Genomic DNA, 57538 nt, shown 5'->3' on the forward strand with positions numbered 1-57538 from the left:
CCCCGGCGCGAAATGCAGCGCGTAGTACAGCACCGCCGGGATGATCCCCGCCGCACCGTTCGTCGGCGCCGTGACCACCCGGCCGCCCGAGGCATTCTCCTCATTCACCGCCAGGGCAATCAAATTAACCCACTCCTGCCAATACTTCGGGTCATGGAACTCCCCCGAGCCGGCGCCGGCGTCCTGGCCGTCCACGCCGGGGCGGGCGCTTTCCTTCCGCAACCGGTCGTACCAGTCAGGGGCACGGCGCCGGACCTTCAACCCGCCCGGCAGCACCCCCTCACGCTTCAGGGACGTGGCCACGCAGCCCTCCATCACGGAGTAAATATGCAGCAGGCCTTCCCGGATCTCCTCCGGGGTCCGGCTGTCCTCCTCGTTGACCCGCATCACCTCACTGATGCCCAAGCCGGTGTCCCGGCAGTGCCCCAGCAGTTCCGCGGCGGTCCGGAACGGCAACGGCAGCTCCTTCTTGGACTCCTCCAGCTCCTGCAGCGCCGCGTCCTCCTCACCCTCACGGACAATGAACCCGCCACCCACCGAAAAGAACGTGGCGGCGTGCAGGACGTTGCCGCCGGCGTCGGACACCGTAAACGTCATCCCGTTCGTATGCCGCGGCAGGACCGTCAACGGCCGCAGCACCATATCCTTCACCCCATACGGCAACGCCACCGCACCGGCCAACTGCAACATCCCGGTCTCCGCGATCGAGGCCAGCCGCTCCTCCACCTCATCCGGCAGGATCAGCTCCGGATGGAACCCCTCCAACCCCAACAGGATCGCGGTCATCGTCCCGTGTCCGTGACCGGTCGCCGCCAGCGACCCATAAAGATCCACCCGCAACGACGCCACCCCCGCCAGCACACCGGAGGCCTTGAGCTCCTCCGCAAAAACAGCAGCAGCCCGCATCGGCCCCACAGTATGCGAACTCGAGGGCCCAATCCCGATCGAAAACAGATCAAAGACTCCAACAGCCATGACGGGTATTCCTAACTAAACGGTGGTTGGGGTGGAGCGGGCAGGACATCCTCTGCATGCTCGGTCGCGAAGACGCCCGCTGAGCGGACGTGACGCTCCCTTAGACGCATGCTGCCGGATGCCCCGCCCACTCCGAGGGCACCTCACCAGGCGAGGGACCCGCCAGGGGCCGGCGGAGCCGGACTTTTCGAAAGCGTGCGTCAAAGCGACGAAGGAGCAGCACGCGTGAAAATGTCCGGTCCGCCGGTCCCGAAGCCAGCCAGCTCTAGGACAGGGGTGCGACGCCCGGGTAGAGCGGGTGGGCCTTTGCCAGGGACTCGACGCGGTGACGCAGGCCGGAAAGGTCCGTATCGGCGTCGGCCGTTAGTGCCTCGGCGATGATGTCAGCAACCTCACGGAAGGCAGCCTCACCAAACCCGCGCGTCGCCAGCGCAGGCGTGCCGATCCGCAGGCCGGAGGTGACCATCGGCGGGCGCGGGTCGAACGGCACGGCGTTGCGGTTGACCGTGATGTCGATGGCCGCGAGCCGGTCCTCGGCCTGCTGCCCGTCGAGCTCGCAGTTGCGCAGGTCAACGAGGACCAGGTGCACATCGGTGCCGCCGGACACCACGCTGATGCCCTTGGCCGTGACGTCCGGCTGGACCAGGCGTTCGGCCAGGATCCGGGCGCCGGCCAGCACGCGCTCCTGCCGCTCGCGGAACTCCTCGGACGCGGCGATCTTGAACGCCACGGCCTTGCCCGCGATCACGTGTTCCAGCGGGCCGCCCTGCTGGCCGGGGAACACAGCCGAGTTGATCTTCTTGGCGATGTCGGCGTCGTTGGTCAGGATGATGCCGCCGCGGGGACCGGCGAGGGTCTTGTGCGTGGTGGACGTGGTGACGTGCGCGTGCGGGACCGGCGAGGGGTGCAGCCCCGCGGCCACCAGGCCGGCGAAGTGCGCCATGTCCACCATCAGGTACGCACCGACGGAGTCGGCGATGCGGCGGAACTCGGCGAAGTCCAGCTGCCGGGCGTAGGCGGACCAGCCGGCCACGATCAGCGCGGGCTTGGTCTCCTGCGCCAGTCGCTCCACCTCTGCCATGTCCACCGTGTGGGTGTCCTCGCGGACGCCGTAGGGGACCACGTTGTAGAGCTTGCCGGAGAAGTTGATCTTCATGCCGTGGGTGAGGTGGCCGCCGTGGGCCAGGTTCAGGCCCATGATGGTGTCGCCCGGCTTGATCAGCGCGTGCATGACCGAGGCGTTGGCCTGCGCGCCGGAGTGCGGCTGGACGTTGGCGAACCCGGCGCCGAAGAGCGCCTTGATCCTGTCGATGGCGAGCTGCTCGATGACGTCCACGTGTTCGCAGCCACCGTAGTAGCGCTTGCCCGGGTAGCCTTCGGCGTACTTGTTGGTCAGCACCGATCCCTGCGCCTGCATCACGGCGACGGCGGTGTGGTTCTCGGAGGCGATCATCTCCAGGCCGTCACGCTGGCGGGTGAGTTCGTCGTCGATCTTCGCGGCGATTTCCGGGTCCAGCGCGGCGAGGTTGGCGTCCAGCGACGGCGACACCACCTGTTCAAAGGCGGTCACGTCTGCCGGGGCGGTCACAGCTCGCCGCCGTTGGCTGAGGCGTACTCTTCAGCGGACATCAGCGGGCCTTCTTCAGTGACGGAGACCTTGAAGAGCCAGCCGGCGGCGTAGGGATCGTTGTTGATCAGGGCGGGATCGGAGACCACTTCGTCGTTGATTTCCACTACTTCGCCGGTGACGGGAGCGTAGAGGTCGGAGACGGATTTGGTGGATTCCACCTCGCCGCAGGTCTCCCCTGCGGTCACCGTGGAGCCGACCTCGGGCAGGTCCACGTAGACGATGTCGCCCAGGGCTTCGGCGGCGACGGCAGAGATGCCGATGTTGGCGGGGCCGGATCCGTCAGCAGCAACCCATTCGTGCTCGGCGGAGTACTTGAGTTCAGCAACAACTTTTGCCATGTGTAATTCCTTAGGTTCGTGTGTGAAAAGTGAGAGAGCGTCAGCCCAAAAGGCGCATCAAGTGAGAGAGCGTCTGGAGAAAACGCACATCAAGTGAGAGAGCGTTACTTCTGGCGCTTGTAGAACGGGAGGGCCACTACTTCGAAGGGTTCCGCCTTGCCGCGGAGGTCGATGTCCAGGGCGGTGCCGGGTTCGGAGTGTTCGACGTCGACGTAGGCCAGGGCGATCGGGTAACCGAGGGTGGGTGAAGGCTGGCCGGAGGTCACCTCGCCCACGACGTTGCCGTCCTTGAGGACGGGGTAGTGGCTGCGGCCGGCGCGGCGGCCCAGTCCCTTGAGGCCCACGAGCTTGCGGCCGGAGGTTGAGCCTGCACCGAGTGCTTTGAGCTCGGCGAGGACTGCCTTGCCCACGAAGTCCGATTCCTTGGCCAGCGAAACCACCGGGCCCAGGCCAGCGGCGTACGGGTTGCCTTCACGGGAGAGCTCATTGCCGTACAGGGGCATTCCGGCTTCGAGGCGCAGCGAGTCGCGGCAGGCCAGGCCGGCGGGGATGAGGCCGTGGCCGGCGCCAACTTCCAGGAGGGCCTCCCAGAGGCCGGCGGCGTCCTCGTTGGGGATGTAGATTTCGAAGCCGTCCTCGCCGGTGTAGCCGGTGCGGGCCAGCAGCAGGTCCTGGATAGCTCCGTTGACGGCGATGCCTACCTCAACGGCCGCGTAATACTTCAGCTCGGTCACCAGCGGGTGCTGTTCGGCGGGAACCAGCGTCAGCAGGATGGCCTCGGCGTTCGGGCCCTGCACGGCGATCAGGGAGGTCTCGGCGGACACGTCGTCAACAACAACGTCGAAGCCGGCAGCCCGCTCGGCAAGCGCTGCTGCTACCACGGCGGCATTGCCGGCGTTGGGGACCACCAGGTACTTGTCTTCACTACGGCGGTAGGAGATGAGGTCGTCGATGATCCCGCCGTCTTCCTGGCAGATCAGCGAGTACTTGGCCTTGCCCACGGCCACGGCGGACAGCTTGCCCGCCAGTGCGTAGTCCAGGAAGGCGCCGGCGTCAGGGCCGGTGACCCAGACCTCGCCCATGTGGGAGAGGTCGAACAGGCCGGCGGCGTTGCGGACGGCGTGGTGCTCGGCCAGCTCGGAGCTGTACTTCAGGGGCATCTGCCAGCCGCCGAAGTCGGTGAAGGAGGCGCCGGCAATCTTGTGCTGCTCGTAGAGCGCGGTGTAGTTCTCGGTCATCGGGAAATCCTTAGTTCTCAAATTCGGAAAGCGGAGGGCAGGAGCACACCAGGTTGCGGTCTCCCGCAGCGCCGTCAATGCGGCCTACCGGCGGGAAGTACTTGTCCTGGCGGAGCGAGGCCACGGGGAAGGCGGCCTGCTCGCGCGGGTACGTCCGCTCCCAATCAGAAGAGACAACGGCGGCAGCTGTGTGGGGTGCGTTGCGCAGCGGGGACTTCTCCACAGTGAAATCACCGGCGGCCACCTGGTCGATTTCCTTGCGGATGGTGATCATCGCTTCGATGAAGCGGTCGATCTCCGCAAGGTCCTCGGACTCCGTGGGCTCCACCATCAGGGTGCCCGCCACCGGGAAGGACAGCGTGGGGGCGTGGAAGCCGAAGTCGATGAGGCGCTTGGCCACGTCCTCGGCGGTAACACCGGTGCGGGCGGTGAGCTCGCGCAGGTCCAGGATGCACTCGTGTGCCACCAGGCCGGTCTCGCCGGTGTACAGCACGGGGAAGTGCTCGTCCAGGCGGGCAGCAACGTAGTTGGCCGCCAGCAGCGCGGACTTGGTGGCCTCGGTGAGCCCCTGCCCGCCCATCAGCTTCACGTAGGCCCAGGAAATCGGCAGCACACCGGCTGAGCCGAAGCGCGAAGCGGAAATGGCGACCCCGTGGCCGTCTTCATGGGCAGCCTTGTTCGCGTCGCCCGGCATGAACGGTGCGAGGTGTGCCTTGGCTGCAACCGGTCCGACGCCGGGTCCACCGCCGCCGTGCGGGATGCAGAAGGTCTTGTGCAGGTTCAGGTGCGAGACGTCGCCGCCGAACTTGCCCGGCTGTGCCAGCCCGACCAACGCGTTGAGGTTCGCGCCGTCAACGTAGACCTGGCCGCCTGCGGCGTGGATGGCGTCGCAGACCTCGCGGACGTCGGCGTCGTAGACGCCGTGGGTGGACGGGTAGGTGATCATGATGGCCGAGAGGACGTCCTTGTGGGCCTCGATCTTGGCCTCCAGGTCCGCGTGGTCGATCGTGCCGTCGGCAGCCGTGGCCACCACCACAACCTTCATGCCGGCCAGGACGGCGGAGGCGGCGTTGGTGCCGTGGGCCGAGGCCGGGATCAGGCAGACGTTGCGCTGTGCCTCACCGCGGGAGTGGTGGTAGCCGCGGATGGCCAGCAGGCCTGCGAGTTCGCCCTGTGAGCCGGCGTTGGGCTGGATGGACACCTGGTCGTACCCGGTGATCTCGGCGAGGTCGGCTTCCAAGCCGCTGATCAGTTCGCGCCAGCCTTCGGTCTGGGAGTCCGGCGCGAACGGGTGGATGGAGGCGAACTCGGGCCAGGAGATGGCTTCCATCTCTGCCGTGGCGTTCAGCTTCATGGTGCAGGAGCCCAGCGGGATCATGGTCCGGTCAAGCGCCAGGTCCCGGTCGGAGAGGCGGCGGATGTAGCGAAGCAACTGGGTTTCGGAGCGGTGGGTGTTGAACACCGGGTGCTGCAGGTAGGAGGAGGTGCGCAGCACCGATTCCGGCAGCTCAAAGCCCTCGCCGGACACAACCGGACCGGCGCCGAAGGCGACCGCCACCGCGGAGAGGACCTCCGGCGTCGTGGTTTCATCGACGGACACGCCAACCGTGTCCGCGTCGATGAGGCGCAGGTTGATGCCGCGGGCTTCGGCGGCGGTGATCACCTTGGCGGCCTTTCCGGGCACGCGGACGGTGAGGGTGTCGAAGAAGGTGTCGGACACCAGTTCGCGTCCGGCGGCCGTCAACGTGCTGGCCAGGGCGCGGGCGTTGTTGTGGACGGTTTCGGCGATCGCCTTCAGGCCGTCGGGGCCGTGGTAGACGGCGTAGAAGGAGGAGACGATGGCCAGCAGCGCCTGCGCGGTGCAGATGTTGGAGGTGGCCTTTTCGCGGCGGATGTGCTGCTCGCGGGTCTGCAGGGCCAGGCGGTAGGCGGGGACGCCGGCGTTGTCCTTGGAGACGCCGACGATGCGGCCGGGGAGGGTGCGCTCCATGCCGTCGCGGACGGCCATGTAGGCGGCGTGCGGTCCCCCAAAGAACAACGGCACGCCGAAGCGCTGGGTGGAGCCGACGGCGATGTCCGCGCCCTGCTCCCCCGGCGGGGTGATGAGGGTGAGGGCCAGGAGGTCCGCGGCGACGGTGACCAGGGCACCGCGGTCCTTGGCCTCGGCGATGACGGCGGACTGGTCCCAGACGCGGCCGGAGACGCCGGGCTGCTGGAGGACCACGCCGTTGATGTCGCCGTCGGGCAGGCCGGACGTGAGGTCAGCGACTTCAACCTCGAAGCCGAGGGCCTCGGCGCGGCCCAGCACGATGGCGATGGTCTGCGGGAGGAGGTCGGCGTCCAGGACGGTCTTGCCGTCCTTCGCGGTCTTGGACTTGTTGGCCCGGCGCATCAGCAGCACGGCTTCGGCCACGGCGGTGGCTTCGTCGAGCAGCGACGCGTTGGCAACGGGCAGGGCGGTGAGGTCCTGGACCATGGTCTGGAAGTTCAGCAGCGCCTCAAGCCGGCCCTGGGAAATCTCGGGCTGGTACGGGGTGTAGGCGGTGTACCAGGCAGGGGCTTCGAGGATGTTGCGGCGGATCACCGGCGGGGTCACGGTGTCGTAGTAGCCCTGGCCAATCATCTGCACGGCCATCTTGTTCTTGCCGGCGAGCTTGCGGAGCTCGGCGAGGACCTGGACTTCGCTCAGTGCGCCCTCAAGGGTGAGGGGCTTGTCCTGGCGGATGGAATCCGGGACCGCGCTGTCCACCAGGCCATCAAGGGTGTCGTAGCCGACTGCCTTGAGCATGGTGTCGATGTCGGACTGGCGGCGCGCGCCGATATGGCGGTCAGCGAAGGTGGTTGGGGACGATTGAACCGTCATGAGAGGAACTCCATAATTCAGGTGGCGAAGGGTGCCACTTTGATTCGGGTTCCTCCCCGCTCTGTATTGGACCTGAGAGTTTTGCATTGCCCTGCTGTTCAGCGGGACGCCACTTGCACCGTCGGTGAGCCCGGTTGCCCGGACTGCTTTCCAGAGTTGCCTTGCCGCGGCGGTACGTGGGCCTGAGAGATTCCTGGGGAGGATTTGCTCCTACGGCGCCTGCAGAACGTACCGGCAGGACTCTCCCGCCGCAGATCATAAGCACGTGCCACTGGTGGGTGACACGGCTCACACCATACAGGGTCACGGGGCGGGATGCAAAATCCGCGTCCCTCCAAGGCGGACGCACGACGGCGGGACACGCCCGCCGTCGTGCGCTTGCCAAAGCGTCACGAGACGCCGGCGAGGACCCCCGTCGATCCGCGCCAGCAGTCCGGGCCACCCGCTGCCCATGCCTTCAATGGCCTGCTTGCCCATGGGGGTGTCGAGGCGGAATCCGGTGTTCGTGGTGGAGCACCGTGCCGCCGTCCACCGGCTCGAGCGGCCAGGTGATGGTGGTGTCACGCACGCCCTCCGAGAAGAGGAAGCTAATGGATTTGCCGGGGTCGGCGGCGAGGACCTCGCACTGCTGCTGGCCCCAGGAGCCCATGTGCCTATTTAGGGGGCGGCCCTTTTGCCGATCCGATATCCAGCCCAGAACGCCAGCACCAGCAGCCCGAGTCCGGCGACGGCCAGCCCGATTTGTGTTCCTTGGGTCACGAAGGCGATGCCGTTTCCGCTGAAAAGTTGATTGCTCAGGGGCGCGTAGGCGAACCAGCCGAAGCTTGCGTTCGCGTTGCTCCATGCGACGAGGCAGCCCACTACTACCGCTGCCAGCCCTGCAATGGGCACGATGGCGGCAAGCAGGCTGGCAGAGTGCGGTGATTTGCGGCCTTCAGATGTGTTGTTGTCCCCCATGCAGGCGAGTCTAGCCGGGCTGCCCGCGGCATCCTTCCCGGGGCAAGACAGGCTCAGCCCGCCGGGTTTAGGCTGGGCGGATGTTGACCATCGGCAGCACAGTCCTCGGCGTCAACGACGTCGCCCGCTCAACCGCCTTTTGGCACGCCGCCCTCGGCTACGTCCCGCAGGAGCCCGGCGACGAAACCTGGGTGATCCTGGTGCCGGCATCCGGCCATGGAGCGCAGCTTGCCCTCATGCTGAGCGAGACGCCGGTCCAGGAGCACCCCCGCATCCACCTGGATTTGTATGCCGACGACCAGGACGCCGAGGTGGAACGGCTGGTTTCACTCGGCGCCCGGCGCGTCGACTGGGACCTCTACCCGGAGGACCCCGACTTCGTGGTCCTCGCCGACCCGGACGGTAACCGGTTCTGCGTCGTCGACAAGAGTCCGCGGTAGCACCGGAGCCTCTACCAACACCGGATCGGCGCAGTTGCCGGGACGCTTACAATTCAAGTATGTGAACTGTGGGCATTGGCTTTTATGCCCCTCGAGCCCTCACTGGGGAGTAGAAGATGGCCGAAGACCGCGGGAATCCGACAGTCAAGTCGGCGGACCGGGCCCTGACCGTGGTCGAATTCGTCGCCGGTAAGGGCTCCGCCAGCTTCACGGAAATTCTAGAAGGGCTGAGCCTGCCGCGTTCGAGCGCACACGGGCTGCTCAATACCCTCTGCGCCGCGGGCTGGCTCGACCACAACAGCGCTAACAAGCAATACTCACTGGGGTTGCGCGCCTGGCAGGTAGGCCAGCTCTACACCGGCCACCAGACCTTGGCCAACGTGGCCAAGCCGGTCATGGACCGGCTCTCGGCGTCACTGGGCGAAACCGTGCAGCTTGCGCTCCTTGATGGAGTGGAAAACGTCTATATCGCGATCAGCCAGGCCCCAGGCGGCATGCGCCTCGGCTCATCCGTAGGCATGCGTCTGCTAGCTCATGCAACCGGGATTGGCAAGGCCCTCCTGAGCATGCTTGAACCCGAGGAAGCCGAACGGCGCCTTGAGTCCGTTGCGCTGCCCAGGCTCACCGAAAAGACGGTAACGGACATTGGAGCCCTCAAGTCGCTGGTGACCCAAGCCAAAGGTGCCGGGTTTGCCCTTGACGACGAGGAGTACCTGGAGGGCTGCCGCTGCGTGGCCGTTCCCCTGACCAGCAAGGCGGGGGGAGGAATGTACGCTGCGCTCTCCGTGACCATGCCGACGGCAAGGACAGACGCGGGGTGGCCCGGAAACATACTCAGCCCGCTGGTCGCCGCGGCTCAGGAGATCCGCGCCCTCCTTGGTGTACGGGAACCAGATCTAACCGTTCCCGCTGAACGCAACTCGGACAACCCGCGCAACATTTCCGCCCGTTCCGCGTAGCACCGCGTAGCACCGCGCCATGCTTGCACCCCTCTGTGAGCTGTGCCATACTCAGGCTTGTTCACATTCGTGAACACTATTTCATATTCATGAACTCAACGAGGAGTTAGTGTGTCACTTCCAATGACAGCTCCCACCGGCCAAGCGCTGGCACCGATCGTCAGCCGCGTCACCCGCCGTCTCATCCCGGTCCTTCTGCTCATGTACATCCTGGCGTTCCTGGACCGCGCCAACCTCGGCTTTGCCAAGGCATCCTTCCAGGCGGACACCGGGCTGTCCGACGCGGCGTACGCCTTGGGCGCGGGCATCTTCTTCCTCGGTTACGCAGCACTGGAAGTTCCCAGCAACATCCTCATGCGCAAGCTCGGCGCCAAGATCTGGCTGGCCCGGATCATGATCAGCTGGGGCATCGTCTCCGCACTCATGATGTTCGCCCAGACTGAGTGGGCCTTCTACATCCTCCGTGTACTCCTCGGCATCACCGAGGCAGGGTTCTTTCCCGGCGTAATCCTCTACCTGACGTACTGGATTCCCACCCAGTTCAGGGGGCAGGTCAACGGACTGTTCTACTTCGGCGCACCGCTCGCCTTCATCTTCGGTGGACCGCTCTCGGGGATGCTTCTTGACCTCGACGGCCTGGGCGGGCTGCAGGGGTGGCAGCTCATGTTCCTCGTCACCGGCGCACTCACGGTGGCCGTGGGCATCTGGGCATTCTCCTACCTGGACAACGGACCGGCGGATGCGAAGTGGTTGAACGGCAGCGAGCGCGCCACCCTGATCGCAGCACTCAATGTCGAGGACCGGGTCAAAGCGGACCACTCCCCCAAGGGCGCCCTCCGCGCCCTGACGAACCCCAAGGTGCTGTACTTCTGCCTCATCTACTTCACCATCCAGATGAGCGTCTACGGCGTCACGTTCTACCTGCCCACCCAGATCGCCAAGCTCGTGGGCGCGAAGGTGGGGCTCGGCGTCGGGCTCATGACCGCTGTGCCGTGGGGATTCGCCATTCTCGCCACCTTCCTGCTCAGCCGGCTGGCAGATAGGACCGGAAAGCGCCGTCTCGTGGCCTCTGCGTCCCTGACCGCGGCAGCAGTAGGCATCCTGGCTTCCGCACTGACGGACAACCCGCTGATGGGACTCGCGGCACTCTCCCTTGGCGCTGCAGGCTTCATCTCCGTGCAGCCCGTTTTCTGGACGCTTCCCACCGGGATGCTCGTTGGCGCCGCCGCAGCCGGCGGGATTGCGCTGATCAACTCGATCGGCAGCCTCGGAGGGTTCGTCGCCCCCATCGCCAAGACCTGGGCGGAAGCCGCATTCGGCCCCAGCGCAGGGCTCTTCCTCCTGGCCGGTACGGCCATGGCCGGGGCCGTCCTGCTCTTCAACAGCCACCGGATCAGCAAGATCGTTGACACCAATCCGCTGGCCCAGCCCATCCCCGAGAAGGTGCACTGATGCGGGTACTCGAACTCAAGGACTTCCGGCAGCTTGTTGTGGCGGAACGGGCCGAACCCGGCGCCGGTCCCGGGGAGGTGCTCATCGACGTCGTTGCAACGGGCATCTGCGGATCGGACATCCATGGATACACCGGCGAAAACGGCCGCCGCGTTCCGGGCCAGGTCATGGGCCACGAGACAGTGGGCCGCATTGCCGCACTGGGAGCCGGGACGGAAGGCTCCGGCCTGGCTGTAGGCCAGCCGGTGACGTTCAACCCGCTTATCAGCTGCAACCGCTGTGAAGCCTGCGACGCCGGCCAGCAGCAGCACTGCCCGGACCGGACAGTCATTGGGGTCAACCCCGCGATCGTGTCCGCTTTCGCGGAACAGGTGGCGGTTCCGGTTGCCAACGTTGTGGCACTGTCCTCCGGGACGCCGATCGTTTACGGAGCGCTGATCGAGCCCTTGGCGGTCGCCTTCCACGCGGTGCGCCGCGCCCGGATCCGGCCGGGCCAGAGAGTCCTGGTCATCGGCGGCGGCCCGATCGGCCAGTCCGTCATCCTCGCTGCGCTGCAGGAAGGTGCGGAGCAGGTCCTGGTCTCCGAGATGGATCCGGCCCGGCGGGATCTCTGCGAACGCCTCGGGGCGACCGCGCTCGACCCTGCAGAGGGTCCGCTGGACCAGCAGGTCAGGACGCACTTTGGACGCCTCGCAGACACCACCGTGGACGCTGTCGGCATCAGACCCACGATTGCCGGTGCCCTGGATGCGACAAAGTTCGGCGGCGTCGTCTCGCTGGTTGGCATGGGTTCCCCGGAACTTGCCTTCAATGCTTACCGTGTTTCCACGGAAGAACGGGAGATCGTGGGCAGCTTCTGCTACAACAACCAGGACTTCCGCGATGCGGCCGCTTGGGTGGACCAGGGTTCCCCCGTATTGGCGGAGCTCATTAGCCGTGAAGTTCCCATGGAAGACGCCGACGCCGCGTTTGCCGGGCTGGCCGCGGCGGACGGCACCGCCGGCAAAGTATTGATCCGCCTCGATTCAGCAAGGAACAGCCAATGAGTATTGAAAACCGCATCCGCCACGTCCGCGCCTATACGCTGCGCGGCGGCGGAGCCGACTACCACGACCAGGACGCCGGGCACTGGATCGATGACCACATCGCCACGCCCATGTCCGTCTACCCGGAATACCGGCAGTCCCGCCAGAGCTTCGGACTGAACGTCCTGGGCACCCTGGTGGTCGAGATCGAGGCGGACGACGGCACCGTAGGTTTCGCCGTCACCACCGCGGGCGAACTCGGCGCCTTCATCGTGGAGAAGCACCTCGCCAGGTTCGTCGAGGGTGCACGCGTTACGGACATCGAAAAAATCTGGGACCAGATGTACAAGTCCACTCTGTTCTACGGCCGCAAGGGCGTGGTGCTGAATGCGATCAGCGCTGTGGACCTGGCGCTGTACGACCTCCTGGGCAAGATCCGGCAGGAGCCGGTGTACGCCCTGCTGGGCGGCCCGGTCAGGGACGAACTGACCATGTACGCCACCGGCGCCAGGCCCGACGTCGCCAAGAAACTCGGGTTCATTGGCGGCAAAATGCCGCTGCACCACGGGCCTGCCGAGGGTGAGGAGGGCCTGCGCAAGAACCTGGAAATGATCCGGGACATGCGGGAGAAGGTGGGCGACGATTTCTGGCTGATGTTGGACTGCTGGATGTCGCTGGACCTCGAATACGCCACGCGCCTGGCGCACGGCGCTGCCGAGTACAACCTGAAATGGATCGAAGAAGCACTCCCGCCGGACGACTACTGGGGCTACGCCAAGCTCAAGAAGCAGGTTCCGCCCAAGATGCTGGTGACCACCGGCGAGCATGAGGCCACCCGTTGGGGCTTCAAACTGCTGCTGGACATGGAGTGCGCGGACATCCTCCAGCCCGACGTCGGATGGTGCGGGGGTATCACTGAGCTCACCAAGATCTCAGCCATGGCAGACGCTGCCGGCGCGCTCGTCGTCCCACACGGTTCGTCCGTGTACTCGTACCACTTCGTCGTGACCCGGACCAACAGCCCGTTCGCCGAGTTCCTCATGATGCATCCAACCGCGGAGGAAGTGGTGCCCATGTTCTCGCCGATGCTGCTGGGTGAGCCGGTGCCCGTTAACGGCAAGATCAAGGTCCCCGAAACGCCGGGCTTCGGCGTCGAGTTGAACCCGGCGCTGGAGAAGCTGCGGCCCTACACGCACTGAACCACGAGTACCGACCGTTACAACAGACAAATTTTGCGAACAGGAACACATTCAATGGAACTCATGCGCCTCGGCGAACCCGGCCAGGAAATCCCGGTAGCCGTCCAGGACGGGAAGTACTTCGACCTGCGCTCTATCACCGTGGACATCGACGGTGAATTCCTGGGCGGCGGCGGCATCGCCAAAGCCCGGGCCGCCGTCGAATCCGGCCTCCCCGAACTTGAGGACGCCGCATCACTGCGCATCGGAGCGCCGGTTGCCAAGCCCGGTGCTGTGCTGTGCATCGGGCAGAACTACGCGGCCCACGCAGCGGAATCGGGGGATGCGCCGCCGTCGGTACCCATCTTGTTCTTCAAGCACCCCAACACGGTGGTTGGCCCGTTTGACCATGTGGTCATCCCTCCGGGTGCGGAGAAGGTGGACTGGGAGGTTGAACTTGCTGTCGTTATCGGCAAGCGCGCCTCGTACCTCGCCTCGCCGGAGGAAGCGCTGGGCTATATAGCCGGCTACACCGTCAGCAACGACGTCTCCGAACGCGCCTACCAGGTGGAGCACTCCGGAGGCCAGTGGTCCAAGGGCAAATGTTGCGCCACCTTCAACCCCCTGGGCCCGGCGCTGGTTCCGGCCGAGGAAGTGGGCGATCCGCAAAAGCTGCGCCTGCGGTCATCCGTGAACGGTGAGCCCAGGCAGGACTCCACCACGGCAGACATGATCTTCTCCGTGGCGCACATCGTCTGGCACCTGTCCCAGTACCTTGTCCTGGACCCGGGCGACGTCATCAACACCGGAACCCCGCAGGGGGTGGCCCTGTCCGGCAAATTCCCCTATCTCCGCGAAGGGGACACGATGGAAATCGCCATCGAAAAGCTGGGCCGGCAGGAGCAGAAGCTGGTCAGCTTCGAGCGCTAACGCCGGGAGCGCAAGACAAAGCGGACGACGGCGGGACCCCTCGCCGTCGTCCGCTTTGCTTTAAGGCGGCCAGCGATTCTCCTGGCTGGTTTTCCTGCCAAGCCGCTGCCTAGATGCCCTCATCAGGCGAACCAGCTGTGCGTTGACGAAGGCGAGGTTGCACTGCCAGCCGCCTTGAATGGCTCAATCTCCTGGTTGCATATGCAAAAGCCGAGCCAGCGAGAAGTAATCCGGCCGTGGTTGCCCACACAAGGTTGTTCGCCCCAGTGGCAGTTGTACCCGCGGGCGCGGCTTCTGTTGTGCCGCCGACGGGGACGGCGGAAGCACCCAGCGGCGACGGAGCAGAGAGTGCAACTGCTGCTGGCAACGATGCTTCTGAAGGTGCAGTTTCGGCGCCGTTAGCGACGTCATCCGCCGCAGCCGCAGGTGGAGTCGTTTCAGGTTCACCCACCGGCACTTCCGCTTTGCGGGCGTCGGCTGAGTACGGGGCGGAAGCGGAGCCTGCCTGAAGCACCCGAGCAGGGGCCGGCGCATCATCAGCACCTGGAGTGACAGTGGAGGCAGAAACAGGAGCTTCAATGGCGGTTAGGACCGGGGCAGGTGGTTCACTGGCACTTACCTTCGCTTCAGCGGGAGCTGGAACAGAAGCTGCAGTCCCTTGCAGCCCACAATGTGTGCCTACTCCCGCCCATGTATCACCAAGCTGCAAATTCGCGCAGGAGGGACGAGGCGGAGTGGGCGGGGGTACAAACAGCAACCTGTTAGGAGTTGCACCTTTGTTGGCGCTGACTGCACCGATCGTGGCGTTATTGATCATTGTCTGCTGAACTTCGGCCGGAGACAGCGAACGATCACGGGAAAGCAGGATCGCAGCCGCACCAGAAACGTGAGGAGTAGCCATGGAGGTGCCATCCAAATTGTTGCTAGCGGTAGGAGAGCTATTCCACGCAGACCTGACGGCTACACCGGGGGCCTGGATATCAACGCAGGAACCGTAGTTGGACCATGATGCCTGGGCATCATTGATGTTTGTTGCTGCGACGGTAATGGCAGATGGAACTTTGGCGGGGGAGGTAAGGCAGGCATCCTGACCGGAGTTTCCTGCTGCCGCTATTACTGTTATCCCGTCGTTTATGGCGCTTTGAACCGCCGTATCAAAGGAGGCATTGGTAAAACCGCCGACGCTTAGGTTCAACACCGCTGGTTGGCCGGCATTATGGTGCGATATCGCCCAGTCAATACCCGCCATGACTGTGGACGACCAGCCGCTCCCGTCACACTCAAGGGTTCGGACAGGAATGATGTTCGCTTTCTTGGCAACGCCGTACGTTGTTCCAGCGGCCGTTCCGGCCACGTGGGTTCCGTGACCGTTACAGTCATTAACTCCATGGCCGTCATTGATTGCGTTCCAGCTCGCAGGGACCCTGCCGGAAAACTCTGAATGGGACATGAGCAGTCCGGTATCAACGACGTAGACGTTCACGCCGGCCCCTTCAGCATCGAAGCCGTACTGCCCGTCTCTTCCGGACCGCTGATCCACCCGGTCAAGCCCCCAGACGGATGTGGAACTGGCTATCGAAGCACGGCTGTCGAGTTCCACGGACGCTACGTCTGCCGATTCTTTTAGCGACTCCATTTCCTTAGGTGTCGCCACAACTACTGAAGCCTTCATTGCGTGGGAAAGCGTCGCTTTTACTTCTATCCCGTTTTGTTCCAGGGACTTGGACTCCACTTCCGCGTTCACGTTATTGCCGTACTTAACGATGTATCGGCTCTCTCCCTCAGGCAGAGGAGGCGAGTAAGAGGGAGACGCGGGGGAAAGACTAAGGCCAGCATGAGCCACAGCGGGGCTCAGGAAGAGAGCCATTGATCCAGCAAAAACGGAGCTAACAGCAAAAAGGGCATGGGGCAAAAGCTTCTTCATGCAGTGGCTTTCCATTCAGGGCTCTTCGCGTGACGGTCGCATAAGGACAGGAGCGAAGAGCAGAGCTGGTCGACAATTTCCCTGCCGCGTTACCGGCCGGGCGTAGCAGACGGTCCGGGGCTTCTGGAGCCTGCCAGGTGAAGGGAAGCTGCGCACCAACCCGGGCTTACTGCTTATTGGTAAGGCAACTGTAAGCACGGGTTTGGATGCGAAAACGGGATTTGGTCCAAGACGCGGATTCCTAGGGAAATCCTGCGCATTTTTTGCGATAAGCCTTGCCTGGCGCTGGTGCCAGCCTCATCCGGATCCGCGCCGACCCGAGGGTTAGTGGAGCGCAGAACACAGCGAACGACGGCGGGACCTCCCGCCGTCGTTCGCTTTAGTTTCGTGCTCCTCCCGCTAGACCTTTGCGGGTTCTGCCACCTTCAGCGGTTCGATCTTGCCCATCACGAAGAGGTAGTTGGCGGCGCCGATCAGGGCCACCGCACCGATGACGGCGAGCGGTGCCACGAAGGAGCCGGTCTGGTCCACAAGGACGCCGATCAGGATCGGGGTGAAGATGCCCGCCAGGTTGGAGGCGAAGTTCTGCAGGCCGCCGATGGAGCCCACGTGGCGTGAGCTCGGGGCGACGTCGGCCGGCAGTGACCAGATGCCTGTTGCCGCGACGGTGAGGCTGGAGTATGCCACCGACAGCAGGGCCAGCGCCATCCAGGCCTCGGGTACCAGGGCCGCGAACATGATGACTGAGCCGCCGGCCAGGCCGCCGGCGATGGCGGTCTTGCGGACGCGGGTGATCGACACGCCCCGCTGGACGGCGCGGTCTGCAACGTAGCCGGCCAACCAGCCGAACAGCACGGCGCAGATTCCGGGGATGGCGCCGAAGAAGCCGAGCTTGAGCAGGTCGAAGCCGCGCTCCTTGACCAGGTAGCTCGGGAAGAACGTGATGAAGAAGTAGATGGCGCTGTTGAGGCAGAAGAAGCCGAACATCATGCTCAGGACTGTCCGGTACTTGAACAGCGACCGCCACGGAAGCTTTGCGGCACCCTCGTCATCACTGGCTGCGCTGCGCGCACCGCCTTCCTGGATATAGGCAACCTCGGCAGCATCCGCCGTCGGGTGCTCCTCCGGGCTGCGGTAGACCTTCCACCAGACGGCCGCCCAGATGATGCCGGCAATGCCGATAATGATGAACACGGCGTGCCAGGACGTGAAGGCAACAATCAGGGTCACGATCGGCAGGGCGATCACCGCGCCCACACGGGATCCGGAGTCCCAGATGCTCGTGGCAAACGCACGCTCCCGGACCGGGAACCAGGTGGCCACCACCTTGGCCGCGGTGCTGGGGGCGGGGCTTTCGCCAACACCGAGCAGGAACCGGGCGGCGAAAAGGGACCAGAAGTTTGTGGCGGCAGCGGTAACCATGGTGAAGACGGACCACCAGACGGCCGCGAGCGAGAACGACCTGCGCGGGCCCACCTTGTCCACGTACCAGCCGGCGGCCAGCTGGCAGAAGTCGTAGGCCCAGAAGAAGGCCGCGAAGATCAGGCCCTGCTGGGTTGCCGAGAGCTCGAAGTCCTTGCCCATGAACGGCAGCGCAACACTGAGGCTGGAGCGGTCGAGGTAGTTGATGCTGAGGCCGATGAAGGCGAGCCAGATGATCATCCAGCGTTTGCGGGTCATGGTTCGGGGAGCCTTGGGGGAAGTTTTGGGGGAAAGCCTACTGCCTAGAGCAGTCATACGGTCTCCTTTGACGTAAACATGGGCTTTGGGCGCAGCGGCCAAGGAAGGGCCGGGCGCATTTTCGGTGGGAACGATCATATAGGAATGTTGTTGATCATATATAGAAAGTGATCCAAGACAAGTCCCCGCCCGAAAAAACTTCGCCACGGTCCCCAGACCGGCCAGTGGCTTATGATTCCCACAGCGACTCCGGCAACACACTGCGAAGAGGTAAATGCGTGCCACCACGTCAACCGTCCGAGACTTCCCGCATCAAGGCAGCCGTCACCGACGTCTATTCCGCGATGCGGGCGTCCATCCTGAACGGGGAAATCGAGCCGGGCACCCGGATCAACATCGACGCCGTTTCCCGCGCCATGGGCGTATCCCAAACCCCGGTGCGGGAGGTGCTCCAGCGGCTGGAGGGCGACAACCTGGTGGTGTACACGCCTGGCCGCGGCTACAGCACTACTCCCCTGCTGGGCCTGGACGAGCTGCGTTCCCTATTTGAATTCCGGCTGCTGGTGGAGCCGTGGGCCGCCCGGGCGGCAGCAGTGGACCGGCTCGCCAACCCTGCCCGAACCCTGGAAAGGGAACTGGCCGCCTTCCAGGGCCTTATCCAGGCCGGCGGCGACCTGAGGCAGGACCTCGTTGCCCATGACACCCGCTTCCACGACACCATCCTTGCGGCGGCCGGTAACCCGGTGGTCCGGCACGCTTTCGCCCAGACGCACTGCCACCTGCACACCTTCCGCCTCTACCCCGCGGACGTGGACGGCGCCAGCACTATGGCCGAGCACTCGGCCGTCCGGGAGGCCATCCAGGCCTGCCGTCCGGAGGAAGCCGAAGCGGCCATGGCGGAACACATCAGGAATTCCTTTACCCGCTTTGCGCAGGCGTTCGAGGGAAAGGTGGACCTGGAGCCCCTCGAGGAGGGCGGGCCGCCCAGGACCCGCATCGTCTGACCGCAGGCGAGCCAGCAGAAGGAAGCCCGGCAACGCGCCGGGCTTCCTTTTTCGTTGGACCGGCCAGGGCACTTGATTTGGGTCACAGACCATATATGATTATTGGACTTCATATAGGAAAGCCCAGAAATCCTCCCAGCGCAGAGAGAAGACCCAGCATGCCTTCCATTTCTTCCATCCGTACCCAGGACGTCCGTTTCCCCACGTCCCTGGAACTCGATGGCTCCGACGCGGTCAACGTTGACCCCGACTACTCCGCCGCCTACGTGGTCATCCGCACGGACGCGGGCGACGAAGGCCATGGGTTTGTGTTCAGCTGCGGCCGCGGCAACGAAGTCATCACCCACGCCATCGATTCCTATGCCGCCCTCCTGCTGGGCCGGGACATCGACGAGCTCATCTACGACCTGGGCAATGCTTCCAAGCGGCTGATCCACGATTCCCAGCTACGGTGGCTCGGCCCGGAGAAGGGCGTCACCCAGATGGCGGCCGGTGCCCTGGTCAGCGCCCTCTGGGACATCCGGGCCCGGCGCGAAAACAAGCCGCTGTGGCTCCTGCTCAGCGAAATGCCCGCCGAGGAGATCGTCGACGTCGTCGATTTCACCCACATCCGCGACGCCCTCAACCCCCAGCAGGCACTGGATATCCTGCGCGCCGGGGAGGACGGCAAGGCGGCGCGGATCGCCGCACTCAAAGCGGACGGCTATCCCGCCTACACCACCTCCCCCGGCTGGCTGGGCTACAGCGACGAGAAGCTGGTCCGGCTCAGCAAGCAGGCGGTGGCCGACGGCTTCTCCATGATCAAGCTCAAGGTGGGCGGCGACCTGAACGATGACCGCCGCCGCATGTCCCTGGCCCGGCAGGCCGTGGGTGACCTCCCCATCGCCATCGACGCCAACCAGCGGTGGGAGATCTCCGAAGCGATCGAATGGGTGAACCACCTGGCCGAGTTCAACCCGTACTGGATTGAAGAGCCAACCAGCACTGACGACATCCTGGGCCACGCCGAGATCCGCAGGGGCGTCGCACCGGTCCGCGTGGCCACCGGTGAGGCCGTCGCCAGCCGCATCGTGTTCAAGCAGCTCCTGCAGGCCGGCGCCATCGACGTCCTCCAGCTGGACTCCACCCGCGTGGGCGGCGTCAACGAGAACATCGCCAACCTGCTGCTCGCCGCGAAGTTCGGCGTCCCGGTGTGCCCGCACGCGGGCGGCGTGGGACTCTGCGAGCTGGTCCAGCATTTCTCCTTCTTCGACTACGCGGCCATTACCGGCAGCCAGGACGGCCGCATGATCGAGTATGTGGACCACCTGCACGAGCACTTCGCCGAGCCGGTCCGCATTATCAACGGCCGCTACGCTGCCCCGCAGCTGCCCGGCACCGGCGCCGAAATGCTCAGCGCCTCGCGGGCACGGTGGGAGTTCCCGGGCGGCGCCGGCTGGGCGGAAGTGGGCAACCGCGCCGCCGTCACCGGCGCCCAGCTCGCCCAGGCGGGAGGCGCCCGATGACCACCAGCGTGGCTGAGCTGGACGCCGCCGTCGAAGCAGCCCACGCCGCCTTCGAAAAGGCCCGGACGGCGGATCCCTTCACCCGCGCGTCCTGGCTGGAGGCTGTTGCAGCAGCCCTGGACAATGACGCCGATGCGCTCGTGGCCGTCGCGCAGCAGGAAACACACCTGGCCGAGGCGCGGCTCCGCGGCGAACTGAAGCGCAGCACCTTCCAGCTCCGGCTGTTCGCGGACGAAATCCGGCGCGGCGAGCACTTCGACGCCACCATCGACCACGCGGACCCGGAATGGGGGATGGGGCCGCGGCCGGACCTGCGCCGCTACAACGTGCCGCTGGGTGTGGTGGGCGTCTTCGGCGCCTCCAACTTCCCCTTTGCCTTCAGCGTGATGGGCGGCGACAGCGCCTCGGCTCTGGCCGCCGGCTGCGCGGTGGTGCACAAGGCGCACGACGGCCACGTCCAACTGGCCTCGCGCACCGCGGAAATTGTGGTGGCCGCTCTCCAAGCTGCCGGGGCGCCGTCGGGACTCTTCTCCCTGGTGACCGGCCGGTCCGCCGCGGAGGCCCTCGTGGACCACCCCCTGACCAAGGCCATCGGCTTTACGGGCTCGACGGCGGGCGGCCGCGCCCTGTTCAACCGCGCCGCCGCGCGGCCCGAGCCCATCCCGTTCTTCGGCGAGCTGGGCGGCATCAATGCCGTCTTCGTCACCGAAAACGCGTGGGCCGTCCGCCGCGACGAGATCGTGGCAGGCTACGCGGGCTCCTTCACCCTGGGCATGGGCCAGTTCTGCACCAAACCGGGACTGCTGTTCATTCCCCGCGGACACACCGACGCCGTCCGCGCGGCCCTGAACGAGGCACTGAAGGGTTTCGCTGCCGCACCGCTGCTCAGCGAGCGGCTGCACCAGGGGTACGCGGCCGCCGTCGAAAGTTTGCGCGGTACGCAGGGCGTGGAGGTACTGGTGGAGGGAGACTTTGCCGAGGCGCCGTCCCCCACGGTGCTGCGCACCTCGGCGTCCGCGGTCCGCAAGGACCCGTCCATCCTGCGCCAGGAGATGTTCGGGCCGGCGAGCCTCATTGTGGAGTACGGGGACGAGTCGGAGCTCCCGGCACTGGCGGGGCTCCTTGAGGGACAGCTCACCACCACGCTGCAGGCGGAAGCGGACGACGACGTCTCCGACCTTGCCGTCCGGCTCACCGACATCAGCGGCCGGGTGCTGTGGAACGGCTGGCCCACGGGCGTTACCGTCAGCTACGCGCAGCACCACGGCGGCCCGTATCCGGCGACGTCGTCGAACACCACGTCAGTGGGGACGGCAGCCATACGGCGTTTCCTGCGCCCGGTCGCCTACCAGTCCTTCCCGGCGGAGCGGCTGCCGGAGCCGGTGCAGGATGCCAACCCCTGGCGGGTGCCGCAGCGCGTGGACGGAGAGTGGCACCGGCCGGAAGGTGCGCCGGCGACGGCGGGTGGCGGCCAGTGAACGCGCCCAGCGACATCAGCCCGGTGTCGGTCCTTCCGGAGGATGCTGCCGGGGCGCTCCTGATTGGCAGGATCTGGGACGTCGACTCCTTCGGTCCGCGCGTCGTCGCAGTCCAGGGCGGGGACGTCTATGACCTCCAGCCCCTGGCCGGGACAGTCTCAGAACTCCTTGAACGCCCGGACCTCGTAACTGCTATCCGAGCCGCCATGACCGCGCCCCGGTGGGCAACGTCGGAGATCATCGAAGCCTCGCTGGCCCGCGACACCACCCGCCCGCATCTTCTGGCCCCCGTGGACCTCCAGGTGATCAAGGCCTGCGGCGTGACGTTTGTGGACAGCATGATCGAGCGGGTGATCGAGGAGCGCTGCGCCGGCGACGCCAGCCGCGCCGAGCAGACCCGTGAGCTGGTGGCGAAGGCACTGGGCGGCAGCATCGCAGCCATCCGACCGGGCTCCGCCGAAGCCGCAGAGGCCAAGAAGGTGCTGATCCAGGAAGGGCTGTGGTCGCAGTATTTGGAGGTGGGCATCGGACCGGACCCCGAGGTGTTCACCAAAGCCCCCGTGCTGTCCTCGGTGGGACTTGGCGCCCAGGTGGGGATCCCGTCGTTCTCCTCCTGGAACAACCCCGAGCCGGAGCTGGTGCTCATCGCCACCTCGGAGGGTACCGTTGTGGGCGCAACACTGGGCAACGACGTCAACCTGCGCGATGTCGAGGGCCGGAGCGCCCTGCTGCTGGGCAAAGCGAAGGACAACAACGCCTCCAGCGCCCTGGGCCCCTTCATCCGCTTGTTCGACGCCCACTTCACCCTGGATACCCTCCGCGACGAGGAAATCCTGCTGCGGGTCGATGGCGCGGAGGGCTACAGCCTTGAGGGGCGGAACTCGGTGGCACGGATCAGCCGGCCCTTCGAGGAACTGGTCGCCGCAACGCGCGGACGCCACCACCAGTACCCGGACGGCTTCGCCCTGTTCACCGGCACCCTCTTCGCCCCCACGCAGGACCGCGACGAGCCGGGGCAGGGCTTCACGCACAAGATGGGCGATATTGTCACCATCCGCAGCCGGCACCTCGGCGCACTCATCAACCAGGTGGGCCGCGCCGAGGAATTGCCGGAATGGTCCTATGGGCTGCGCCAGCTGTTCGAGTACCTGCACCACCAGCGGGCACTCCAGGAGTCCGCTGCCCAGGTGCGGTAGGCGGACAAAAGCGGACGGGGGCGGGAGGTTCCCGCCCCCGTCCGCTTTTGTTGTGGGGAACAAGCCCGGCGTTGGTGCCGTTGAGATACCTACGAGCATGCCGCCTGCCGGCACCCAACAGAACGGAACCACATGGTCAGGGCTATCTGGAACGGAAAAGTCATCGCCGAATCCGCGGACACCGTGGTGGTGGAGGGCAACCACTACTTCCCCCGCGACGCCGTCAACGCCGGCTACCTCAGGGACAGCGACCTGTACTCCTTCTGCCCGTGGAAGGGCAAAGCCAGCTACCACACGCTGGAAGTGGACGGGAAGCTGAACGTGGACGCGGCCTGGTTCTACCCGGAGCCGAAGCCGCGCGCCAAGCAGATCGAGGACCGCATCGCCTTCTGGCGCGGCGTGACCATCGAGAGCTAGCGGGCTCACCCAAAGCGGGACCTCCTTAAAGCAAGCGGACGACGGCGGGACCTCCCGCCGTCGTCGGCTTGTGTGTGGCGCCGCTCCCCCCAGTCGACGGCGGAAGCGTCAGTTCTTAGCCACGTCCAGCTCGATCACGGCCCAGGACAGCGCCGGGAGCGTTGCCCGGAGCTCGGAGCCGCTCGCCTTCGCCCCTTCCAGCGGTTTGAGCCCCACCTGGTCCGGACGGTCCTGGCTGTTGGCGGTGAAGCGGTCCCCGCCCTCAGGGATCTCCAGGACCTCCGCGCGGACCACCTGACGGGCATCAAACCCGCGCAGTGAGACATCGATGTCCGCAGCTTGGTCAAGGCCGCGGTTTGCCAGGAAGAGCGCCACGCGGCCCGTTTCCTCGTTCCACGTGGCACTGACATCCACGAGGTCGGTGCTGCCGAAGCGGGCATTGTCGTACTTGTCCGAGTCAACGGACAGGCGCAGGATCTGGCCCTTCGCCAGCTCAGCCATGCGGGCGAACGGGTGGAAGATGGTCTGCCGCCACGCCGGGCCGTTCTCCTCGCTGAAGATGGGGGCGATGACGTTGACCAGCTGCGCCTGGTTGGCGATCTTTACGCGGTCGCCGTGGCGGAGCAGCGAGTTCAGCAGGGTTCCCACCACCACGGCATCGGTGACGTTGTACTTGTCCTCGATGAGCCGTGGGTGCTCGCGCCAGCCTGCCTTGGTGACGTTGCGCAGCTGGTCCTCGGTGTCCCGCCCGCGCTGGTACCAGACGTTCCACTCGTCGAAGGACAGGTTGATGTGCTTCTTGTGCTTCCCCTTCGCCCGGACGGCGTCGGCGGTGGCGATGACCGATTCGATGAAGTAGTCGGTGTCCACGGCGCTGGCCAGGAAGCTGCCGGCATCGCCGTCGTGCTCCTGGTAGTAGGCGTGGAGGGAGACGTAGTCCACCTCGTCGTAGGCGTGCGTCAGGACAGTCTGCTCCCAGGCACCAAAGGTGGGCATGCCCGAGTTGGAGCTTCCGCAGGCCACCAGCTCGATGTCCGGGTCCACGAAGCGCATGGCCTTGGCGGCTTCCTGCGCCAGGCGGCCGTACTCCTCGGCGGTCTTGTGGCCGATCTGCCACGGCCCGTCCATCTCGTTGCCCAGGCACCAGAGCTTGATGTTGAGCGGGTCCTTGTGGCCGTTCTTGGCGCGGAGATCGGACCAGTAGCTGCCGCCCGGGTGGTTGGCGTATTCCACGATCTCGCGGGCGGCGTCCACTCCCCTGGTGCCCAGGTTGATGGCTTCCATGATTTCCGTCCCGGCACTGCGGGACCAGTCAACGAACTCGTGCAGGCCAAACGCGTTGGTCTCCACGGTGTGCCAGGCACCGTCCAGCCGGCGGGGCCGGTCCTCCCGCGGGCCGATGCCGTCCTCCCAGTTGTACCCGGAGACAAAGTTGCCGCCGGGATACCGGATGACGGTGGCGCCGAGTTCCTTGACGAGCTTGAGGACGTCGCGGCGGAAGCCGTTTTCGTCCGCTTCAGGGTGGCCGGGCTCGTAGATGCCGGTGTAGACGCAGCGGCCCATGTGCTCCACGAAGGAGCCAAAGAGGCGGCGGGGAACTTCGCCGATGGTGAAGTCGCGGTCGAGGGTGATCCGTGCACGGGACATGTGCTGCAGCTCCTTGGTGTTGGTTCAGGTCTGTTGCGTAGTTGGTTTGGTAGGCGGAAGGTGCCGGGTCAGGTCCCGGCGAGGCCCGTCGTCGCAACGCCCTTGATGATCTGGCGCTGGAAGAAGAGGAAGACGAGGATGAGCGGGAGCGCCGCGAGCAGGGCGGACGCCATGTTCTGCGCGTACTGGATGCCGTAGGCGCTCTTAATGGTCTGCAGGCCCACCGGCAGGGTGAGGAGTGCGCCGTCGTTGGTGGCAATGAAGGGCCACAGGAAGTTGTTCCAGGCGCCGATGAACACAAAGATGGCGACGGCGGCCAGGATGGGCCGGGACAGCGGCAGGATGATCTGGGTGAAGATCCGCATGCGGCTGGCGCCGTCCATCACCGCGGCTTCTTCAAGTTCGCGGGGAATCTGGTCGAAGAACTTCTTGAGCACAAACACCATGGCCGGGTGGATGACCTGCGGCAGGATGATCGCCCAGGACGTGTCGATCATGTGCAGGGCAAGCATCTGGTAGAAGAGCGGAATGATCAGCACCGGCGGCGGGACGATGATGGAGGCGATAATCACCGTCATCAGCACCTTCTTGCCCTTGAAGTCGATCCGGGACAGGGCGTAGGCCACCAGCGCGGAGATCACCAGGGTGATGGCCGTGATCGCCGCCGAGGTGTAGAGCGAGTTCCACGTCCAGAGCGGGATGTTGCCGTCCTGGAACACCTTCACGAAGGCTTCGGGAGTAAAGCCCGACGGCGGGAACCAGCTGATCTTCGGAGCCGCGGCATCCGTCTCGGTCTTGAAGGCGGTGGCGGTTGCCCAGGCGAAGGGGATCAGCCAGAGGAATGCGATAAGGGCGGCGACCACGACAGCGGCGATCTTCCCGGCGGTCATCTTCTTGCGGGGCTGGCGGAGGTCCTGGCTGGTGCTGATGCCTGACTCGGGACGGTCGAGGGTCTGAATTGCCATGGTTATGCACTCCTGCGGCGGGTGATGACGAACTGCATGACCGAGACGAGCACGATCAGTCCGAAGAAGATGTAGGAGATGGCTGCGGAATAGCCCAGCCGGTAGCCGGTGAACCCGGTTTCAAAGATGTACTGCACCACGGGCCGCGTTGACCCTCCGGGGCCGCCGGCGGTCATCTGGTACACCTGGTCGAAGATCTTGAGGGAGGCGAGGATCTGGAGGAGCACGATCATAACGGTGGTGGGGGTCAGCTGCGGCAGGGTGATGGAGAAGAACTGCCGCCAGGCTCCGGCGCCGTCCAGGGATGCTGCTTCGTAGTGCTGGTGCGGGATGTTCTGCATGGCGGCCAGGTACAGCAGGAAGTTGAACCCCACCGTCCACCAGAGGGTGGCAATGACAATCGCCCACATGGCCACGTTGGGGTCGTTGAGCCACGCCACCTTGGGGATGCCGATTTTGGACAGGGAATCATTGATCAGGCCAAGCTGCGGGTTGTACATCCACGTGAAGAACAGCGAGACCACGGTGGACGCGAGCAGGTACGGCGCAAAATAGGAGAGCCGCCACAGCCACTGGGCCGGCAAACCCACGTTGAGCAGTGCCGCCATCACCAGGGCCACCAGTACCAGCGGGACCGTGCTGATCACCGTGAAGTAGAGGGTGTTGCCGAGTGAGCGCCACATGCCGGCGTCGCCCAGCGCTTCGGCGTAGTTTGCGAAGCCGATCAGGCTGTCGTTGGCTCCGGTAAGGGACTTGCCGGTGAGGCTCATGTAGACGCCGTAAAGCAGCGGCCACACAAGGAAAACGAGGAAGAAAACCAGGAAGGGCGCGGCGAACCCCCAGCCGCTGAGGTTGCTCCTGGTGAGGCTCCCGGGGCTGCGCCGGGCTGCTAGTGAAGAACTCATGAAGGACTCCTTTGTCGCTCGGTGCGGTTAGACCGGGTTGGGCCGGGAAAGAAGGTGGTTGGTGCGCTCTTCGAAGGCGCCCCATCCTGCGGCTGCCTTGTCGCGGCCAAGGAGGACGTTCTGGACGTTCTCCGCGAAGTAGGTCTGCCAGTCGGAGCCCGAGCCGCTGAACCAGGACTCGGGATCGTAGGCGATGACGTCGGCCGCGTTCGCATAGTGCGCCTGCGGCGTGAGGTCCTTGTAGGCCTGGGACTGGACCACAGGCTGGTACGCGGGAATGTGGCCCGCTTCCGCCCAGGAGAGTGATCCTTTGAGGACGTCGCTGACGAACTTGTAGACGTCGCGGCGCTTCGTTTCGTCCAGGTTCAGCTGCCGGGGAAGGACAAAGGAGTGCGAGTCCGCGTAGGCGGCCGGTGTGCCGTAGAGCGTGGGAATGGTTGCGGCGTCCACCGGGATGCCTGCTTTCTTCATGGTGGGCAGTTCCCAGACCCCGCTGAACAGCATGCCCGAGCCGCCCCGGGCGAATTCCGCGATGCCGGTGCTGATGTCGCCGCTCTTGGCCGCGATGGTGTCATCAAAAAGCGAGGCCATGAATTCCAGCGACCCAATGGCTGCGTCCCGGTCAACCTTCATTGGCTGGCCCGGCGTGAGGGTGATGTCCGCTCCGTGCTGCTTGTAGAGGGTGTAGAACAGCCGCCACATCTGGGAACCGCTGCCAAGGTAGCCAAAGGACAGTCCGTGGGCTTGGGTGACCTTCTGCATTTCCTTGGCCATGGCCACGAACTCCTGGGGGGAGGCGACTTCCTGCAGTTGCCCGTCGCCCGCCAGGACGCCGGCCTTGCGGGCGATGTCCGTGTTGTAGAACATTACGAACGGGTGTGAATCCAGGGCGATGGAGAATACCTTGCCGTCCTGCTGGCTCTTCTCCCAGATCCGCGGGGCGAAGTTTTCACCCGTCACGCCGTGCTCTGCCAGCAGCGAGAGGTCCCACGGGTCGATCAGGCCGCCCGGGGCGTAGCCCGGCACCCGGCTGGCGTGCATGATCGCAAGCTCCGGCGGACGTCCACCCGCCGAGGCCATGGCCAGTTTGGTGTAGTATGGCGGCCCCCAGGCCAGCACCGTGGGATGCACCTTGAAGTCCGGATTGGCCTGGTTGGCGCCGTTGATCATCGCCTGCATCTTGATGCCGTCACCACCGGACAGCAAATGCCAGAACCCGATGTCCCGCACGCCGGCAGCCTGGGCATTTCCGCCGCAGCCTGTCAGTGCGCCTGCTGCCAGGACGCTGCCCAGGGCCGCCGTTCCTGTCAGTAACTGCCTCCGAGACAACTGCTTCCCGGGAAAAAATTCAAACTGCTTCACCAATCACTCCTTTGGATGGGTCCGCTGAAAGGTCACTTCTTGCTGCTCAAAATTCCGGTTCCGGCGCGCTCCACTCCCGGTGGATGCTTGGGGGAGGTGACGCAGGTCTCACATTACATCGATGTAATAGCCGCCGCAAGGAAATATTGTTAGCGCCAACAAGCTGGTGGAACACTCTCGTTTCAGCCGCGGCTGCTGTCCCGCTCCACAATCGTGTAGTCGATGGAAACCACTCGCTGATCCTGCGCCCTGTCCGCCATGCGTTCGGTCAGGAGGCGCAGGGCTTCGCTGGCAATGGCGCGCTTGTCAAAGGAGACGGTGGTCAGGGACGGCACGGCGTAGCGGCCGTCGGCAATGTCGTCGAACCCCGCCACGGCGATGTCGTCGGGTATCCGCAGGCCCCTCTTCCACAGCACACTCAGGGCGCCGATGGCCATGGAGTCCGTGAAGCAGAACAACGCCTCGGGAAGCGGATGGGAGTCCAGGTAGGCCGTGAGGGCATCGGCGGCCGTCTGCGGCGTCCATCTTTCGCAGGGGATCAGCAGCGACTCGTCCCGGTCAATGCCCAGGATCCCCAAGGCCTCTTCATAGCCTTGCCTTCTCAGGGTGGCCGCAGCCGATCCCCTGCCCTGGGTGGTCCCCAGAACGGCAATCCGGCGGCGTCCCGTCCTGGCCAGGGCCAGGGTCATGTCCCGCGCGGCCGCTACGCTGTCCACGAACACCCGGTCGGCGAGCTTTTGGGTGACTTCACCGAGCAGGACCACGGGCGGAAGGGCAACGCCCACCTGGACGGCGCTCTCGTCCAGCACCACGGGGTTGAGAATCAGCCCGTCGATCAGGTTGGAGCGGGCGCGCACCATGAGTTCGTGCTCACGCTGGGGATCCAAACCGGTTTCCTCAAGCTGCACGATCCAGCCCTGCTCGTGCGCCACCTCGACGACATTGTGGGCAATTTCTGCCGAGTACGGCGTGCCCAGGTCAGGCAGGGCCAGCGCAATCACGCCGGACCTTCCGTTACGCAGCCCGCGGGCGGAGAGGTTGGGCACATAGTCCAGTTCGAGGATGGCCTGCTCCACCTTGGCCCGGGTGGCCCCGCTGACCGGAACGATTCCGTTCATGACGTTGGAGACAGTCTTGGGCGAAACACCGGCGCGGCGGGCGACATCCTTGACCGTGGCGCGCAATGTTCCCCTTCCAAACCTTCCGGGCAATCGCCGCCGGCAGCCAGTGGCTGCCGCTGCTGTGGCCCTGCTGACGATGTTACCTCCAGTATGGACGGACGACGGCGGGACCTCCCGCCGTCGTCTGCCTCCTGCCTAAGGGGTGCCGGCGGGGCTACCAGCCGGGGATGCCCGGGGGTAACGTGGCGATCAGGCTGATACCCATTCGAGGAGGAATGCGGCATGGAAGTGGTCACCATCGAAACGCCCCAGCTTGGCGACCGTACCTATCTTGTCCACGACGGCGCGGTGGGCATCGTCATCGATCCCCAGCGGGACACCGACCGGGTGGAAAAGGCCGTGGCGGACGCCGGCGTGAGGATCACGCACGTGGCGGAGACGCACATCCACAATGACTACGTCACGGGCGGGCTGCAACTGGCCAGTGCCCACAGCGCCGCCTACCTGATCAACGCCGCGGACGATGTGCCGTACGCCCGCCAGCCGATCTCGGACGGAGACACGGTGCAGGTGGGAAGGATGACCGTCAAAGCGGTGGCCACGCCGGGGCACACCCACCACCATCTCTCCTACATCGTTACCGACGGCGAGCGCCAGGCCGTGTTCTCCGGAGGGAGCCTGCTCTACGGCTCCGTGGGCCGCACGGACCTGGTCAGCGACGAAGACACCGTGCCGCTCACCCACCACCAATACGCCTCGGTGCGGCGCCTGGCGGACGAGGCGGGCAAGGAGGCAGGGCTCTACCCCACCCATGGCTTTGGCTCCTTCTGTTCCTCGGGCCCGGCCAGCGGGGCGGAGTCCTCCACCATCGGCGAGCAGCTGAAGGAAAACCATGCCCTCACGGACCCTGACGAAGACCACTTCGTCCGCGAGCTGATCCACAACCTTTCGGCCTATCCGTCCTACTACGCCCATATGGCCCCCATCAACCTGGCAGGCCCCACCGCGCCGGACCTTGACCTGCCCAGCTCCCTGGACGGGGACGAGCTGGCGTCCCGGCTGCAGCGGGGAGAGTGGGTGGTGGACCTGAGGAACCGCATTGCCTTTGCCGGCAGCCATCTCAAGGGCAGCGTCAGCTTCGAATACGGCGACGGCACCAAGTTCACCGCCTTCCTGGGCTGGGTGCTGCCCTGGGACGAGCAGCTGACCCTCGTGGGGGAACACCAGGATGTGGAGAACGCCATCCGGGACCTTTCGCGCATCGGCATCGACAACCCGGATGCCGCCGTCGGCAGTGGACCTGGGGAACTGGCGCCCGGGGCGCCCACTTCCTCCTACCGCAGCGTCGGCTGGCAGGAGGTGTTGAAGAGACCCGCGGACGAGTGCATCCTGGACGTCCGCCGCACCGACGAGTTTGAAAAGTCCCACATCCGCGAGGCGGTGAACATCCCTGTCCATGAGCTGCTGCGCCGCATGGACGAGGTGCCCGCCGGACGGCTGTGGGTGCACTGCGGTTCCGGGTACCGTTCTGCGGTGGCGGCGAGCCTGCTGCAGCGCGCGGGCCACGACGTGGTGCACGTCGATGCCAACTTCCGCGACGCAAAGAAGGCCGGGCTCAACCTCGGATGAACCGGCACCCGCTACGTCAGAGGTTCGCGGCTTCCTCCTCCGCAAGCCTGATCATGCGGAGTTCGTCCTCAACAGCCCGGGAGGGCCAGTAGTCCTTCGCCAGCTCGCTGGCCCGGACCCGGTCCGCGTCCGGGAAGAGCTTGCCGAGCAGCCCGGCGGCCTGCAGCAGGGCGATCAGGGCTATGGTCCTCGGTTCGGGGGCCTTTGTCCCGGTCTTGCTGAAATTGCTGGCAGGAGCTCCGGAGGTGCCGGATCCGGCAGCCGGTACGTCGGCAGCACCGGACTCAGGCGGCTCAAGGTTGGACGGCGCACCGCTAAGTGCCGCGTCGAGCTTCTTCAGCAGTGCCGCCTCGGGGGCGTGGTCCTTCTCCGGGTAGCGCACGGGGCGGAACCTGCCCAGGTGCTTTTCGCCGACGTGCTCCACGATGCCCAGGGAGGCCATCCCCTCATAGACGCGCTGCACTTCGGCGCGTCCCTCAAGCACCGAGACCCACCAACGGGGAGTGTGCGGCCGTGATTTGCCGCGGATGAGCTCCAGCTCGTGCTGAAGGTCGGTTTCCGGCGCAGTGCCCGCAGCCCGGACATGCTTGCCCTGCAGCTCGATTGCGCCGAGCAGGTCCAGTTCGGCAAGGACCGCCCCGGCCAGCGTGGTCCGCAGTGCGAACACCGGGACTTCGGGTTTGCCGGTTGTGTCGTTGGTGGCCAACAGCAGGAATGCCTGGGGAAGGTTCAGTTCCACCGCTTGGGATGTTTCAGCGTCCATGGCAACATGGTGCGCCCATCCGGCGAAGACTGCTACGGCCGAAGTACCTAGGTTTCCGGCTGGAACCGCACTCCTGAACCACACCCCAAAGGGACGCGGACGACGGCGGGACGTCCCGCCGTCGTCCGCTTGCGTGTCGCATCGGGAGGGGTCGCCGGTGGGCGGCGTTGCTGGCACACTGGCCCCATGAACGAGGCACTTTCACCCTCCCGCAGGCCTGGCATCCGCGCAGCGATGTTTGTTGATTTCGACAACGTCTTTACCGGCCTGCAGGCGTTGGATCCGTTGGCGGCGAAGCGGTTCGCCGAGGACCCCAAGCATTGGGCCGACGCCTTGTCCGCCGGGGGTTCCGGAGAGGGGCCGCGCCGCTTCCTGATCCGCAACTGCTACCTGAACCCGATGGTGTACTCGAAGTACCGGACGTACTGGACCCGCGCCGGCTTCCGCGTGATCGACTGCCCGTCGCTGACGCAGCGGGGGAAGAGCAGCACGGACATCAACCTGGTGCTGGACGCAATGGACGCGCTCTCCGGAAGCGGCGGCATCGAAGAGTTCTTCATTGCTTCGGCCGATGCCGACTTCACGTCCCTGATCCAGCGCTTCCGTGCCGCTGACCGGATGACAACGGTCATCGCTGCCGGCGCGGTGGCTTTCGCTTACCGGGAGATGGCGGACCATGTGGTGGAATCCCACGATTTCGTTGCGATCCTCAACGGGACCACCGCGGAGCCCATCCATGCCGTGGCGTCTGCGAAACAGCCGCAGGTTCAGGCTGCAGCCAAGGCGAAAACCAAAGCCAGCTCGCCCGCCATCCGCGAGGTCCTGGAGTTCGTTCGCTCCGCGCCGGGGCCGGTGGTGGGCGCGATGGTGGCCCACCGGGCGCTCACGGCGGACCCTTCCCTGAAGACCGACTGGGGCGGGTTCGGAAAATTCGGGACGTGGGTCTCGCAGATCGGCAAGGACGTGGAATATTCGGCAGTCCAAGGCGGCTGGGTTTGGGACGGGAAGCGGTTCTCGGTCGAGGATCTTCCCGTGCCGGCCGAGCAGCAGCCGGGCATCGAGGAGCAGGTCACCCGCGTGACGGATGTGCCCGCCCTTTCGTCCGCCCAGTTCCGGCAGATTTTCCAGTCCATGGCAGCCCGGCTACGTGAACATCCGCTCAACCGCACCGAGCTGTCCCGGCAGGTGCGGGACGACTGCGTTAGCGCAGGCCAACCAGTGTCACGCAATGCGGTGAGCTTCGTCCTGCAGGGCCTCACCTACGCCAATTTCCAGCTCAGCGACGAGGCGACGGCGGAAGAGCTGGCAGCAGCGTGGACGGCGAACGTGGAAGAACTCTGCCGGGTGGCGCTGCTGGAGTTCGACGCCGCTGAAAAGCTCGCAGTGCGGCGGTGGGCCAGCGGAGGCCTGCTGGAAGCCTAAACGTGCTGGTCGAAAAGCACCGGGTTACCGTCCGGATCCAGCAGCATAAAGCTCGCCGGCCCGGCGGTCCCCTCGTCCGCCTCGGAGAGGAATTCCATGCCCTTGGCTTTCAGTTCGCGCTGGAGTTGGCGCACGTCCGTGAACGGCTCCACCGGCTCCGCGTTCTGGTCCCAGCCCGGGTTGAACGTCAGCATGTTCTTCTCGAACATGCCCTGGAAGAGTCCGATGACAGTGTCACCGTTTTTCAGGATCAGCCAGTTCTGCGTGATGTCGCCGCCGAACCTGCTGAAACCAAGGTTCTCGTAGAACGCAGCGGAAGCCGCGATGTCCTTGACCGCCAGGCTGACCGAAAAAGCGCCGAGCTGCATGTGCTACCCCACTCTCCAAAAGGGACGGAACTGCTGCCGGCCGCGATCCGGCGCGGCAGGAATAGACTACAAGCACAACATCCCTTCCAACATGGGGAGGTCCTCATGGATGCCGAAACCGCCGCTGTGACAGGCCATGACGTCACCACGATCGTCTGTGTGTGCGGCAATACCGTCAGCCAGGATGGCCTGATCCAGGCCAACTCCCAGGGCGTGCCCGTTTACGCCGGCGGCGACACTCCGGTCCCCGCAGGACTGGCAGCGTGGCCCGAGGACGAGGACCTGTACACCCTCTGCCCCACATGCGGCCGCGTGTACCGCGACGCCGTGATCGAAGAGACCGGAACCGCGCCTGTCGCTTTCCGGGTAGACGTCACCGCTGACCCGATTGCCGGCGCCATCCAGGCCCACTGGAACCTCAGCGGGTAGTAAGGGACACAGCAGTAAGAGCCACAGCCGAAAACAGCCACATCCTCCGGCAGCTATTATGCTGAGCGGACCATCCTGGAGGAGCAGGCCCTGTCGGTACCTGCCAGCGGCAAGCGGACGACGGCGGGAGGTTCCCGCCGTCGTCCGCTTTCTGTTTCTCAGGCGCCGTCAAAGGCGAGGCCGCAGCGTCTCAGCGGGCAGCTTCAGTTTCGAAGGGCGCCTCGGAGGTGTTTTCCACCGCCGCGGAGGCTGCCGGCGTGCGGACCAGCAGCGTAGCCACCGCCGCAAGGATCAGTGGCACAGCCAAGGCCATGAAGTAACCAGAGACGCCCAGCCCGCCGAGGATCAAGCCGCCCAAGGCTGAACCCACGATGGAGCCAAGGCGTCCGATGCCGATGCCCCAACCCGTGGCAGTGGCCCGAAGCTGGGTAGGGTAGGCATTGGCGATGAGGTAGTTGAGGGCAAGCTGTTGGCCGCCGATGCCGAAACCGGCCAGGCCGATCAAAACGAACACCAGCGCAAAGTTTGAGCCGGCCAGGCCCAGACCCAAGGCAATCAGGATCCCGGCACCGAACATTGCCAGCAGCAATTTACGGGCGTTCACCCTAGGCAGGATGATCGACAACGGAATCGCGAAGAGAATGAACGCGCCGTTGACAGTCACAGTGCCCATAGCCGCCTGAGAGCCTGCCAGCCCCAGTGCTTTCAGGGCGGTGGGCATCCACAGGAGCAACAGGTACCAGGCAATCCAGTTCAAAAGATAAGTAGCGAACACTGCGATGGTGACCACCCGGTACCTCGCAGAGAAAAGCGCCGCAACGGAAGTCCGGTCCGATTTCTTGTCCTCTGTTATCAGTTCGGCCTCCGGGTCCACCGGCTGGCCGAACATAGCCTCCATAATCCGGCGCGCCTGCGCCTGCGCAACTGGGTTTCGCCTGGTGGCGAGGAAGACGGGTGATTCGGGGAGCAGCTTCGCGCAGACGAGCAACAGCGCGAGAGGAAGCACTCCGCCCACGAGGAAGATGCCGCGCCAGCCCATCATGGGAAGCCAGGCCGCGGCCACCAGACCGCCGAGCAATGCGCCGCCGGGCAGGCCCAGGAGCACAAGGGTCATGAACGTGCCGCGGCGTGCCTTTGGGCTGAACTCCGCCGTCAGTGCCAGGAGCGCCGGCGTGGCCCCGCCCATGCCCAGGCCGATCAGGAAACGCAGAACAACAATCTGCTCCAGGGTCTGGGCAAAGGCGCCCGCGAGCGAGAAGACGCCGAAGAGGATCAGTGCCAGGAGGATGGTCTTTTTGCGGCCGATTCGGTCCCCAAAGGTGCCCAAGGTCATGGCGCCCGCGCACATTCCAATGGTGCTGGCAGTGATGACCCAGGTCATGTCGGTAGCCTGAAGACCGAAGTCATCGGCGATCGCCGGGCCGATGAAGGCAATCGACTGGGTATCGAACCCGTCCAACAAAGCGATCACGAAGCACAGGGCCACAACGGACCAGCGCTTCGCTCCCATAGGTGTTTTGTCGATGACGTCCTGGACGTTATAGGCGGTTTTAGTCAACGCTGACTCTCTTTCAACTGTCTGTTGGCGCTCGGCGAACCGGAGAATTGCCGCGGCGGAGCACTGCAGTAGGCACTGCGCTTGCCAGTGGTCACCCCTCGCAATATGGCAACCCTAGGGCGATTATTGACAGATGAAAAATACCTATTCAGGCGGTATTGATATTCCAAATAGCTGAATCCACAAAGGCAATCGGAATCGATTCAGGGCGTCCAGCGAAGGTGCTTCCAGAATTGCTAGGCAATTATCGCCGAGGGCTGCCGCGCAGGAAATCGCAAATGCGCCATCGGGGCGCCGGAGGCGGGCGCAGTGACCGTTCACATGTATGCCGGGATCCCAGGGACGGCCGCTCGTCCCAGGACCCGAACCACTTCGAGCCGATCCGTAAGAAAACTTAAGGCCAACACCGACGCCGTTATCAAGATTTACAGCGCGGTTCGCCGCACATAACGATCGAATAACGCATGCGGCCGGCCTCCATCTTCAAACCCGAGCTGGCGGTGCTGAACATGGCCCGATTGGCCTGGCGCATTTCTACGGGCATCCGCAAAATCCTGGAGGCGCTGAACTTCGAAACAGTCCCCTGCGACGAGGCACTCGAGAATCTTCAGCTCAAGGGCAAGGAGAACGTCGGGTTCTGATTCATCGGACTGGACACGAAGAGAAGCAAGCGGACGACGGCGGGAGGTCCCGCCGTCGTCCGCTTGCTGTTTGCGAGGCGTCGCTTGCTTAGCTGGCGCCGCCCGGCACTTCTACAGCTGTCCGGTGGGGCCGGTGTCCTTGACTTCGCCTCGCCAGGCGCCGGTTTCGGTGCCGCGCGATTCGATGAAGTCCTTGAACTTGCGCATGTCGGCCTTGACCTGCATCTCGTCCATCTTCAGTGCCGCGCCTGCCTTTTCAGTGAGGGTCTCCGGCGCCCATTCGAAATGGACCCTGACCTTCGTGTGGTTGGCATCCAGCGGCGTAAACCTGATGATGCCGGCATGGGATTTGCCGTCGGTGCTGCGCCAGGCGATCCGGTCGTCGGGCTCCTGGTCAACTATTTCAGTATCGAATTCCCGCTGCACGCCGCCCACCTTGGTGACCCAATGGTTGGTGGTATCTGTCAGCTGGGTTACCGATTCCACACCGGACATGAACTGCGGAAAGGATTCGAACTGGGTCCACTGGTTGTACGCGGTCCGCACAGGTACAGCGACTTCAACGGTCTCTTCAACGTGTTCCATCTGCTTCCTCCTCATGACGGACGGCCGCAACAGCGGACCGGCAGAGCGTGCCATCCTGCCAGCCAGGCAGCCGCCACCCCTGCACGATAAATCCGGCGGCGAGCTGTGTCCAGACCTTCGGAACAACGGACGACGGCGGGAGGTGCCCGCCGCCGTCGGTCACCGGATGCAGGTGGCGGCGTTCCCGGCGCCGCCCTGCGTGATGTGCTGCAGTAAATTTATGCTGGTGATTTCCATTGACCGGGACGATCCCGCACGCGGCGACGTCCATCAGCTCCTCACCGAACACCTGGCGGACATGTACGCCACGTCCCCGGCCGAAAGCGTCCATGCCCTGGACCACACCGCGTTGTCCGGGCCGTCGATCACATTCTGGACGGCCCGCGAGGACGGTGATCTGCTGGGGTGCGGCGCGCTCAAGCTCCTGGGGTCCCCACCCGGGTCCACGCTCCACGGCGAGATCAAATCCATGCGCACCACGGCAAGCGCACGCGGACGGGGCGTGGCGACGCTGATGCTCCGCCACATCCTCAACGACGCCCGCGCCCGGAACCTGGAGCGCGTCTATCTTGAGACCGGAACCGAGGACTACTTCGCTCCGGCCCGGCGCCTGTATGCCCGGAACGGCTTCACCGAGTGCCCGCCGTTTGCCGGCTACACCGTGGACCCCAACAGCGTCTTCATGGAACTCCCCCTCTAACGAAGGCCCGCTTTCCCATCAAGCGCCGGTGACATTGGTCAACACCGTCGTAGGCTACTAACCAGGGCGGACAATGAGGGCGGCCTTGGGCCTCGAAGGGAACATCGAGTGGACAGTAGTGCCGGTTACTGGTTCTTGAGTGGTGCTGAGCGGGGACATGCTGCCACCAGCGTGCACGCGGAAGGTGCCGGATCGCAGGCCTGGTCTGAGGGCAACCTGGTGCGGCCCCTGGTTCATGGGGCAGCCTACTTCGCCCGGCTCCATGAGGAGCTGTCCGCACTTCAACCGGGCGACCGTGTATGGTTCACCGACTGGCGAGGCGACGGCGACGAAAAGCTTACGGACGACGGGCCGACGATCGGCGAGTTGCTGGCGCGGTTGGCCCGGGCGGGAGTGGAAGTGCGCGGCCTGGTCTGGAGGTCCCACGGAGAGCGGGTCTCTGCCCCCATGAGCAACCTGTCCAACGAACACCTCAGCCGCCAGATCAACGACGCCGGCGGCGAGGTGCTGCTGGACCAGCGCGTGCGCCTCTTCGGCTGCCACCACCAGAAATTGTTCGTCATCCGCAACCGCAACGACCCTTCGCGGGACGTCGCGTTCGTTGGCGGAATCGACCTGTCCCACAGCCGCCGGGACGACGCCGGCCACATGGGTGATCCGCAGGCGGTGGAGATGGATCCGCGGTACGGGAAACAACCTCCGTGGCACGACGCCGCCCTCGAACTCCGGGGCCCGGTGGTGGCTGATGTTCTGGAGTTGTTCGCGGAGAGGTGGAACGACCCCCATCCCCTGGACCGGCGCACGCCGTACCGGATGCTGCTGCAGCGGCTGGCCGACATGCCCCGGCATCCCAAACCACTGCCGGAGACTGCGCCGCCGCCGCCGCCGGCCGGCCCCCATGCCGTGCAGCTGCTGCGGACCTACGGCGTGAAGCATCCGCCGTTCCCCTTCGCCCCGGGTGGTGAGCGGAGCGTGGCCCAGGCCTACACGAAGGCCTTCTCCCTGGCCCGTTCGCTGATCTACATCGAGGACCAGTACCTGTGGTCGGCGGAGGTGGCAGCCGGAATCGCGGCGGCCCTCGAGCAGAAGCCCGGGTTGAACGTGATCGCCGTGGTGCCGCGCTACCCGGATTCGGACGGTGCGCTCGGCGGGCCGCCCAAGCGGCTGGGCCAGCTGCGCGCCATTGAGACAATACGCCGCGTGGCACCGGACAGGTTCGGGGTGTTCAACCTCGAGAACAGGGCCGGGACTCCCATCTATGTCCACGCCAAGGTCTGCATCATTGACGACACCTGGTTCACCTGCGGGTCGGACAACTTCAACCGCCGGTCCTGGACCACGGACAGCGAGCTGACCTGCGCGGTCATTGACACCTCTGCCGGCCAGCGTGGCGAGCCCGGCGTTGGCACGGGTCCGGGTTCTTCCCGTCCGTTGCCCCACTCGCTCCGGCTCCAGCTCTGGGCCGAACACCTGGGCCTGGACCAGGATGCCCCCCGGCTCAACGATCCGGCAGACGGCCTCGGCCTGTGGAATGCCGCCGCCGATGCCCTGGACGAGTGGCACCAGTCCGGAAGCGACGGGCCGCGCCCCAAAGGACATGCGCGGCACCACGTTACGGAACCGGTGACGCCCCTGCAGCGTCTCTGGGCGGCTCCCGCGAACCGCTTTTTCGTGGACCCGGACGGCCGCCCCCGCAAACTGCGCGGCACCACCCGGTTTTAGCAGGCAAGTCCACGTGTGGAGATGGCAACATCAGTGCTCTTCTTAACGCGGGTTCTCCTTTCGTAGGTCCCCCTGGGCCAGCCTGCGCGTCACCTCGGTGAGCAGCTCCATCCCGCGGAGCGCGTCGTCATCGCGGGTGTATTCGGCCTCATTGTGGGAGATGCCCTCCACGCTCGGCACAAATAGCATCACCGTGGGCACCGCGTCCTTCAGGTTTGTCGAATCGTGGCCTGCGACGGTCATGACATCGGCGTGGGTGAACCCCAGATGCTCAGCGCTTTTCCTGCCCAGTTCCACGCCGGCGGGCTGGTAGCCCACGAGTCCCCAGCTGTGCGTCAGTTCCAGGGCGATGGCGGTTCGGGAGCTTTCCGCGGCGTCGATAATCCGCTTGTCCAACAGCGCAACAGCCCGGGCCAGCACGTCCTCGTCCGGGGAGCGGAGGTCCAGGTTCATGAGCACCTGGCGGGCAACCGTCACCGGAGAATTAGGCAGCACGTTCATTTCCGAAACGGAGGTGTGGAGCAAACCAGGTTCGAATTCAGCGGTCAGTTCACGCGCGGCCGTGATGACCAATGCTGCCCCATAGAGCGCGTCACGGCGGTCCTCCATGCGGGTGGCGCCGGTGTGGGACTGGGCTCCATCGACGGTGACACGGTACTTGCTGGCGGCCCAGGTCCGGTGGACGATCCCCACGTCGGTTCCGCTCTCTTCCAGCGTCCTGCCCTGCTCAATATGGATCTCGGCGTAGAGGGCGACGCTGGCCAGTCCAGGCGCTTTCCCATCCGGCCTCCGGTGCCCCCCGGCAAGGGCCTGGCCGACAGTTATGCCTCCGCCATCGATAGTGGCCAGGGCACTCTCCAATGGCATCTTCCCTGTGAAAACGGAGCTTCCCATCATGCTCGGGGCGAACCGGCTGCCTTCCTCGTTGAACCAGTTCACCACCGCCAGGTTGTAGGCGGGCGCCTGGGTTCCGGCCCCGAATTCCTCAGCCACACGAGCACATGCGTACGCTGCGGCCAGCACACCATAGGCGCCGTCGTATCGGCCCGCCAAGGGCTGCGAGTCCAGGTGTGAGCCCACCAAAACGTACGGTGCGCCGGGCTTCAGCTCAACGGTCCCGAACTGGTTGCCGGCGTCGTCCACCGTTTCTTCGAATCCGTGCCGGGCCAGCCAGTCACCGAACCATTTCCGGGTGGCGTGGTCGGCCTGGGTGCCCGCCTGCCGGTCCACGCCGCCGCCGGGTGTGGCACCAAAGCGGGACATTTCCGCGAAATCTTCCAGGAATTGAGTATCAGTGGTGCTCATCGGGTTTCCTTCCCTGTCAATGCTGGTTCAAGCTCTGCCCCGCTGGTCCTGACGGGCACGTTCAGGTGTCCGAAGCGGATCTCGCCTCCTACCACCGTGGCCAAGACTTCAGTGCTCGCGATGTCCGACGGCGCCACGGCGGTGGGGTCCTGGTCCAGGAACACAATGTCGGCAAGAAATCCCGGGGCCAGGCGCCCTTTGACGTCAGCTGTTCCCGTCGCAGCCGCGGAACCGGTGGTATAGGCGGACAGCGCCTCGGCTGCGCTGATCCGCTCATCCGGGCCGTAGATGCCGCCCGACGGCGTGCGCCGCTCCACGAACGACTGCATGACATCGAGGGGCCGGCCTTTGGAGACGGGGCGGTCTGAACTTCCAGGGAGTACCGCGCCCCGATTCAGCAGGCTCTTCGCCCGGTAGGACCAGGCCGTCCTCCTCGGCCCCAACAGCCCGGCCATCCCGTCACCGAACTCAGTGATGAAGTGCGGCTGGGGCACAAGGACGATGCCGGCGGCGGCGATCCGGTCCAGCTGCTCGGGGCGGACCACGCCGCCATGCTCGATCCGGTTGGGCAATCCGTTGAGCCCGTAGCTTTCCTGGGCCTCAGTAATAATCTCTATGGCATGGTCAACGGCATGGTCCCCGATAGCGTGCATCGCGATGGCCCAGCCCGCCCGGTAAGCCTCGAGCGCCGAGGAGCGCAGCTCGTCCGCACCCATCTGCAGGTATCCGTGGTTGTGCGGGCATCCGAGATAGTCTTCGGTCATGTAGGCGGTACTGCCCAGGAGGGATCCGTCGCTGAAAATCTTGACCGGCCCCAGCCTCAGCCACTCATCTCCCAGGCCGGACCGTATGCCGGCATCAAGACCCCGTGACACCGGGTCAGTCGAGTGGCCAGGAACGGCGTGGAGAGCATCCAGGACCATCATCGTCTGCATCCGGACGCTGAGAAGGCCCTTGTCCCGGGCGTTCTGGTAGGCGGCAAACTCGCGGGGCGAGTAGCCGATCCAGCCGCCGGCAATGCCAGCGTCGGTGACACTCGTGATTCCTTCAGAAAGATAGTGCGTGGTGGCGAGGTCCAGTGCCCGCTCAATGGTTTCCAGTGGATACGGCAGCATAATGTCCTGGACCAGCCGCATGGCATTTTCTTCCAGCAGCCCGGTAGGACGACCGTCCGCATCCATGACCACCAGCCCGCCGTCAATGGGCCCGGTGAGGTCCGCGCCGGCTGCCACCCGCGCCAGTGCGGCGCCGTTCAGGGTGCAGGCATGGCCCGAGGAGTGCTTGATCCAGACCGGACGGCCACCGGCCGCCGCGTCCAGGCGGTCCCGGTCCGGCTGCTGGCCCCCGAGCAGCAGAGGGCTGTAGCCCGAGGCCACCACCCACTCGTCCGTTGCCAGCCCTGCTGCGGCCCGGGCGACAATGCGGTACACGTCCTCAAGGCTTGCGGCCTCTCCAAGGTTCGCCTCCATCAGCCCGAGGCCGAACCACACGCTGTGCGCATGGACGTCATTGAACCCGGGAACAACCGTTGTCCCGTCCGCGTCGATGACGCTGTGGGCATACCTGGCAAGATCGCCGTCGGGATCCACCGCAAGGATCTTGCCGTCATGGATGAGCAGGCTATTCGCCCGCGGCCGGGCTGGGTCCTGCGTCAGTATGCGGGCATTGTGGATCAGGAGATCGAAGGGCATGGATCCTCACTGGTGGTCGTCCCGGATGTGGCCCAGGGTCGGGTTGCGTTAAAGCTGCTGCCGTATCATTCAACCCTGGAACATTGCAGCACCCAATGGACAAAAACCGCCGGTTTGGAGCCAATATTTGAGCTTTTGCATAAAATAGTTGCATGACAGCCACAACACAGGGCGAACCCGGCCGCCCTCCGGCGCCACCACGGGAGTTCCGCCTACATGGCTCCAGCGAACCGGAGTGGACCGATCTGATTCAGAAACTGTGGGATCAGCGCCGGTTGCTGGTGTCCGACTTCCTGGAGCGCTTCTCCGCGGTTTCCTACGGGGACGCCCAGGTTCCGGAATGGGACGTCCACCGCACCGCCGTGGACACCATGGACATGTTCCTGCTCCAGATGGCGGGCCTCGAACTTCCGGATGACCTGAAGGCCCTTCCCCGGGAGGTGGCCATCCGTCGCGCACGCCAGGGGGTCCCGCTGGATGCCTTCCTTGAAGCTGTCCGCAATGACTTCCGTGTCCTGTGGAAGGGGCTGGAACGGGTCGCGGGCGAAGAGGGAGTAGGCGCCCTGGTTGCCAACATGGACCGGATCCTGGATACGGTCGAGGGCTACGTCAGCAACATCCAACAGGCCTACGCGGAAGAGGAAGCGCTCCTTACCCGCGACAGGCAGTTGTATCGACAGAGGCTGCTGTCCCGGTTGTTCAACACCGATCTTGACTCCCCGAATGAAGTCGAGGACATGGCCGGGGCACTGGGATTGGATGCCAACGGGACCTTTGAAGTGCTGGCAGTGACGTCAAAGTCACTGCCGCAAGCCCAGCGCCAGTACGCCTCCGACTACCGCACGTGCCTGTATGAAAACGCCGGATCCCTTTATCTCTTCCGCCACCAGCGCAAGGGGAAGACCTGGCAGCAGGAGCACCCGGAATTCCCCGCGGGCTACGTGCCCGACGTCACGGGGCTTGCATCTGTTCCGGCGGCCGCGGCGTCAGCGCTGGCACTGGCCGAGCAGAACGGCACCGGCTCAGGCCTTTCCACGATGCAGGACGCATGGATGCGGATCGCCTCCGGACTGCTGGAAGACACCCTCCCGGGCTTTTCCGATCCCGTGAAGCATGCGCTGGACCGCTGCAGTCCGCACGAACGGCACCGCCTGCTTCAGGTCGCGCGCAGTTACGCCAGGACCGGATCGATCAAGGAGACCGCTGCGGAACTGTACTGCCACCGGAACACCGTAGTGAACCGCCTGCACAGCCTGCAGGATGTGATTGGGCTTGACCTGACAGTGCCAGCGCAGGCCGCCTTGGCACTTGTCTCGCTCAGCCGATACGAAGCCTCCAGCGGCGCTTTGTGAAAATGCCCAATCCGTTCTATAAAACCCGGTGGAAATTGTCATTGTTCAGGGATATAGCACTCTCCTAATCTCGAATAACCATCGCATCTCCGTATGAGCTCCACAGCCCTCGGCCCGTCGACCGCCATGGAAGCGCCGATGCGAATCCCCAACACACGTCCGAAAGGCCCAACAGTGACGACCTCACCTTCAGCACCCGCCGCGGCAGGTGCACCGCCAGCCGTTTCCGGGAAGGACGCGGGCAAGATTGCCCGCGCCGCATTCGTTGGGACGGCGCTGGAGTGGTACGACTACTACCTCTTCGGCACGGCAGCTGCGCTCGTATTCAACCGGCTGTTCTTCACCAACATGGATCCCACAGCCGCGCTGCTGGCTTCCTTCGCCACCTTCGGCGTTGGCTTCGCAGCCCGTCCCATCGGTGCCGTTATTTTCGGCTACATCGGCGACCGCTACGGCCGCCGGCCGGCGCTGCTGACAACCATCGTCATGATCGGAGTGGCCACAGCCTTCATCGGCCTTCTGCCGGACTTTGGGACAATCGGCCTGGCAGCGCCGATCATGCTGGCGGTGCTGCGCCTGGTCCAGGGGCTGGCAGTGGGCGGCGAGTGGGGCGGTGCAGTCACCATGGCCGTTGAGCACGCGCCGGTGGAAAAGCGCGGCCGGTATGCAGCGCTGGTCCAGGTCGGCTCGCCGGTCGCTACCCTGCTGGCCTCCGGCGCATTCGCGGTGGTTTTGCTCTTCCCGTCTGAGGCCTTCGACGCCTGGGGCTGGCGCATCCCGTTCCTCCTGGCCTTCCCGTTGCTGGGCGTTGCACTCTGGATCCGGCTGAAGGTCGAGGAATCCCCCATCTTCAAGGACCTCCTTGCCGAAGGCGAAACAGCCAAGGTCCCGGCGCTTGAAGTCTTCCGCCATGCAGGCGGCCGCCTGGTCGTGGCAGTACTCGCCGCACTGCTCGGCGTCGGCGGTTTCTACATGATCACCACGTTTGTGGTGAGCTACGGCTCAAACACCCTGGGCGTGGACCGCGGCGTCATGGTTAACGCCACGCTGGTGGCGGCGGCCGCCCAGATCGTCGTGACCTTCTTTATGGGCCGCTTGGCCGAAAAGATCGGGCCGGGCAAGGTCACTATGTGGGGCGGCATCCTCAGCGCAATCATGGCCTTCCCCCTCTTCGCCATGATCGACACGAAGTCCCCGCTGATGATTACGTTGGCTATCACCATAGGCATCATCCTCATTGCGGTCGCCTACGCCGTAAACGGCGCCCTGCTGACCGAACTGTTCACGCCAAAGCTGCGCTACTCCGGTGTGGCCCTGGGCTACAACATTGCGGGCGCCACGAGCGGCTTCATGCCGCTGCTGGCCACCGCCATGCTTGGAATCTCCGGCAACCAGTCCTGGGGCGCCGCGCTGATCCTGGTAATCATCTCTTTGCTCACTGCCGTCGGCGGTTTCCTCGGCGAGCGCCTGCGCGTTCAGGACAAGAGGCTCGTTGCCAGCAGCTAACGCCGCCGGCCGCGGATCTTAGGTACGCGGCCGCACGATGCGAGCTCAACCATCAGCAAGTGGGGAGCCGTCCACCGGACGGCTCCCCACTCTTTAGGAGAACGAACATGATCGGTGACGACCACACCCAGCGGATCCTGAACGCCGTTGACGCGGCCTTCGATGCCCAACTCTCCTTTACGCAGGAGCTTGTGAGGCACCCATCACTGCGCACCAGGGAGGGCAGCGCCCAGGACCTGATGCATGCAGCCATGGCCGGCCGCGGCCTTGAGATGGACCGGTGGGAGCTGAACGCCAAAGACCTGTCAACGCATCAAGGCCATGGCGCGGTGACCGTTTCATACGAAGGGGTCACCAACGTGGTGGGCACCTACCGGCCTGCCACGGAACGTGGCCGCTCCCTGATCCTTAACGGCCACGTCGACGTCGTTCCCGAAGGTCCGTCCGAGTCCTGGTCCCGGTCCCCCTGGGACGCTCCCATTATCGACGGCTGGATGTACGGCCGGGGTGCCGGGGATATGAAAGCAGGGCTCGCCGCGAACCTCTTCGCGTTCGATGCCGTACGGGCCGCCGGATTTGAACCCGCGGGCCGCATCCACTTCCAGTCCGTGGTGGAGGAAGAATGCACCGGCAACGGTTCCCTTGCCGCCCTGATGCGCAATTACCGCGCAGACGCTGTGATCATTCCCGAGCCCGAGGATGACATGCTGGTGCGCGCCAACGTCGGCGTGCTCTGGTTCAAAGTACGGGTCACCGGCAGCCCGACCCATCCGCGCGAGATGAACACCGGGTTCAACGCCATTGACGCCGCCTATACAGCCATGTCCGCCTTGCGGGAGGTTGAGGAAAAGTGGAACGCGGACCGTGGCTCGCACCCGTACTTCGAAAATCTGGACCACCCCATTAACTTCAACTTCGGCGGCATCGCGGGCGGGGACTGGCCTTCCAGCGTGCCTGCCTGGTGTGAATTCGATGTTCGGGCAGCACTGTATCCGGGCACCACCGCGGAAGATGCCTGGGCGGAACTCCAGGAATGCCTCGCCCTGCTGGCCGGCGGCGAGGCTCCCATCAATGCTGTCCCCACGAAGACCGGCTTCTTCTCCGAAGGCTACGTGCTGGAACCGGGGAGCGATGCCGAGACGTTGCTTGAACGCACCCACCGGCGCGTTTATGGGCGCGACTTGGCAAGCTTCACCACACCGGGCTATCTGGACGGACGGGTGTTCAGCCTTTATGCGGACACTCCGGCGCTGGTCTACGGCCCCGTTTCGGAGGCTATCCATGGCTTCGACGAGCGTGTGTCTGTGGAGTCGATTCGCAGCATCACCAAGAGCATCGCCCTGTTTATCGCCGAATGGTGCGGTATCGACGAGCGCCCTTAGCCGGTTGCTGCTTGCATCACCCGGAAGTCGGCGCCGGCCCGCCCCAAGTACCTCAAGGGAACAAAGCGGACGACGGCGGTAACCTCCCGCCGTCGTCCGCTCACTCTAAGCTGCGCCGCAGCACTGCGTTCACTTTCCCAGGCGCGCCATCTCCCCGCCCATCGCAGACGCAAAGACGTCGCCCGGCACATGCATCGCGTCGAAGTGGATGCCGCAACACAGGTTGCCGCCGTACGAAACAGCCGCGACACCGAGCCGGACGTCTCCTGCGATAACCGCAACCGGCCAGAGGGCCGTAACGGGGGCTCCCGCGAGATGGAATGTCCCTTTCGGACCCGGCACGTTGGTGACAAACCCGGCAACGAGACGCTGTTTCCGGGAGAGGCGGTCCAGGATCCATGCACCGATCGGCCCGCGCATAAACTCCAACGTGCCCTGGTCCCTCGCCCGCAGCTTCTCCTCCCGGGTCTGCTCGGCGATCAACCGAAGACGCTCATCGGGGTTGGGCTCCCCGAGCGGCAGCTGTACAAGCATGACTCCCACTTGGTTCCGTGCACCCCCACGGCGGCGCAGCGCCACCGGTTCTGACACCGGAAGCCGGGCGGGAACCGGCTCGCCGGCGGCTTCAAGGACCGCCCGGAAGCCGGCCGCCGAGGCGGCCAGGAGTGCGTCATTTACGGTGGCACCCCGAGGGCGCACCGCCGTCGCCAAGGCTTCAATATCTGTCTGGAGAAAAGCGACTCCACGGTGCGCGCTGCGCTCGCCGAGCAGCACCGTGCCGCCCACGCCGTGGCCCCACAGGGTCATCTGGATGCGGCGCAGGCCGATCCAGATCCGCCCCAGGGTCCGGCGTAAGCCGTTCCTGGGCTGGTGCTGCGGCGCCTGCTCCGCCCGGCGCACATGCGCCTCACCCGCCGGCCGCTCCCCCGGTTCCCCGGGGTCAAAGAGCTGCTGCACGATCACCGCCGCTGTCATGCCATCGGCCACCGCGTGATGGATCCGCAGCACAACACCCGGTCCCGCCGCTGAGGCGCCCGGTACCACCAGGACCTCCCACAGCGGGCGGTCCCATGCCAGCGGCTGGCCCATCAGCTCGGCACACTTGTCCTGAAATCCCGCAAGACCATCGACGGGACCTACGAGGCGGATGTGGTGATCAATGTCCGGCACGGATTCCATCCAGTGATGCCGGCGGCCCACTGTGGTTACTCTTTTGCGGAGCGCCGGCAAATCCGCAATCCGTTCGCGGAGAACCGCCCGCAGCCGTGCCATGTCCGGTGTGCCGTCCGGAGCCAGGAAACCGCCCGGCCCGAGCAGGCAGGCGGCCAGGAACACGTTGACCTGCCCGGCGTGGTCGAGCACCAGGTTCGCCTCATCAGCAGGGGCCAGCTTTTGCGTCGCCGGGTGCATGTCTTGACAGTAACTGCGAAATACCGGCTTGTCAGGCCGGGGCCGCGTGCGAACCACTGCAGCCCCAGCGTCACACAACGCCACCGCATCCGGATAAGGACAGCCAACGCCCTACCCTTAACAAGTGACTTTGACTAAGATGCGCACGGCCGCCGCGAGCTCCCTCGCCGCCGCCGGTCTCCTGTTTACCCTCGCCGCCTGTTCCGCTCCGGCCAGCCAGCCCACCACCTCGGCTCCGGCCTCCTCCGCAGCCGCTTCGTCGAGCTCCGCCGCCAGCGCCGCGCCCAGCACGTCCGGGCCCTGCGACGGCGTGAAGGTCATTGTCGATTCGGGCTCCCTGAAGCAGGCCGCGGCCGATAAGAACGTGTGCGTTCCTGTGGAGGGTCCCACCGCGGCGTCCAAGGTGCTCGAAGAAGCCAATGTGAAGACCGTGGGCACCACCCAGTACCCCAACGAGCTGGTGTGCCGGGTTAACGGCGTGCCCGCCGCGGACTTCGAGATCAAGCACAAGGCTGGCACGTACAAGGAAGAATGCACCGGCATGCCCGCCGCCTTCGCCTACTGGTCCCTCTGGCTCAAGAAGGACGCCGGCGCCTGGGAGTACGCACAGGAAGGCCTCGCCACCCTGCAGGTCAGCCCGGGCCAGAGCCTGGAACTGCTCTTCACCGTCGACGGCGAACCGGCCGCCCCCGCGGCATGACCTTTCGACCCGCGCCGTTGCGCGCCGGCATTGCTCTCGCCGTCGTGTTCATCGCGGCGCGGGTCATCTACCGCGTCCTCTTCAACGGCGCGGGCCTTGGCTCGCCCCTCCTGCTCGACCTGCCGGCCATGCGGCTGCCGCCCCCGTACGCCCACGTGGTCTTCCTCGGCCCGGTCACCGGCCCCGGCCTGTGGGCGGCGGTCCTGTCCGCCCTGCCGATTGCCGGGCTCTTTGTCGGTTTCGGGCTGCTGAACGCATTTGTGGATGTGGCCCGCGGCTTTGTGCACCTGGCCCGCCGCGGCCCCATGCAGGGGCTGGCCCGCACGCTCGTCGTGGCATGGGCGGCGCTCCCGGCACTGGCCGACGCCGTCACTTCCGTACGCCTGGCGTTCCGGTTGCGGGGCGAAAAGTTTGGACCCCGCGCCCTGGTGCCCGTGCTTGAACGCACGCTGGAGCACGCCAGCCGCGTTGCCGCCGCGTTGGAGCTGCGCGGCTTCGGGAGCCGGGCGGCAGATCAACGAAGGAACGACGTAGGCGGCCCGCTTCTGGTGCGCGACGCCCGGTTCCGCATTGGTGATGCGGCTGTCCGCGTCGCCGGGTTCGCGCCGCCGAGCGGGTCCATCACTGTCATTACCGGGCCCACGGGCTCCGGCAAGTCCACCATCCTGCGCGGCATCGCCGGCCTGCTTTCCCACGTTGACGGCGGCGAACTCTCCGGCACCGTGCGCGTCGCCGCAGCGGACCGCGCCGCCACGCCGCCGCGCGACACCGCACGCCATATCGGCGTCGTCCTGCAGAACCCCCGCGCTGCCTTCGCCAGCACCCGGGTCCGGGACGAAATCTCCCTCGCCCTTGAGCTGCGCGGCATGCCTTCCGCCGCCATCAAGGCCCGGGTGACGGAGGTCGCCGAACGGATTGGGGTGTCCACGCTGCTGGACCGGAACCTCAGCACCCTCTCGGCGGGCGAGGCCACGCTCGTCGCCATCGCCTCCGCTGTTGTGGATCATCCCGCCCTGCTCCTGGTGGATGAGCCCCTCGCCGACCTGGACAGCGCGGCCCGCGCCCGCGTCATCGCTGTACTTGAAGCACTCGCCCGCGACGCCGGTGTCTGCGTCGTCGTGGCCGAACACCGGGCGGAAGCGCTCGCGCCGGTTGCCGATTCCTGGTGGACCATCGATGGCGGCGCCCTGGTGCCAGGCAGCGCGCCCTCCGCGCCTTTGCACCCGGGCGAGCTCCCGGAACCGCCGGCGGAACCGGTGGGCGTCCCGCCCGTACTGACGGCGGCGAACCTCGCTGTGCACCGCAAGGGCAAGCCACTCGTGCGCGACGCGTCCCTGGCCCTGCACCGTGGCGAAGTGGTGGCCCTGGTGGGGCCGAACGGGGCCGGGAAGTCGTCCCTCCTGGTGGCACTCGCCCTGGCTGAAGGCATCGGTGAAGGAAGTCTAAAAACGTACGACGGCGGCAGGGCCGACGGCGGCCGGGTCGCCCTTGTGCCGGACGCCTCGGACGACCTCTTCACCCGCGACACCGTCGCAGGAGAGCTTCGCGCCGCCGAGCGGCGCCTGGCCCGCCGGACGGGCACCGCGCCCGCGCCCGGTTCGGCGGCGTCGCACCTGGCCCGGTTGCGCGGAGAAGCGATGCCCATTGCCCACGAGCATCCGCGGGACCTTTCTGCCGGAGAGCGAAGAATCCTGGCGATCGCGCTGCAGACAATGGACGATCCCCACGTGCTCCTGATTGATGAGCCGACGCGAGGCCTCGATCCGGCGGCGCGCCAAGCAGTTTCCGCGGCGCTGCGGGCCGCGGCGGATGCCGGCGCCGCAGTCCTCATCGCCACTCACGACCTCAACTTTGCCCACGGCCTCGGTGCCCGGATCCTGCCGATGAGTGACGGCGTCGTACCTTCTGTTGGAACAGAAGCCGCTCCTGCGGATGCCGCCATTGCCCAGCCCGCCGCAACATCACGGATCCCGGCACCCAAGTTCGTCGACGAACCAACTGACTCCCACAGCGCGAAGAAGCCCCGCCACATTCGCATGCCCCGGGGTGTGGAACTCGCCGTCCTCACAGCAGCGAACATTCTGGCCCTCGGGGCGTTCTGCTGGCCGCTGCTTGCCGCGGCCCTCCCGCAGGATGCTGCGGCCGCCCTCCCCTACGCGGCGCTGGCGGTTGCGCCGCTCGCAGCCGTCGCCGTCGTCGTATCCCTCGACGGGTCGGTCCGCTCCGCACACATGGTGGCGCTGCTTGGCGTCCTGGCCGCAGTAGGTTCCGCGGTGCGGGTGGCGAGCACCGGCGTCGGCGGCGTGGAAGCGGTCTTTATCCTGCTGATCCTTGCCGGACGGGCGTTCGGTGCCCGTTTCGGCCTGCTGCTTGGGGCCGCAACCATCGCGGTGTCCAGTGCCCTGTGGGGCGGGATCGGGCCGTGGACGCCGTTCCAGATCTTCGCCTGCGCGTGGGTGGGCGCGGGAGCCGGGCTGCTCCCCCGCCGCGTCCGGGGCAAGGCCGAACTGTGGATGCTGTGCGGCTACGGCATTGTGGCGTCCTACCTGTTCGGCCTGCTGACCAACCTGTGGTTCTGGCCCTTCGCGGTGGGCGCCGGCACCGGCATCTCCTACGAGCCCGGCGCTCCGCTGGCCACCAACCTGAGCAGCTTCCTGCTGTACTCACTGGTGACGTCGACGGCGGGCTGGGACACGCTGCGTGCCGTCACCACCATCATCGGCATCGCCGTGGTGGGGCGGGCAATCCTCGCCGCACTCCGGCGGGTGAAGCCGGTCTCCAGCGGGGGCGGAGGCGCGGGCGGGCGCGCCGCGGAGCCTCAATCCACTCAAGCCAGGGACCGGCTTCAACTCAGGCTCTGAGCACACCGCTGGGAACCTTTCGTGGGGACTTCTAGGTCTCAGTGAGAGCGCTGCTGCGCTGAGCAAGGGTCCGGAGTATCCCTGTGTGGTCAAGGGGGCCGTCGCCCCTGGCGACCATGTCCTCGAAAAGATCCTGGATTGCCGTGGCCAAGGGTAGCTCCAGGTGTGCTGTTTTAGCCGCCCCCAGCACGAAGTTGAGGTCCTTGAGCTGGTTTTGGGCGCTGCCACCACCTGTGAAGTCGCCGTCAATCCATCTGTGCCCTTTTTGGCGCAGCACCTCGGAGTCGGCCAGCCCACCCCGAAGCAGTTCAAGCATCACCGATGGATCCAGTCCCCCGCCGCGCGCGAGAAGCATGGCTTCGGAAACTGCGGTGACTGTCCCGGCTACCACGATCTGGTTGCAGGCTTTGGCGAGTGCGCCCGAACCTCCCGGGCCCATGTACCGGATGGTGCTGCCCATAAACCCGAACACCGGGGTAACCGAGCTGAACGTGTCCTCGTCCCCGCCCACCATGATGCTCAGGGTGCCGTTGGCAGCGCCCACCGTGCCGCCACTGACGGGGGCGTCCAAGACTCGGACGCCGTGTTCGCGGAGCATCCGTTCGCCAAAGGCCGCCACAGCCCCGGGCGAGACGGTCCCGTGCACGACGAGTATCGGCTGGGCAATATCCCGGGCTGTCCATCCGGCTATCAGCCCCTCTTCTCCCGGAAGCAACGATTCGACGTGGCTTAGGTCCGGCAACACGGTGAGAACGATGTCGGCGGCCGCCTCAAAAGGTGAGGTGGCAACGCGGGCGCCCAGGCCCGCAAAGGCTTCAGCCTTCGAAGCAGTCCGGTTCCAGACTGTCAGCTCGCCGTAGCCCTTCAGCAGCCGGCGCGCCATGGGTTCCCCCATCGGCCCTAATCCCATCAGGGCAAGCGCTGGGTGGTCACGTTCAGGCATTGGGATCCTTTAGGGATTAGGGCGTACAGGTACACGGAACAGGACGGGAGACCGCGGCGCCCCAGTGGAACCGGGAGGCATGGTTTTCCTGTTTCTGCGACTGGATGGGACAGCGAACTAAGGGCAGGCGTTACTGTTTGGTCAGGAGGTCAGACGGCCACAGGATGAGCTGCGGGAAGACGGCCAGCATGACGATGGCAATCACCATGACAACGTAGAGCGGCACCGCGGCCTTCACGATCTTCTCCATCGGCAGTCCGCTTACATAGGACGCCGCGAACAGGCAGACACCGACAGGCGGCGTGACCAGGCCAACGGCAAGGGCGGCAACGAGGAAGACGACGAAGTGGATGGGATCCACGCCGGAAGACACGGCCGCGGGCATGAGCACCGGTGTGCAAAGCAGGATGGCTGCGACTTTGTCCATCACGGTTCCGATCATGATCAGGATCAGGCCGATCAACAGCATGACGATGGTGGGGTCGGTGCTGACGCTCAGCAACCAGCTGCTGACCTTTGCCGGCAGGCCGTCAATGGTGAAGATGTAAGAGGCGACGCCGGCGATCATGGCGATGAGCAGGATGGTGCCGGTGGTGAGGCCGGCGTCCACGATCATCTTGGGCATCTGGCGCCACTTCATGTCCCGGTAGACGTAGATGCCAACCAACAGGCTGTAGAAGACGGCGACGGCGGCCGCCTCCGTGGGCGTGACGAGCCCGCTGAACATGCCCACCAGGATGATCACCGGGCCGCCCATAGCCGGGATTCCCCCGAGGACGATCCTCAGGCCCTTCTTGAAAGGCGTCCTTGAGACCTCGCCGTAACCATGGCGTACCGACAGGAAGAAATTCACAATCATCAGGACCATGATCAGGACAATGGATGGTCCAAATCCTCCCGCGAGCGCCGCGCCTACCGAGACGTTCGCGGTCGAGGCGGCGATGATCATGAGGATGCTCGGCGGTATCAGGGAGGACAGGGTAGCGGTGACCATGGTCATTGCTGCCGCGTAGGGGCGCGGGTACTTGTGGTCCGTCATGGCCTTGATCTCGATCTTGCCGAGGCTGACGATGTCGGCCACCGAGGAACCGGAGATGCCGCCGAAGATCGCGCTCGATGCGATGTTCACCTGGCCAAGGCCGCCACGGAAGCGGCCGAAGATGACTTCGGCGCCACGGAAGATGCGGTCCGAAATACCCCCTCCGGCCATGAGGTTGCCGGCCAGGACGAACAAGGGGACAGCAACCAGCAGGAAGCTGTTCATGGAGCTCATCATGGACTGGGGCAACAGGTCCAGGGGGATGTCGAAGATCAGCAGCGTGGCGATGACGCCAATGCCGAGTGAGACTGAGAGCGGAACGCCCAGCAGCAGCAGGAGGAGGAAAATGCCCAGGAGGGTCAGGCTCATGCGATCATCTCTCCTTGGAGGATCCTCTTACGCAGGTACGGGGAGAAGTAGACGGTCGTGATATGGGCGACGATGGCGAGTGCCGCGCTGATCACCAGGGGCAGGGTTACCAGGAACATCTTCAGTCCCAGGGCAGGACTGGACTCTCCGGCGGCGTACTGCTGCAGCATCAGTTCCCAGGTCTTGTAGAGCAGGACACTGAAGAACACGGTCCCGCAGATGGCGTAAAGATGCATGCTGACTTGCTTAAGCCACGCTGGTCCCCACGCCACCGCGAAGTTCACCCGCGGGTGCACGGCGGCCCGGAAGCCTGCTGCCATCCCCAGGAAGGTGGTGTCCATGAACAGGAAACGGGTCAGTTCCTCGGTCCATGGCAGCGAGGCTCCCATCTGCCGGCTGACCATCTGGGCAGCAAGGCTGAGCAGCATCGCGGTGATTCCGACGAAGAGGAGAGCATCCACGGCCTTCCAGATCAGACCATGAGGTTCCGAGACTTCGCTTACCGGAACCACCTTGATGTTGTCTTCGGCCGCCTGATGTTCGGTCCCCCGGGTTGGGGCGGTTCCATCCTGCGCTGAACTCGTCTCCTGCACTGGACCCGCCACCTTAGCGTCCGAGGAATTCAAGGCTTGACTGGACGAATTCCTTGCCCACCTTGCCCTCAAGCTCGGGGTAGACCTTCTGCGCTGCCGCCTGGAACCTTTCCCTGGCTTCGGGCGTCAGCTCGTTGATCTTCACGCCTTCGCCCTTGAGCTTGTCGAGGGTTTTGGTGGCTTCGTCGTTGTCATACTTTGTCTTGAAGCCAGCGGTCTCGTCTGCAGCTTCCTGCAGGACCTTCCGGGTGTCCTCATCGAAGGAGTCCCACTTCTTCTTGCTGAACCCGAGGACCAGGGCGTCGGAGATGTGGCCCGTCATGGAGAGGTAGTCCTGGACTTCGAAGAACTTGTTGTTGACTGGAACTTCCAGAGGGTTTTCCTGGCCGTGGATCGTGCCGAGCTGCAGGGCGGTGTAAACCTCTTTGAAGTCCATCGGCGTCGGGTTGGCGCCCAGTGAGCCGAAGAACTTAACCCAGAGGTCGTTCTGCGGTACGCGGAGCTTCAGGTCCTTGAAGTCCTCGGGCTGGGTGATGGGGCGCAGCGCGTTGGTGGTATGCCGCGGAGTACGGGTCAGCATGGAAACGCCCTTGATTCCCAGCTTGTCCAGTGAGCCCAGCAGTTCCTTGCCCGGCTTGCCTTCAAGGTACTTGGTGACCTCCTCCGAGTCCTTGAAGAGGTAGGGAAGGCTGATGGCATTCATTCGTGGCTCGAAGGACGCGTAAACCGAGGTGGACATGATGGTCGAGTCCAGCGTGCCGTTTCCAAGCAGGTTGACGGCTGCGTTCTGGTCTCCGCCAAACAGCGTGCCATCGGGGAACGTCTCGACCTTGATCTTGCCGTCGCTCAGTTCGGCAACCTTCTCGGCGAAGTGCTTTGCGGAGACGCCCATGGAAGAGGCTGCGGGGTCGCCGATACCGAGGCGGACCGTGGTGCTGGGTGCGCCGGCGCCGGGCGCCCCGCCCCCGCCGCAACCGGTGAGGACAGTAGTAACGGTGAGTGCGACGGCCACAGCTGCGGCGGCCAAGGTGCGTTTTGGCATCTGATTCTCCTTTGAATACTTGCTCGTTCCTGGCCTATACGGACAGGGGTACTGATGCTTTGATGGCGGTGATCAAGGCGTACTGGGCTGTGCGGATATGGTCGAGAAGGCTTGCTCTTGCTTGTTTCCCGGCCCGCTTGCCCAGCGCCTTGCAGATAGCGATTAGGGCGTGCAGGTACACGCCTAGAGAACTTAGTGGAAGATTTCGGCCCCAGTGGAACCGGTACACTTTTTTACCACAGGCAGGCGCGGCTGTAAACATTGAGGAGCGTACGACAGCTTCGTATTACTTCGCTAACTGCAGCCGGGCAACGCTGGACCGTTCGACCAGTTCGGCAGCGACGTGTATGACGTTGGGTTTTCCCGACGTCTTGCCCTGCGTGTTGGACAAGGCGAGCTGCACGGAATGCCGGGCGAGCAGATCTATGGGCTGCCTGACGATTGTCAGCGGCGGGGTCACGAGTTCGGTCCAGGGTGAATCTTCAAAGACGATGACGGACAGCGTCCCGGGGATGTCGATTCCTGCGTGGGAGAGGCGCCGCAGGACTTCGGTTACCTGGGCGGTATTTGCCACCACCAACGCGGTGGGCGGGTCCTCGATGCTGAGCAGCGCCGACGCTGCATCTCCTCCCGCCGATCCGCGGAACGCGGCGTGCCGTATGAGGAGCTCATCCTGATCCAAGCCGGCCGTTTCCAGGGCTTGCCGATAGCCGGCAATCCGGTCCCTGCCGGTAGTGGAGGAAGCCGGTCCGGAGATGATCCCGATGCGGCGGTGGCCGTACGCTGCGAGCAGCGCCGTGGCAGAGCGGGCGGATTCAAAGTTGTCGATGCTGACAACATCAACTTCAGGGAGCGACGGTATCGATCGATCGACAAACACCACCTCGGTGCCCAGATCCTGGAGATGCTTCCAGGTGGCCAGGTTGTTGCCCGTCGGCGTCGCGATAATCCCACTGACCCTGCGTTCGATCAGTGTCGCCAGACGTTCGGACTCCAGCTGATCATCCTCCTGCGTTGTCATCAGCAACACCTGGATTCCGCGCGAGTGCGCTTCCTGCACCACCTGGTCGGCCAGCCTGGCGAAAAAGGGGTTGGAGACGTCGGCGAGCAGCAGCCCCAGGGTTGTAGGCGGGCCGAATTTAAGCTCCCTGGCTGCGGTGCGGGGGTGATAGCCGAGGTTCTTCATCACGTCGTTCACCCTGCCGCGGGTAGCTGCAGCGACGGGACCCGACCCGGGGTTCAGCACCCGGGAGACCACCGCAACGGACACCCCGGCCGCCTGGGCAACATCGCGGATGGTCGGTTGTTTCTGCACGCCTACTCCTTGCCTGGCACTTCGTTGGACATCCGGAAACCTTTTTCAGCCTGGGGCTTGACCTTGAGCCTATCCCTGTGACATAAAAGTGTACCGGTTCCACTTATTTTACCTTAGTTCGGTCCCGCTTGTTCGGCAGCCTCACTACCAACGGGGGCAAGCCGCAAGGTCAGTAAGTAGAGCCCCCAAAGCTGCGGTCAACCTCAGACCAGCCCGCAACCCTTCCGGAACAGCGCCGTATCCCTTGAAAGGCAACCCATGAATCTGCACCACCTCCTGTCCCAGCGCGAAGCCGACGGAAAACCCATCCGGGTCGGTCTGATCGGCGCCGGACGCTACGGAACGATGTACCTGGCCCAGGCAAACAACATTCCCGGGATCCACGTTGTCGCCATCGCAGACATTAACGTCAAGCGCGCTGAAGGTGCTTTCGAACTTGTTGGCTGGCCCAAGAACCAGATCGCCCCCGACATAGCAACCGCGCTGCGGGACCGCTCAACCGCGATCGTGGCCAACGCTGACGAGCTTTTCGACGTCGACATCGACATCATCGTCGAAGCCACCGGCAACCCCATCGTTGGTGTCAAGCACGCCCTGCGCGCCATTGAAACGAAGAAGCACATCATCATGGTCACGGTCGAAGCCGACGCGCTGGCAGGGCCCGCTCTTGCTAAGCGGGCAGAAGCAGCCGGTGTTGTCTACTCGATGGCATACGGCGACCAGCCGGCCCTCATCATGGAACTTGTCGACTGGGCCCGCACCAGCGGATTCGACGTCGTCTGCGCCGGCAAGGGCGCCAAATTCCTTGAGCACTACCACGAGATGAACCCGGACAACGTCTGGGAAAACTGGGAATTTTCCAAGGAACTCACCGACTCCGGGCAGCTGAACCCCAACATGCACACCTCCTTCCGCGACGGAACCAAGGCCGCCATCGAAATGGCCGCCGTCGCCAACGGGGCAGGACTGGTGCCCTCTGACACCGGACTGACGTTCACCCCGGGAGACGTTGAGGAAATCGCCA

The 57538-nt window shown here is 65.1% G+C and carries 49 protein-coding genes and 1 riboswitch (1 of these 50 cut by a window edge); of the genes, 23 read left to right on the top strand and 26 right to left on the bottom strand.

The annotated features are described in order from the left end of the window. The 7 genes from FHJ30_RS17055 to FHJ30_RS17085 form a co-directional block, all read right to left on the bottom strand. Positions 1 to 975: L-serine ammonia-lyase (locus tag FHJ30_RS17055; RefSeq protein WP_139030460.1), on the bottom strand; the 975-nt coding region annotated here is incomplete at its 3' end. A 265-nt stretch (positions 976 to 1240) separates the two neighbouring features. Then, entirely contained in the window at positions 1241 to 2563 is a 1323-nt protein-coding gene (gene glyA / locus FHJ30_RS17060) for a serine hydroxymethyltransferase (RefSeq protein ID WP_139030461.1), read from the bottom strand. Next, entirely contained in the window at positions 2560 to 2943 is a 384-nt protein-coding gene (gcvH, locus tag FHJ30_RS17065) for a glycine cleavage system protein GcvH (RefSeq protein ID WP_139030462.1), read from the bottom strand. Before gcvH ends, glyA begins: the two co-directional genes overlap by 4 nt. A 104-nt stretch (positions 2944 to 3047) precedes the next feature. Beyond that, positions 3048 to 4181, bottom strand: coding sequence for a glycine cleavage system aminomethyltransferase GcvT (gene gcvT, locus FHJ30_RS17070; RefSeq protein ID WP_139030463.1), 1134 nt, complete (start codon positions 4179 to 4181; stop codon positions 3048 to 3050). Between the two features lie 10 nt (positions 4182 to 4191). Continuing rightward, positions 4192 to 7044: an aminomethyl-transferring glycine dehydrogenase gene (gene gcvP, locus FHJ30_RS17075; RefSeq protein ID WP_139030464.1), complete on the bottom strand. Its 2853-nt coding sequence runs from the start codon at positions 7042 to 7044 to the stop codon at positions 4192 to 4194. Positions 7045 to 7204: 160 nt separating this feature from the next. After that, positions 7205 to 7302, bottom strand: a riboswitch (glycine riboswitch). Between the two features lie 199 nt (positions 7303 to 7501). Next, positions 7502 to 7693 carry an SRPBCC domain-containing protein gene (locus FHJ30_RS17080; RefSeq protein ID WP_240793748.1) on the bottom strand — a complete coding sequence of 64 codons (192 nt, stop codon included), beginning with the start codon at positions 7691 to 7693 and terminating at the stop codon, positions 7502 to 7504. An 8-nt stretch (positions 7694 to 7701) separates the two neighbouring features. Then, positions 7702 to 8001 carry a hypothetical protein gene (locus FHJ30_RS17085; RefSeq protein WP_139030465.1) on the bottom strand — a complete coding sequence of 100 codons (300 nt, stop codon included), beginning with the start codon at positions 7999 to 8001 and terminating at the stop codon, positions 7702 to 7704. An 80-nt stretch (positions 8002 to 8081) separates the two neighbouring features. On the opposite strand from FHJ30_RS17085, the gene FHJ30_RS17090 reads away from it, so the two are divergent. The 6 genes from FHJ30_RS17090 to FHJ30_RS17115 all read left to right on the top strand — a co-directional run bounded on the left by FHJ30_RS17090 (position 8082) and on the right by FHJ30_RS17115 (position 13985). Beyond that, the gene (locus FHJ30_RS17090; RefSeq protein ID WP_139030466.1) at positions 8082 to 8441 is read left to right on the top strand and encodes a VOC family protein; all 360 of its coding nucleotides are present in this window, start codon (positions 8082 to 8084) and stop codon (positions 8439 to 8441) included. Between the two features lie 116 nt (positions 8442 to 8557). Beyond that, positions 8558 to 9400, top strand: coding sequence for an IclR family transcriptional regulator (locus tag FHJ30_RS17095; protein WP_139030467.1), 843 nt, complete (start codon positions 8558 to 8560; stop codon positions 9398 to 9400). A 123-nt stretch (positions 9401 to 9523) separates the two neighbouring features. Beyond that, positions 9524 to 10852 (top strand): MFS transporter, encoded by a 1329-nt coding sequence (locus FHJ30_RS17100; protein ID WP_139030468.1) that lies wholly within the window; start codon positions 9524 to 9526, stop codon positions 10850 to 10852. Beyond that, positions 10852 to 11898, top strand: coding sequence for a zinc-binding dehydrogenase (locus FHJ30_RS17105; protein WP_139030469.1), 1047 nt, complete (start codon positions 10852 to 10854; stop codon positions 11896 to 11898). Before FHJ30_RS17100 ends, FHJ30_RS17105 begins: the two co-directional genes overlap by 1 nt. Beyond that, positions 11895 to 13076, top strand: coding sequence for an L-rhamnonate dehydratase (gene rhmD / locus FHJ30_RS17110; RefSeq protein ID WP_139030470.1), 1182 nt, complete (start codon positions 11895 to 11897; stop codon positions 13074 to 13076). Before FHJ30_RS17105 ends, rhmD begins: the two co-directional genes overlap by 4 nt. Before the next feature lie 54 nt (positions 13077 to 13130). After that, on the top strand, positions 13131 to 13985 hold the full coding sequence (locus FHJ30_RS17115) for a fumarylacetoacetate hydrolase family protein (protein ID WP_139030471.1): 855 nt from the start codon (positions 13131 to 13133) through the stop codon (positions 13983 to 13985). A gap of 109 nt (positions 13986 to 14094) precedes the next feature. Here FHJ30_RS17115 and FHJ30_RS17120 read toward each other — a convergent pair whose 3' ends face one another. Beyond that, positions 14095 to 15909 carry a S8 family serine peptidase gene (locus FHJ30_RS17120; RefSeq protein WP_171059112.1) on the bottom strand — a complete coding sequence of 605 codons (1815 nt, stop codon included), beginning with the start codon at positions 15907 to 15909 and terminating at the stop codon, positions 14095 to 14097. A gap of 399 nt (positions 15910 to 16308) precedes the next feature. After that, positions 16309 to 17589, bottom strand: coding sequence for an MFS transporter (locus tag FHJ30_RS17125; protein WP_228404383.1), 1281 nt, complete (start codon positions 17587 to 17589; stop codon positions 16309 to 16311). 278 nt (positions 17590 to 17867) lie between these two features. On the opposite strand from FHJ30_RS17125, the gene FHJ30_RS17130 reads away from it, so the two are divergent. The 5 genes from FHJ30_RS17130 (at position 17868) to FHJ30_RS17150 (ending at position 23189) form a co-directional block, all read left to right on the top strand. Beyond that, positions 17868 to 18593 (top strand): GntR family transcriptional regulator, encoded by a 726-nt coding sequence (locus tag FHJ30_RS17130; protein ID WP_240793749.1) that lies wholly within the window; start codon positions 17868 to 17870, stop codon positions 18591 to 18593. A gap of 158 nt (positions 18594 to 18751) precedes the next feature. Further along, a complete protein-coding gene (locus FHJ30_RS17135; RefSeq protein WP_139030474.1) occupies positions 18752 to 20098 on the top strand; it encodes an enolase C-terminal domain-like protein in 1347 nt (448 codons plus the stop codon). Then, entirely contained in the window at positions 20095 to 21576 is a 1482-nt protein-coding gene (locus FHJ30_RS17140; RefSeq protein WP_139030475.1) for an aldehyde dehydrogenase (NADP(+)), read from the top strand. Before FHJ30_RS17135 ends, FHJ30_RS17140 begins: the two co-directional genes overlap by 4 nt. Next, positions 21573 to 22772, top strand: coding sequence for a fumarylacetoacetate hydrolase family protein (locus tag FHJ30_RS17145; RefSeq protein ID WP_139030476.1), 1200 nt, complete (start codon positions 21573 to 21575; stop codon positions 22770 to 22772). The genes FHJ30_RS17140 and FHJ30_RS17145 overlap by 4 nt, the downstream gene beginning before the upstream one ends. Positions 22773 to 22904: 132 nt before the next feature. Then, positions 22905 to 23189 carry a DUF427 domain-containing protein gene (locus FHJ30_RS17150; protein ID WP_139030477.1) on the top strand — a complete coding sequence of 95 codons (285 nt, stop codon included), beginning with the start codon at positions 22905 to 22907 and terminating at the stop codon, positions 23187 to 23189. Between the two features lie 108 nt (positions 23190 to 23297). Here FHJ30_RS17150 and FHJ30_RS17155 read toward each other — a convergent pair whose 3' ends face one another. The 5 genes from FHJ30_RS17155 to FHJ30_RS17175 all read right to left on the bottom strand — a co-directional run bounded on the left by FHJ30_RS17155 (position 23298) and on the right by FHJ30_RS17175 (position 29252). Further along, positions 23298 to 24836, bottom strand: a complete 1539-nt coding sequence (locus FHJ30_RS17155; protein WP_139030478.1) for an alpha-N-arabinofuranosidase — start codon at positions 24834 to 24836, stop codon at positions 23298 to 23300. Between the two features lie 68 nt (positions 24837 to 24904). After that, a complete protein-coding gene (locus FHJ30_RS17160) occupies positions 24905 to 25801 on the bottom strand; it encodes a carbohydrate ABC transporter permease (protein ID WP_139030479.1) in 897 nt (298 codons plus the stop codon). Between the two features lie 2 nt (positions 25802 to 25803). Then, a complete protein-coding gene (locus FHJ30_RS17165; protein ID WP_139030480.1) occupies positions 25804 to 26706 on the bottom strand; it encodes a carbohydrate ABC transporter permease in 903 nt (300 codons plus the stop codon). A 27-nt stretch (positions 26707 to 26733) separates the two neighbouring features. Then, positions 26734 to 28068 carry an extracellular solute-binding protein gene (locus FHJ30_RS17170; RefSeq protein ID WP_139030481.1) on the bottom strand — a complete coding sequence of 445 codons (1335 nt, stop codon included), beginning with the start codon at positions 28066 to 28068 and terminating at the stop codon, positions 26734 to 26736. A gap of 182 nt (positions 28069 to 28250) precedes the next feature. After that, positions 28251 to 29252 carry a LacI family DNA-binding transcriptional regulator gene (locus tag FHJ30_RS17175; RefSeq protein WP_139030482.1) on the bottom strand — a complete coding sequence of 334 codons (1002 nt, stop codon included), beginning with the start codon at positions 29250 to 29252 and terminating at the stop codon, positions 28251 to 28253. A 219-nt stretch (positions 29253 to 29471) separates the two neighbouring features. On the opposite strand from FHJ30_RS17175, the gene FHJ30_RS17180 reads away from it, so the two are divergent. Next, on the top strand, positions 29472 to 30818 hold the full coding sequence (locus tag FHJ30_RS17180; RefSeq protein ID WP_139030483.1) for an MBL fold metallo-hydrolase: 1347 nt from the start codon (positions 29472 to 29474) through the stop codon (positions 30816 to 30818). A gap of 16 nt (positions 30819 to 30834) precedes the next feature. Here the strand turns inward: FHJ30_RS17180 and FHJ30_RS17185 are convergent, their stop codons facing one another. Then, the gene (locus FHJ30_RS17185; RefSeq protein ID WP_139030484.1) at positions 30835 to 31581 is read right to left on the bottom strand and encodes a GPP34 family phosphoprotein; all 747 of its coding nucleotides are present in this window, start codon (positions 31579 to 31581) and stop codon (positions 30835 to 30837) included. 186 nt (positions 31582 to 31767) lie between these two features. On the opposite strand from FHJ30_RS17185, the gene FHJ30_RS17190 reads away from it, so the two are divergent. Further along, a complete protein-coding gene (locus FHJ30_RS17190) occupies positions 31768 to 33003 on the top strand; it encodes an NYN domain-containing protein (RefSeq protein WP_139030485.1) in 1236 nt (411 codons plus the stop codon). On the opposite strand, the gene FHJ30_RS17195 is transcribed toward FHJ30_RS17190, so the two are convergent. Then, positions 33000 to 33371: a VOC family protein gene (locus tag FHJ30_RS17195; protein WP_139030486.1), complete on the bottom strand. Its 372-nt coding sequence runs from the start codon at positions 33369 to 33371 to the stop codon at positions 33000 to 33002. The genes FHJ30_RS17190 and FHJ30_RS17195 overlap by 4 nt on opposite strands. 105 nt (positions 33372 to 33476) lie before the next feature. Between FHJ30_RS17195 and FHJ30_RS17200 the strand changes: the two genes are divergently transcribed. Then, entirely contained in the window at positions 33477 to 33800 is a 324-nt protein-coding gene (locus tag FHJ30_RS17200; RefSeq protein ID WP_139030487.1) for a hypothetical protein, read from the top strand. Between the two features lie 190 nt (positions 33801 to 33990). Here FHJ30_RS17200 and FHJ30_RS17205 read toward each other — a convergent pair whose 3' ends face one another. Further along, a complete protein-coding gene (locus tag FHJ30_RS17205; RefSeq protein ID WP_205677056.1) occupies positions 33991 to 35358 on the bottom strand; it encodes an MFS transporter in 1368 nt (455 codons plus the stop codon). A 464-nt stretch (positions 35359 to 35822) separates the two neighbouring features. Here FHJ30_RS17205 and FHJ30_RS21430 point away from each other — a divergent pair, with 464 nt between their 5' ends. Then, positions 35823 to 35999 carry a hypothetical protein gene (locus tag FHJ30_RS21430; protein WP_171059113.1) on the top strand — a complete coding sequence of 59 codons (177 nt, stop codon included), beginning with the start codon at positions 35823 to 35825 and terminating at the stop codon, positions 35997 to 35999. Between the two features lie 111 nt (positions 36000 to 36110). Here FHJ30_RS21430 and FHJ30_RS17215 read toward each other — a convergent pair whose 3' ends face one another. Continuing rightward, on the bottom strand, positions 36111 to 36584 hold the full coding sequence (locus FHJ30_RS17215) for an SRPBCC family protein (RefSeq protein WP_139030488.1): 474 nt from the start codon (positions 36582 to 36584) through the stop codon (positions 36111 to 36113). Between the two features lie 226 nt (positions 36585 to 36810). Between FHJ30_RS17215 and FHJ30_RS17220 the strand changes: the two genes are divergently transcribed. Together FHJ30_RS17220 and FHJ30_RS17225 are read left to right on the top strand one after the other, a co-directional pair. Beyond that, positions 36811 to 37284: a GNAT family N-acetyltransferase gene (locus FHJ30_RS17220; protein ID WP_139030489.1), complete on the top strand. Its 474-nt coding sequence runs from the start codon at positions 36811 to 36813 to the stop codon at positions 37282 to 37284. Positions 37285 to 37392: 108 nt separating this feature from the next. After that, positions 37393 to 39006 (top strand): phospholipase D-like domain-containing protein, encoded by a 1614-nt coding sequence (locus tag FHJ30_RS17225; protein ID WP_139030490.1) that lies wholly within the window; start codon positions 37393 to 37395, stop codon positions 39004 to 39006. Positions 39007 to 39048: 42 nt separating this feature from the next. On the opposite strand, the gene FHJ30_RS17230 is transcribed toward FHJ30_RS17225, so the two are convergent. Both FHJ30_RS17230 and FHJ30_RS17235 read right to left on the bottom strand, forming a co-directional pair. Then, positions 39049 to 40311 carry a M20 family metallo-hydrolase gene (locus tag FHJ30_RS17230; protein ID WP_139030491.1) on the bottom strand — a complete coding sequence of 421 codons (1263 nt, stop codon included), beginning with the start codon at positions 40309 to 40311 and terminating at the stop codon, positions 39049 to 39051. Continuing rightward, positions 40308 to 42002, bottom strand: coding sequence for an amidohydrolase (locus tag FHJ30_RS17235; RefSeq protein WP_139030492.1), 1695 nt, complete (start codon positions 42000 to 42002; stop codon positions 40308 to 40310). Before FHJ30_RS17235 ends, FHJ30_RS17230 begins: the two co-directional genes overlap by 4 nt. 152 nt (positions 42003 to 42154) lie before the next feature. On the opposite strand from FHJ30_RS17235, the gene FHJ30_RS17240 reads away from it, so the two are divergent. The 3 genes from FHJ30_RS17240 to FHJ30_RS17250 all read left to right on the top strand — a co-directional run bounded on the left by FHJ30_RS17240 (position 42155) and on the right by FHJ30_RS17250 (position 46242). Beyond that, positions 42155 to 43354 carry a helix-turn-helix domain-containing protein gene (locus tag FHJ30_RS17240; protein WP_139030493.1) on the top strand — a complete coding sequence of 400 codons (1200 nt, stop codon included), beginning with the start codon at positions 42155 to 42157 and terminating at the stop codon, positions 43352 to 43354. Positions 43355 to 43528: 174 nt separating this feature from the next. Further along, positions 43529 to 44860 (top strand): MFS transporter, encoded by a 1332-nt coding sequence (locus FHJ30_RS17245; protein ID WP_139030494.1) that lies wholly within the window; start codon positions 43529 to 43531, stop codon positions 44858 to 44860. A 107-nt stretch (positions 44861 to 44967) separates the two neighbouring features. Continuing rightward, entirely contained in the window at positions 44968 to 46242 is a 1275-nt protein-coding gene (locus FHJ30_RS17250) for an ArgE/DapE family deacylase (RefSeq protein WP_139030495.1), read from the top strand. 129 nt (positions 46243 to 46371) lie between these two features. Here FHJ30_RS17250 and FHJ30_RS17255 read toward each other — a convergent pair whose 3' ends face one another. Then, positions 46372 to 47652, bottom strand: coding sequence for a wax ester/triacylglycerol synthase domain-containing protein (locus FHJ30_RS17255; protein WP_139030496.1), 1281 nt, complete (start codon positions 47650 to 47652; stop codon positions 46372 to 46374). A 124-nt stretch (positions 47653 to 47776) separates the two neighbouring features. Here FHJ30_RS17255 and FHJ30_RS17260 point away from each other — a divergent pair, with 124 nt between their 5' ends. Then, positions 47777 to 48352 carry a hypothetical protein gene (locus tag FHJ30_RS17260; RefSeq protein ID WP_228404407.1) on the top strand — a complete coding sequence of 192 codons (576 nt, stop codon included), beginning with the start codon at positions 47777 to 47779 and terminating at the stop codon, positions 48350 to 48352. Further along, positions 48349 to 51213, top strand: coding sequence for an ATP-binding cassette domain-containing protein (locus FHJ30_RS17265; protein WP_139030497.1), 2865 nt, complete (start codon positions 48349 to 48351; stop codon positions 51211 to 51213). The genes FHJ30_RS17260 and FHJ30_RS17265 overlap by 4 nt, the downstream gene beginning before the upstream one ends. A 31-nt stretch (positions 51214 to 51244) precedes the next feature. On the opposite strand, the gene FHJ30_RS17270 is transcribed toward FHJ30_RS17265, so the two are convergent. The 5 genes from FHJ30_RS17270 to FHJ30_RS17290 form a co-directional block, all read right to left on the bottom strand. Next, positions 51245 to 52156 carry an NAD(P)-dependent oxidoreductase gene (locus FHJ30_RS17270; protein ID WP_139030498.1) on the bottom strand — a complete coding sequence of 304 codons (912 nt, stop codon included), beginning with the start codon at positions 52154 to 52156 and terminating at the stop codon, positions 51245 to 51247. A 130-nt stretch (positions 52157 to 52286) separates the two neighbouring features. Then, positions 52287 to 53564, bottom strand: a complete 1278-nt coding sequence (locus FHJ30_RS17275; RefSeq protein WP_139030499.1) for a TRAP transporter large permease — start codon at positions 53562 to 53564, stop codon at positions 52287 to 52289. Next, positions 53561 to 54157, bottom strand: coding sequence for a TRAP transporter small permease (locus tag FHJ30_RS17280; protein WP_171059114.1), 597 nt, complete (start codon positions 54155 to 54157; stop codon positions 53561 to 53563). Before FHJ30_RS17280 ends, FHJ30_RS17275 begins: the two co-directional genes overlap by 4 nt. A 13-nt stretch (positions 54158 to 54170) precedes the next feature. Further along, on the bottom strand, positions 54171 to 55199 hold the full coding sequence (locus tag FHJ30_RS17285) for a DctP family TRAP transporter solute-binding subunit (RefSeq protein ID WP_139030501.1): 1029 nt from the start codon (positions 55197 to 55199) through the stop codon (positions 54171 to 54173). 286 nt (positions 55200 to 55485) lie between these two features. Continuing rightward, the gene (locus FHJ30_RS17290; protein ID WP_139030502.1) at positions 55486 to 56514 is read right to left on the bottom strand and encodes a LacI family DNA-binding transcriptional regulator; all 1029 of its coding nucleotides are present in this window, start codon (positions 56512 to 56514) and stop codon (positions 55486 to 55488) included. 258 nt (positions 56515 to 56772) lie between these two features. Here FHJ30_RS17290 and FHJ30_RS17295 point away from each other — a divergent pair, with 258 nt between their 5' ends. Then, positions 56773 to 57538: the 5' portion of an NAD(P)H-dependent oxidoreductase gene (locus tag FHJ30_RS17295; protein ID WP_139030503.1), read on the top strand. The gene runs 593 nt beyond the window's last position; only the first 766 of its 1359 coding nucleotides appear in the window; its start codon is at positions 56773 to 56775; its stop codon lies beyond the right edge, outside the window.

Origin of the sequence: Arthrobacter sp. BB-1 (assembly GCF_006151685.1) — a bacterium.
Lineage (GTDB): Bacteria > Actinomycetota > Actinomycetes > Actinomycetales > Micrococcaceae > Arthrobacter.

Excerpts from the sequence above, each read along its gene's own strand:
- gcvH (WP_139030462.1), bottom strand. The coding sequence starts at position 2,943 with ATGGCAAAAGTTGTTGCTGAACTCAAGTACTCCGCCGAGCACGAATGG.
- gcvT (WP_139030463.1), bottom strand. The coding sequence starts at position 4,181 with ATGACCGAGAACTACACCGCGCTCTACGAGCAGCACAAGATTGCCGGC.
- gcvP (WP_139030464.1), bottom strand. The coding sequence starts at position 7,044 with ATGACGGTTCAATCGTCCCCAACCACCTTCGCTGACCGCCATATCGGC.
- FHJ30_RS17080 (WP_240793748.1), bottom strand. The coding sequence starts at position 7,693 with ATGGGCTCCTGGGGCCAGCAGCAGTGCGAGGTCCTCGCCGCCGACCCC.
- FHJ30_RS17085 (WP_139030465.1), bottom strand. The coding sequence starts at position 8,001 with ATGGGGGACAACAACACATCTGAAGGCCGCAAATCACCGCACTCTGCC.
- FHJ30_RS17090 (WP_139030466.1), top strand. The coding sequence starts at position 8,082 with ATGTTGACCATCGGCAGCACAGTCCTCGGCGTCAACGACGTCGCCCGC.
- FHJ30_RS17095 (WP_139030467.1), top strand. The coding sequence starts at position 8,558 with ATGGCCGAAGACCGCGGGAATCCGACAGTCAAGTCGGCGGACCGGGCC.
- FHJ30_RS17100 (WP_139030468.1), top strand. The coding sequence starts at position 9,524 with ATGACAGCTCCCACCGGCCAAGCGCTGGCACCGATCGTCAGCCGCGTC.
- FHJ30_RS17105 (WP_139030469.1), top strand. The coding sequence starts at position 10,852 with ATGCGGGTACTCGAACTCAAGGACTTCCGGCAGCTTGTTGTGGCGGAA.
- rhmD (WP_139030470.1), top strand. The coding sequence starts at position 11,895 with ATGAGTATTGAAAACCGCATCCGCCACGTCCGCGCCTATACGCTGCGC.
- FHJ30_RS17115 (WP_139030471.1), top strand. The coding sequence starts at position 13,131 with ATGGAACTCATGCGCCTCGGCGAACCCGGCCAGGAAATCCCGGTAGCC.
- FHJ30_RS17120 (WP_171059112.1), bottom strand. The coding sequence starts at position 15,909 with ATGAAGAAGCTTTTGCCCCATGCCCTTTTTGCTGTTAGCTCCGTTTTT.
- FHJ30_RS17125 (WP_228404383.1), bottom strand. The coding sequence starts at position 17,589 with ATGACCCGCAAACGCTGGATGATCATCTGGCTCGCCTTCATCGGCCTC.
- FHJ30_RS17135 (WP_139030474.1), top strand. The coding sequence starts at position 18,752 with ATGCCTTCCATTTCTTCCATCCGTACCCAGGACGTCCGTTTCCCCACG.
- FHJ30_RS17140 (WP_139030475.1), top strand. The coding sequence starts at position 20,095 with ATGACCACCAGCGTGGCTGAGCTGGACGCCGCCGTCGAAGCAGCCCAC.
- FHJ30_RS17150 (WP_139030477.1), top strand. The coding sequence starts at position 22,905 with ATGGTCAGGGCTATCTGGAACGGAAAAGTCATCGCCGAATCCGCGGAC.
- FHJ30_RS17155 (WP_139030478.1), bottom strand. The coding sequence starts at position 24,836 with ATGTCCCGTGCACGGATCACCCTCGACCGCGACTTCACCATCGGCGAA.
- FHJ30_RS17160 (WP_139030479.1), bottom strand. The coding sequence starts at position 25,801 with ATGGCAATTCAGACCCTCGACCGTCCCGAGTCAGGCATCAGCACCAGC.
- FHJ30_RS17165 (WP_139030480.1), bottom strand. The coding sequence starts at position 26,706 with ATGAGTTCTTCACTAGCAGCCCGGCGCAGCCCCGGGAGCCTCACCAGG.
- FHJ30_RS17180 (WP_139030483.1), top strand. The coding sequence starts at position 29,472 with ATGGAAGTGGTCACCATCGAAACGCCCCAGCTTGGCGACCGTACCTAT.
- FHJ30_RS17185 (WP_139030484.1), bottom strand. The coding sequence starts at position 31,581 with ATGGACGCTGAAACATCCCAAGCGGTGGAACTGAACCTTCCCCAGGCA.
- FHJ30_RS17190 (WP_139030485.1), top strand. The coding sequence starts at position 31,768 with ATGAACGAGGCACTTTCACCCTCCCGCAGGCCTGGCATCCGCGCAGCG.
- FHJ30_RS17195 (WP_139030486.1), bottom strand. The coding sequence starts at position 33,371 with ATGCAGCTCGGCGCTTTTTCGGTCAGCCTGGCGGTCAAGGACATCGCG.
- FHJ30_RS17200 (WP_139030487.1), top strand. The coding sequence starts at position 33,477 with ATGGATGCCGAAACCGCCGCTGTGACAGGCCATGACGTCACCACGATC.
- FHJ30_RS21430 (WP_171059113.1), top strand. The coding sequence starts at position 35,823 with ATGCGGCCGGCCTCCATCTTCAAACCCGAGCTGGCGGTGCTGAACATG.
- FHJ30_RS17215 (WP_139030488.1), bottom strand. The coding sequence starts at position 36,584 with ATGGAACACGTTGAAGAGACCGTTGAAGTCGCTGTACCTGTGCGGACC.
- FHJ30_RS17230 (WP_139030491.1), bottom strand. The coding sequence starts at position 40,311 with ATGAGCACCACTGATACTCAATTCCTGGAAGATTTCGCGGAAATGTCC.
- FHJ30_RS17235 (WP_139030492.1), bottom strand. The coding sequence starts at position 42,002 with ATGCCCTTCGATCTCCTGATCCACAATGCCCGCATACTGACGCAGGAC.
- FHJ30_RS17240 (WP_139030493.1), top strand. The coding sequence starts at position 42,155 with ATGACAGCCACAACACAGGGCGAACCCGGCCGCCCTCCGGCGCCACCA.
- FHJ30_RS17250 (WP_139030495.1), top strand. The coding sequence starts at position 44,968 with ATGATCGGTGACGACCACACCCAGCGGATCCTGAACGCCGTTGACGCG.
- FHJ30_RS17255 (WP_139030496.1), bottom strand. The coding sequence starts at position 47,652 with ATGCACCCGGCGACGCAAAAGCTGGCCCCTGCTGATGAGGCGAACCTG.
- FHJ30_RS17265 (WP_139030497.1), top strand. The coding sequence starts at position 48,349 with ATGACCTTTCGACCCGCGCCGTTGCGCGCCGGCATTGCTCTCGCCGTC.
- FHJ30_RS17270 (WP_139030498.1), bottom strand. The coding sequence starts at position 52,156 with ATGCCTGAACGTGACCACCCAGCGCTTGCCCTGATGGGATTAGGGCCG.
- FHJ30_RS17275 (WP_139030499.1), bottom strand. The coding sequence starts at position 53,564 with ATGAGCCTGACCCTCCTGGGCATTTTCCTCCTCCTGCTGCTGCTGGGC.
- FHJ30_RS17285 (WP_139030501.1), bottom strand. The coding sequence starts at position 55,199 with ATGCCAAAACGCACCTTGGCCGCCGCAGCTGTGGCCGTCGCACTCACC.